47 protein-coding genes (1 of these 47 running past the window's edge) are annotated in these 57,671 nt (G+C 45.8%); 10 read left to right on the plus strand and 37 right to left on the minus strand.

Annotation, left to right across the window (positions count from 1 at the left end):
* Positions 1-317: 317 nt before the first annotated feature.
* From A37S_RS0115195 to A37S_RS0115205, 3 genes are all read right to left on the minus strand, one after another.
* Positions 318-2,825, minus strand: coding sequence for a cation-translocating P-type ATPase (locus A37S_RS0115195; RefSeq protein ID WP_028297726.1), 2,508 nt, complete (start codon positions 2,823-2,825; stop codon positions 318-320).
* A 393-nt stretch (positions 2,826-3,218) separates the two neighbouring features.
* Positions 3,219-4,031: an AraC family transcriptional regulator gene (locus tag A37S_RS0115200; protein ID WP_028297727.1), complete on the minus strand. Its 813-nt coding sequence runs from the start codon at positions 4,029-4,031 to the stop codon at positions 3,219-3,221.
* 67 nt (positions 4,032-4,098) lie between these two features.
* Positions 4,099-5,121 carry an SDR family NAD(P)-dependent oxidoreductase gene (locus A37S_RS0115205; protein ID WP_028297728.1) on the minus strand — a complete coding sequence of 341 codons (1,023 nt, stop codon included), beginning with the start codon at positions 5,119-5,121 and terminating at the stop codon, positions 4,099-4,101.
* 271 nt (positions 5,122-5,392) lie between these two features.
* Here A37S_RS0115205 and A37S_RS0115210 point away from each other — a divergent pair, with 271 nt between their 5' ends.
* Complete coding sequence (locus A37S_RS0115210; RefSeq protein ID WP_028297729.1) at positions 5,393-5,671, plus strand: hypothetical protein; 279 nt, start codon at positions 5,393-5,395, stop codon at positions 5,669-5,671.
* 146 nt (positions 5,672-5,817) lie between these two features.
* Here A37S_RS0115210 and A37S_RS0115215 read toward each other — a convergent pair whose 3' ends face one another.
* The 8 genes from A37S_RS0115215 to A37S_RS0115250 form a co-directional block, all read right to left on the minus strand.
* A complete protein-coding gene (locus A37S_RS0115215) occupies positions 5,818-6,390 on the minus strand; it encodes a DUF1572 domain-containing protein (protein WP_028297730.1) in 573 nt (190 codons plus the stop codon).
* 182 nt (positions 6,391-6,572) lie between these two features.
* Positions 6,573-7,541 (minus strand): COG2958 family protein, encoded by a 969-nt coding sequence (locus A37S_RS0115220; RefSeq protein ID WP_028297731.1) that lies wholly within the window; start codon positions 7,539-7,541, stop codon positions 6,573-6,575.
* Between the two features lie 155 nt (positions 7,542-7,696).
* Positions 7,697-8,764, minus strand: coding sequence for a site-specific tyrosine recombinase/integron integrase (gene xerA, locus A37S_RS0115225; RefSeq protein ID WP_028297732.1), 1,068 nt, complete (start codon positions 8,762-8,764; stop codon positions 7,697-7,699).
* A gap of 246 nt (positions 8,765-9,010) precedes the next feature.
* A complete protein-coding gene (locus A37S_RS0115230; protein ID WP_028297733.1) occupies positions 9,011-10,801 on the minus strand; it encodes an acyl-CoA dehydrogenase family protein in 1,791 nt (596 codons plus the stop codon).
* 98 nt (positions 10,802-10,899) lie between these two features.
* The gene (locus tag A37S_RS0115235; RefSeq protein ID WP_028297734.1) at positions 10,900-12,078 is read right to left on the minus strand and encodes an acetyl-CoA C-acyltransferase; all 1,179 of its coding nucleotides are present in this window, start codon (positions 12,076-12,078) and stop codon (positions 10,900-10,902) included.
* 144 nt (positions 12,079-12,222) lie between these two features.
* The gene (locus A37S_RS0115240; RefSeq protein WP_028297735.1) at positions 12,223-12,573 is read right to left on the minus strand and encodes a four helix bundle protein; all 351 of its coding nucleotides are present in this window, start codon (positions 12,571-12,573) and stop codon (positions 12,223-12,225) included.
* Positions 12,574-12,650: 77 nt separating this feature from the next.
* Positions 12,651-15,077: a 3-hydroxyacyl-CoA dehydrogenase/enoyl-CoA hydratase family protein gene (locus tag A37S_RS0115245; RefSeq protein ID WP_028297736.1), complete on the minus strand. Its 2,427-nt coding sequence runs from the start codon at positions 15,075-15,077 to the stop codon at positions 12,651-12,653.
* A gap of 71 nt (positions 15,078-15,148) precedes the next feature.
* Entirely contained in the window at positions 15,149-15,598 is a 450-nt protein-coding gene (locus A37S_RS0115250) for a MarR family winged helix-turn-helix transcriptional regulator (protein WP_028297737.1), read from the minus strand.
* A gap of 158 nt (positions 15,599-15,756) precedes the next feature.
* On the opposite strand from A37S_RS0115250, the gene A37S_RS0115255 reads away from it, so the two are divergent.
* A complete protein-coding gene (locus tag A37S_RS0115255) occupies positions 15,757-16,623 on the plus strand; it encodes a cupin-like domain-containing protein (protein ID WP_028297738.1) in 867 nt (288 codons plus the stop codon).
* A 53-nt stretch (positions 16,624-16,676) separates the two neighbouring features.
* Here the strand turns inward: A37S_RS0115255 and A37S_RS0115260 are convergent, their stop codons facing one another.
* A complete protein-coding gene (locus A37S_RS0115260) occupies positions 16,677-18,491 on the minus strand; it encodes an AMP-dependent synthetase/ligase (protein ID WP_028297739.1) in 1,815 nt (604 codons plus the stop codon).
* 311 nt (positions 18,492-18,802) lie between these two features.
* Between A37S_RS0115260 and A37S_RS0115265 the strand changes: the two genes are divergently transcribed.
* The gene (locus tag A37S_RS0115265; protein WP_028297740.1) at positions 18,803-19,297 is read left to right on the plus strand and encodes a hypothetical protein; all 495 of its coding nucleotides are present in this window, start codon (positions 18,803-18,805) and stop codon (positions 19,295-19,297) included.
* Between the two features lie 63 nt (positions 19,298-19,360).
* Here the strand turns inward: A37S_RS0115265 and A37S_RS0115270 are convergent, their stop codons facing one another.
* Together A37S_RS0115270 and A37S_RS0115275 are read right to left on the minus strand one after the other, a co-directional pair.
* Positions 19,361-20,416, minus strand: a complete 1,056-nt coding sequence (locus tag A37S_RS0115270) for a sugar phosphate isomerase/epimerase family protein (protein ID WP_028297741.1) — start codon at positions 20,414-20,416, stop codon at positions 19,361-19,363.
* Positions 20,417-20,503: 87 nt separating this feature from the next.
* Complete coding sequence (locus A37S_RS0115275) at positions 20,504-21,667, minus strand: Gfo/Idh/MocA family protein (RefSeq protein ID WP_028297742.1); 1,164 nt, start codon at positions 21,665-21,667, stop codon at positions 20,504-20,506.
* Between the two features lie 198 nt (positions 21,668-21,865).
* On the opposite strand from A37S_RS0115275, the gene A37S_RS0115280 reads away from it, so the two are divergent.
* Positions 21,866-22,735: a TIM barrel protein gene (locus A37S_RS0115280; protein ID WP_028297743.1), complete on the plus strand. Its 870-nt coding sequence runs from the start codon at positions 21,866-21,868 to the stop codon at positions 22,733-22,735.
* A 52-nt stretch (positions 22,736-22,787) separates the two neighbouring features.
* On the opposite strand, the gene A37S_RS0115285 is transcribed toward A37S_RS0115280, so the two are convergent.
* The 5 genes from A37S_RS0115285 to A37S_RS0115305 all read right to left on the minus strand — a co-directional run bounded on the left by A37S_RS0115285 (position 22,788) and on the right by A37S_RS0115305 (position 29,510).
* A complete protein-coding gene (locus A37S_RS0115285) occupies positions 22,788-24,170 on the minus strand; it encodes an alpha-L-fucosidase (protein WP_028297744.1) in 1,383 nt (460 codons plus the stop codon).
* Between the two features lie 180 nt (positions 24,171-24,350).
* A complete protein-coding gene (locus tag A37S_RS0115290) occupies positions 24,351-26,198 on the minus strand; it encodes a beta-N-acetylhexosaminidase (protein WP_028297745.1) in 1,848 nt (615 codons plus the stop codon).
* Positions 26,199-26,423: 225 nt separating this feature from the next.
* The gene (locus A37S_RS0115295; protein WP_028297746.1) at positions 26,424-27,584 is read right to left on the minus strand and encodes a phosphotransferase enzyme family protein; all 1,161 of its coding nucleotides are present in this window, start codon (positions 27,582-27,584) and stop codon (positions 26,424-26,426) included.
* Between the two features lie 98 nt (positions 27,585-27,682).
* On the minus strand, positions 27,683-28,945 hold the full coding sequence (locus tag A37S_RS0115300; RefSeq protein ID WP_028297747.1) for an energy transducer TonB: 1,263 nt from the start codon (positions 28,943-28,945) through the stop codon (positions 27,683-27,685).
* Positions 28,935-29,510 (minus strand): RNA polymerase sigma factor, encoded by a 576-nt coding sequence (locus tag A37S_RS0115305; protein WP_028297748.1) that lies wholly within the window; start codon positions 29,508-29,510, stop codon positions 28,935-28,937. The genes A37S_RS0115300 and A37S_RS0115305 overlap by 11 nt, the downstream gene beginning before the upstream one ends.
* 76 nt (positions 29,511-29,586) lie before the next feature.
* Between A37S_RS0115305 and A37S_RS0115310 the strand changes: the two genes are divergently transcribed.
* Complete coding sequence (locus A37S_RS0115310) at positions 29,587-31,425, plus strand: YfbK domain-containing protein (RefSeq protein ID WP_028297749.1); 1,839 nt, start codon at positions 29,587-29,589, stop codon at positions 31,423-31,425.
* 110 nt (positions 31,426-31,535) lie between these two features.
* Here A37S_RS0115310 and A37S_RS24900 read toward each other — a convergent pair whose 3' ends face one another.
* The 6 genes from A37S_RS24900 to A37S_RS0115340 all read right to left on the minus strand — a co-directional run bounded on the left by A37S_RS24900 (position 31,536) and on the right by A37S_RS0115340 (position 36,168).
* Positions 31,536-32,177: an HAD family hydrolase gene (locus A37S_RS24900; protein ID WP_157278703.1), complete on the minus strand. Its 642-nt coding sequence runs from the start codon at positions 32,175-32,177 to the stop codon at positions 31,536-31,538.
* A gap of 10 nt (positions 32,178-32,187) precedes the next feature.
* On the minus strand, positions 32,188-32,676 hold the full coding sequence (locus tag A37S_RS0115320) for an ATP-grasp domain-containing protein (protein WP_036602756.1): 489 nt from the start codon (positions 32,674-32,676) through the stop codon (positions 32,188-32,190).
* A gap of 4 nt (positions 32,677-32,680) precedes the next feature.
* On the minus strand, positions 32,681-33,337 hold the full coding sequence (locus A37S_RS0115325; protein ID WP_028297751.1) for an ABC transporter ATP-binding protein: 657 nt from the start codon (positions 33,335-33,337) through the stop codon (positions 32,681-32,683).
* 28 nt (positions 33,338-33,365) lie between these two features.
* Positions 33,366-34,115: an ABC transporter ATP-binding protein gene (locus A37S_RS0115330; RefSeq protein ID WP_028297752.1), complete on the minus strand. Its 750-nt coding sequence runs from the start codon at positions 34,113-34,115 to the stop codon at positions 33,366-33,368.
* A gap of 45 nt (positions 34,116-34,160) precedes the next feature.
* On the minus strand, positions 34,161-35,033 hold the full coding sequence (locus tag A37S_RS0115335; protein WP_028297753.1) for an ABC transporter permease: 873 nt from the start codon (positions 35,031-35,033) through the stop codon (positions 34,161-34,163).
* 154 nt (positions 35,034-35,187) lie between these two features.
* The gene (locus A37S_RS0115340) at positions 35,188-36,168 is read right to left on the minus strand and encodes an ABC transporter substrate-binding protein (protein WP_028297754.1); all 981 of its coding nucleotides are present in this window, start codon (positions 36,166-36,168) and stop codon (positions 35,188-35,190) included.
* A gap of 119 nt (positions 36,169-36,287) precedes the next feature.
* Between A37S_RS0115340 and A37S_RS0115345 the strand changes: the two genes are divergently transcribed.
* Both A37S_RS0115345 and A37S_RS0115350 read left to right on the plus strand, forming a co-directional pair.
* A complete protein-coding gene (locus tag A37S_RS0115345) occupies positions 36,288-37,454 on the plus strand; it encodes a methionine aminotransferase (RefSeq protein WP_028297755.1) in 1,167 nt (388 codons plus the stop codon).
* Between the two features lie 73 nt (positions 37,455-37,527).
* A complete protein-coding gene (locus tag A37S_RS0115350; RefSeq protein ID WP_028297756.1) occupies positions 37,528-38,307 on the plus strand; it encodes a nitrilase family protein in 780 nt (259 codons plus the stop codon).
* Positions 38,308-38,409: 102 nt separating this feature from the next.
* Here the strand turns inward: A37S_RS0115350 and A37S_RS0115355 are convergent, their stop codons facing one another.
* The 10 genes from A37S_RS0115355 to radC all read right to left on the minus strand — a co-directional run bounded on the left by A37S_RS0115355 (position 38,410) and on the right by radC (position 52,847).
* Positions 38,410-39,744, minus strand: coding sequence for a sugar porter family MFS transporter (locus A37S_RS0115355; protein ID WP_051293218.1), 1,335 nt, complete (start codon positions 39,742-39,744; stop codon positions 38,410-38,412).
* An 11-nt stretch (positions 39,745-39,755) separates the two neighbouring features.
* Positions 39,756-40,640, minus strand: coding sequence for an ROK family protein (locus tag A37S_RS0115360; protein ID WP_028297758.1), 885 nt, complete (start codon positions 40,638-40,640; stop codon positions 39,756-39,758).
* 7 nt (positions 40,641-40,647) lie between these two features.
* Entirely contained in the window at positions 40,648-41,805 is a 1,158-nt protein-coding gene (locus A37S_RS0115365) for a glycoside hydrolase family 130 protein (RefSeq protein WP_245586402.1), read from the minus strand.
* 11 nt (positions 41,806-41,816) lie between these two features.
* A complete protein-coding gene (locus tag A37S_RS0115370) occupies positions 41,817-43,301 on the minus strand; it encodes a RagB/SusD family nutrient uptake outer membrane protein (RefSeq protein WP_028297760.1) in 1,485 nt (494 codons plus the stop codon).
* Positions 43,302-43,348: 47 nt separating this feature from the next.
* A complete protein-coding gene (locus A37S_RS0115375) occupies positions 43,349-46,501 on the minus strand; it encodes a SusC/RagA family TonB-linked outer membrane protein (RefSeq protein ID WP_245586403.1) in 3,153 nt (1,050 codons plus the stop codon).
* Between the two features lie 149 nt (positions 46,502-46,650).
* Entirely contained in the window at positions 46,651-47,676 is a 1,026-nt protein-coding gene (locus A37S_RS0115380) for a LacI family DNA-binding transcriptional regulator (RefSeq protein ID WP_028297762.1), read from the minus strand.
* Positions 47,677-47,772: 96 nt separating this feature from the next.
* Positions 47,773-48,198 carry a hypothetical protein gene (locus tag A37S_RS0115385; protein ID WP_028297763.1) on the minus strand — a complete coding sequence of 142 codons (426 nt, stop codon included), beginning with the start codon at positions 48,196-48,198 and terminating at the stop codon, positions 47,773-47,775.
* A 26-nt stretch (positions 48,199-48,224) separates the two neighbouring features.
* Positions 48,225-49,034: a GLPGLI family protein gene (locus A37S_RS0115390; RefSeq protein WP_245586404.1), complete on the minus strand. Its 810-nt coding sequence runs from the start codon at positions 49,032-49,034 to the stop codon at positions 48,225-48,227.
* A 29-nt stretch (positions 49,035-49,063) separates the two neighbouring features.
* Entirely contained in the window at positions 49,064-51,862 is a 2,799-nt protein-coding gene (locus A37S_RS0115395; protein WP_028297765.1) for a TonB-dependent receptor, read from the minus strand.
* A gap of 283 nt (positions 51,863-52,145) precedes the next feature.
* Positions 52,146-52,847, minus strand: coding sequence for a RadC family protein (gene radC, locus A37S_RS0115400; protein WP_028297766.1), 702 nt, complete (start codon positions 52,845-52,847; stop codon positions 52,146-52,148).
* 128 nt (positions 52,848-52,975) lie between these two features.
* Between radC and A37S_RS0115405 the strand changes: the two genes are divergently transcribed.
* Positions 52,976-53,848: a 3-keto-disaccharide hydrolase gene (locus tag A37S_RS0115405; protein ID WP_028297767.1), complete on the plus strand. Its 873-nt coding sequence runs from the start codon at positions 52,976-52,978 to the stop codon at positions 53,846-53,848.
* Between the two features lie 90 nt (positions 53,849-53,938).
* On the opposite strand, the gene rpsT is transcribed toward A37S_RS0115405, so the two are convergent.
* A complete protein-coding gene (gene rpsT / locus A37S_RS0115410; protein WP_028297768.1) occupies positions 53,939-54,193 on the minus strand; it encodes a 30S ribosomal protein S20 in 255 nt (84 codons plus the stop codon).
* Positions 54,194-54,494: 301 nt separating this feature from the next.
* Here rpsT and A37S_RS24905 point away from each other — a divergent pair, with 301 nt between their 5' ends.
* The gene (locus tag A37S_RS24905) at positions 54,495-55,271 is read left to right on the plus strand and encodes a zinc dependent phospholipase C family protein (RefSeq protein ID WP_211229803.1); all 777 of its coding nucleotides are present in this window, start codon (positions 54,495-54,497) and stop codon (positions 55,269-55,271) included.
* Between the two features lie 4 nt (positions 55,272-55,275).
* On the opposite strand, the gene A37S_RS0115420 is transcribed toward A37S_RS24905, so the two are convergent.
* Positions 55,276-56,763, minus strand: coding sequence for an aminotransferase-like domain-containing protein (locus tag A37S_RS0115420; RefSeq protein WP_028297769.1), 1,488 nt, complete (start codon positions 56,761-56,763; stop codon positions 55,276-55,278).
* 76 nt (positions 56,764-56,839) lie between these two features.
* Between A37S_RS0115420 and A37S_RS0115425 the strand changes: the two genes are divergently transcribed.
* Positions 56,840-57,671: the start of a TonB-dependent receptor plug domain-containing protein gene (locus A37S_RS0115425; RefSeq protein WP_028297770.1), read on the plus strand. The gene runs 1,049 nt beyond the window's last position; the window shows 832 of its 1,881 coding nt (coding positions 1-832); its start codon is at positions 56,840-56,842; its stop codon lies beyond the right edge, outside the window.

Raw genomic sequence — 57,671 nt, forward strand, 5'->3', positions numbered from 1 at the left:
TAACGTCCCGGCGGCTTTGCGCACGTCCCGAGCGGGGCGTAGCCCCTGTGAGGGATGGCGCAAAACCGCCTGATGTGCGAGAGTCCGCGAAGCGACCGAGCGCATCAGGCGGTGCAAGCCGCCGGGACGATGTAGCGAAAGGAGCGAAGCGGATTTCGCTACATCGCTTCGGGTATTGCCGAAGGCGGGGATTTTTAGTACTAAAGTTTAATCGAAGAACGAATGTTGAACTTTGCACAAATGCTCAATCGAAGAACTTCAGCCCCGCTTTTGGCAATACCATGTTACAGGCTGGCGTTTTCGTTAACTGTGTAATTTTAGCTATTTATTTTCAACCTTTTAACCCATTTATACACTTCGACCCACAACACCGACACGGCAGCAATTAAAATTGAGATTAAGAATTGCTGGAAATTTATACTACTCAATTGAAAGAAAGAAGCGAATGGCGGAATATAGAGTATTGCAATAAGTAAAACCAAAGATGCTCCAAGTATTAATGGGAACAATCTATTTTTATTTTTAAAACTATCAAATACACTGTAAATGAATGAGCGATTAACCATACTCAAAAACACATTTGCAAATACTAAAGTTGTGAAAACTATTGAACGTGTAGTTGCTTCATTACTACCGTTTTGTACAGCATACTGATATGCAGTTAGAACGCCTGCGGTAATGGCCAATCCCTGAATAATACTAATGCTTAATTCTTTCCAGCTCAAGAATGTCTCGGTCATTTTACGTGGTTTCTCTAGCATTGTATTTTTTTCCATCGGCTCATTTTCATAGACAATAGAACAGGTTGGCCCCATTATTAGCTCCAAGAAAATAACATGTACCGGTGTGAAAATATGCGGATATATCCAACCCAAAAACAAGGGTAAAGAAACCGTTAGAATAATCGGAATATGAATGGATATAATATATTGAATGGCTTTTTTGAGATTGGAATAAATTCTTCTTCCAGCCGCTATTCCAGTGATCAATTTGTCTAAATCATCATTTGCAATAACCAATGCTGCCGCTGCTTTTGCGATTTCTGTTCCTTTATTTCCCATCGCTACACCAATATGAGCTGCTTTCAAAGCAGGTGCATCATTCACGCCATCTCCCAGCATGGCCACCACTTCATCGTTCTTTTTAAGAGCGTTTACAATTGCCAATTTTGCCTCGGGGAACATACGCGTAAACAGTGTGGTGCTTTTAGAAAGTTCCATCAATTCGGTTTCTGTATGATGAACGATATCGGTTCCGTTTACTGCTGCTGTTTCGTTTATTATTCCTGCTTGATGCGCAATAGCCCTTGTTGTATCTGCATTGTCTCCTGTGATGACTTTTACCTTGATGCCTGCAGCATATATCTTTTTAAATACTTCTTGAATGTTCGCTTTCGGTGGATCGTAGAAAACAGTGAATCCTAAAAAGTCAAAAGAAAAATCTTGTTGTTTTTCAGGAAAGTGATTGCCTTCAAAATTACATTTAGCCACGCCCAGTACTCGGTACCCTTGTGCTCCGAAATTGATGATATGTTGTCGTAAATTGTCCTTCTCGCTTTCCGTAAGATTAGAAACGGCAAGAATGGCTTCGGGCGCACCTTTGGCTGCAATAATTCTTTCACCTAAACTATTTTCAAAAAGATGCGTCATCATTGGAGGTTTCCCTTCTAATGGATATTCGTGTATCATTTGAAAATTCTTCCGCTCATCATTGGATTGTGTTTGCTCATAAATTTGATGCAGTGTTTTTTCCATGGGATCAAACGGAATGGGTTCACTACTCCACATAGCGAAACGAATAAGCTCTGAAAGCTCAGGTGTATTGAATTGCGTATCCTCAAAAACCTTGTTTGATTTGTAATCAAATAAAAGTTTCAGTCGCATGGAGTTTTCAGTAATAGTTCCCGTTTTGTCCGTACAGATCACTGTAGTACTGCCCAATGTTTCGACCACACTACTACGTTTAATTATCACACCTTCACTCATTAATTTCCAGGCACCTAAAGCCATAAAAGTAGTAAAGGCTACAGGGATTTCTTCTGGAAGCACAGACATGGCCAAGGTTAATCCAGCGAGTAAACTTTGTATGATATCTCCTGATTTCCAGTAACTAAATCCCCAAACCATCAGAAACACGATAACACCAATAATCGCCATTCCCTTTACAAATTTGGTAATCTGAATTTGCAGTGGCGAATGAACTTCTTTGATATCTTGAATGGATTGACTGATTTTCCCTAGTTTGGTTTCTGCTCCAATTTTCTCTACATTAAAGATGGCCAAACCAGATACTACCAGCGTTCCGCTATATATTTTTCTATCTTCGGTTTCTTGACTTTTAAATACTGAAAAACTTTCACCTGTTAGTGAGGCTTCATTAACTGAAAAATCATTGCTGTGCACAATTTCGCCATCAGCACTAATCATTTTTCCTTCTTCGACAATGCATAAATCGCCAACGGCAATTTCGTTTGTGGGAATTTGCATCACGATTGAATCTCTGATAACAGTACTTAACGGTTCGTTCAATTTTTTCAACGCTTCCAGTGCTTTTTTACTGCGATTGTCTTGATAGAATGAAATGCCAGAAACGACAATAATAGCGCCCAACATAAAAATAGCTTCGGAATAATTGCCAACTATTATATAAATAACTGTTACCGCAATAAGCAAAAGCAGCATTGGTTCTTTCCAAATATCGAGCAACATCCTATACCACGCATTTTTTTTAATAGCGTCTATTTGATTGAAACCAAATTTTTTTCGAGAGGTTTTTAATTCCTCAGTTGTGAGACCTTTAATTTGTTTGGGGACATTATACTGCATCAGTCTAATTTTTTAAAAACATAAAACTGTTAGATTTATTTAAATTACTGTGAAAAGCGTTTTTGTGATTTTAGTGCATTTTTCCACGCTTGCCTGTAACGTCCCGGCGGCTTTGCGCACGTCCCGAGCGGGGCGTAGCCCCTGTGAGGGATGGCGCAAAACCGCCTGATGTGCGAGAGTCCGCGAAGCGACCGAGCGCATCAGGCGGTGCAAGCCGCCGGGACGATGTAGCGAAAGGAGCGAAGCGGATTTCGCTACATCGGTCTAGGCTATGAGTAGTTGCGTGGGTTAGCACTTAACTTTGAAAGTACACACCAAGTTGGAAATTCCGCAGGAATTTCAGAAGCAGGCGAGAACAAGCAATTACTTATAGCCATTGTTAGCGGCTGGTATTTATTTTTGGCCAGTAAGTTGTGTCGGTGTTAGTCCAAAATGTTTCTTGAAAGCATAAGAGAAGTGCGATAAGTTTTCAAAACCTGTCTCTAAATACACTTCAACAGGTTTTCTGTTTTTCTCCGTCAGTTGGTAGTGGGCAAGCTCTAAGCGTTTTTGTGTCAGCCATTTTTGTGGTGTTGTATTAAACGCTTTTTTGAAATCTCTTTTGAAAGTTGTCAAACTTCGTCCTGTCAAATAGCTGAATTTTTCCAATGGCATATTAAACATAAAATTATTTTCCATAAACTCGGCAAGGTTGATTTTGTAAGGTTCAGAAAAGTCGGCTAAAAGATTGTCAATGTCTATGTCAATAGAACGCAAAATAGTTAATGCTTCTTCAATTTTTATCGAAATTAGTTTTTCGGGCAACTCGCTTTCCACTTCAAAATAAGGTAGCAATGAAGCAAAGAAACTTTCGAATAATGGGTGTTTTTCAAAAGTTCTGATTTTGTGTGTATGTGGTTGCGAAAGTTGAAACAGATTTTTGGCGTAATATTCTTTTAATCTTTCAGTAGTTAAGGTCATCACAACCGATTTATATGGTCGTCCGTCTTTTGGATATTTAATAAGTGTACTTAATTGGGTTCGGGGAAATAACAACATATCGCCTGCACCAAAAGTATAGGAACTGTCTGCCTGAACTACTTTCATTTCGCCCGAAATTATCCGCACAAAAGAATGATGTTCCAAAACAATTTCGTCTTTGAAATATTTTTCTTCTATACACGCCAAAACAATTTCGGCATATTCATTTTGTTGTTTATCAGCCATACAAATGCAAAATTACAAAAAATCAATAGCGTGGTGCTGTCAAGCACCAGCTATTGAAAATTAGAAATTAGATTTCAAATTTTATGCTTGTCAGTTCTTCGCTCAAAGTCCAAAGTCTTTTTGCTGTTTCTTCTTCTAATGCGTAAGGCATTACACCTTCAATCCGCGTTACACCGTGCATTCTTTGGCGTGGGTCATCGGCTTGTAAATCCAATTCGGCTACTTCTGTATTTTCGCAATACACACCGCCAATATTATTGAGTAACGGATTTGTTGCTGCAAAAATTGTAGTAGAAGCACCTTGCGGAAGCGTTTTTAATCCTTTTGAAGCATCTCGTATAATGTTTCCGTTTTCATCAAAAACACCTGTCGATTTTAATTGTTCTTCTGACATATGGCGTTTTAAGTCGGTTTCCACAATAGCGCCCGGGTGCAGTGAATACGCACGAACACCAAATTCTTTTCCGCGATTATCTAATTCCAAAGAAAACAAAATGTTTGCTGTTTTAGATTGTCCGTAACCTAACAAAGTTTCATATTCTCTGTTTTCAAAATTTGGGTCTTCAAAATTGAAAGGCGAAAAATGATGCCCCCACGATGAAACATTGATAACCCTTGCTCCATTTGCCTTTTTCAATGCAGCCCAAAGTTTTGCTGTAAGTTGAAAATGTCCTAAATGATTTGTGGAAAGTTGGCTTTCGTATCCGCGTTCATCACGAATTAACGGAACCCACATAATTCCTGCATTGTTGATGAGTAAATGCAAAGGGCGACTTGAAACCAAAAATTTTTCGGCAAAATTGTTAATAGAAATTGGATTTATCAAATCCATAGTTTCTATTTCTACATTTGCAATTCCTGCTAAATTTTTCTTTGCTTTTTCGGTATCTCGTGCAGGAACGATAACTGTTGCACCTGCTTCTGAAAGTGTTTTGGTTGTTTCCAAGCCAATACCTGCGTAACCACCTGTTACGATTGCAATTTTTCCTGTAAGGTCAATACCTTTGATTACTTCTGTTGAAGTTGATGTTGCGTTGAAGCCTGAACCTATTGGTTTTTGTAATGCTCCGTTGTAATTTGTTTGTCCCATATTTTAAATGTTTTGTTGGAACAAAATTAGAAAGCATTTTGTCGTACAACTTTGTTTTACAGTCCGAATACACTTTGTTCAGACGGTCATTTTTTCAAGAGTGTTGTTCGTTATACTTGCCCATAACGGTAAAACGCTATACGAAGGCAGGGGTTAAGATGCACTCCCTTTCAGCCTACCACAAATGATAAATAGATGCACGAACGCTCACTTTAGCAGTACGCCCCTGCTTTTGTATAGCGTATGTTATAGGGTGTTTATTATTTGTCAAATGGAAATTAGAAATATACACAAACACGCTGCATGGTTTGCTTCATATATGAACGCTCCCGACGGTGGAAATGATGCACAAGGCGAGGCATTTGTTAAATGTCAAATCAAGAAAATAAAACAGTTAACTGATTTGATTGAAAATATTAAAGGTGAAATAGAACTTTCTGAAAACCCAAAAGAGTATTCAGAAAAAATGATTTTAAACTCAATTAAAGCGATGATTGAGCAAACAAAAGAAGTCGAACATACAAGCGGTTATTTTAAGTGGGTCGGTTAAATACCCTATAACGGGCCGCGTATTGGCGATGGGCGGGATTTTACCACTGAACTTTAATCTAAGAACAAAAGTTGAATTTTGCACTTCCGTTGATACGAAGCCGTTCAGCCCGCCTATTGCCAATACGATGTTAGCGGTTCGGGCTTTTATTCTTTTTTGTCATTTAAAAATTCGTCTGTAAAGTGTCCCTTTTGATTTGGTTTTGAAAATTTGTCTTTGTTATATGCTTGTGAATTTCCTTTTGGAATTGACAACGAAGTCCAACCGTTTTCTGCAAACATTTTCCCTAAAAATACAATTTGTCCAATGTGATACGGATAATGTGCAAGTTGTCTGTTAATGGCTTCGGTTACAGTATGTCCTTGATTTCGTATGTAAATAGTTTTGTCAAGGTCGTCTGTTGTCAACGAGTTGATTGCGTTGAAAAGACAAGTCCAACCTTCGTTCCATTTGTCTAAAAGTTCTTCTCTACTTTTTATGTCGTTTTCAAATTCAGCATCTCTGTTGCGAAATTCTTTTTCTCCGTCCGAAGTCAGAAAGTCTGTCCAACGTGAAAGCATATTTCCCCAAAGGTGTTTTACGATTGTCGCAATGCTGTTGCTGTCGTCATTGTATTGCCAAAACAATTTGTCGTCCTGCACTTGCGAAAATGTTTTGTCCCCAAGCATTTTGTAATACTCAAACTGTTTTCTTACGCTGTCTAAATAGTCGTTTGTCATAATTCGTTGTCTTTTTGGTGGGTCGTCCTAACCTGACCGCTAACGTTTTGGCGCTTGGCGCAGTGGCGGATTTCGGAGCACAAAACTGTCAATGCACCACAAAAGTTGATGCGAGGTATAATGTTCAATTAACCACGTCACCCGCCATTGAGCCAAACGCCTGTTATAGCCAGTGGTTTTTGTCATTCTTCGTTTGTCGGTATATGTTTTTCTCTACAATAGTTTTCAACTTCTGTGTCGTTGGCAAAATAACTATCACAAAATTCGTCAAGTTCTTTTTCTGCTCCTGAAACGTATTTTTCGCTTGCAGTCATTAGTTTTTCTGTCTGTTCTATGAATTTTTCAAATTCCTTGTTCATTTTACAAAGTTTGTCAATCGTTTTAAAGTCCAAATCTCTGTAAACTGCTGGAAATAACACTTTACTCTGATAAGGATTTGCGTTTAATTCGATAATTCCAATTCCGAATGATTGATTAAGTCTTGCCATTTCTTCATTCAAGCTATCGCTGAACTCAAAAGCAACTAAATAACCATAATTTGCCCAACTTGAATTAGAAACTGCTTGAAAAAAAGCCTTTTTTAGTTCGCTGTCGCTATTGATTTCTCTTTTTAGTTCGTATGAACTCAATTTGAAAGTATCAACTCGATTTATAGATTTTAAAAAATTTTGACTGGCTTTTGTCTGTAAGTTCAAGAATTTAATACCAACCATATCTGGATGTGTCCAAATTTGGTTGTTGTCCTTTCCGTTAGATTGTTCGTGGAAAATTGTCTTTGAGTAAGTGTCAGTATTTTTTAGATAACTGCTTAAAAGTTTGTGTAAATCTCTTTCCTCATAAGTCTTTGACTTGTTTATTTTAATTGGTTTTACAATTTGAGTTTCGGTGTCGCCACTTAGTATTTCAATTCCAATATTTTGCTCATTTTTTGTCAAGTAGTAAGAGTAAGCCCCATTACTTTGTTTTATTCGTTTTACCCTTGTATCTCCGTTACGAATGAAATCTCCAAGTTGAGCAGAAACAGTTGCAGGAGGTGTTTTTCCAGCAAATTCATAATAATTATTTGCCAGTATATGGTCACAAATCTCAATAGAGTTAGCTAATCTATCTAAATCTTCAAGGCTCTTTATAATCGCTTCTTTTATTGTCATTGTCTGTTTATTTTTCTTTTGCGGTTCGGTCGTCCTACCATTGGCTATAACTCGTTTATACCCCCCACAAAATGTCGTCAATACAATCAAATGTGGTTGGCTTTGCGCCATAAGCATGAGGGTTTATTTTTGACAGTAAATATAGTTTTTTCCTTCTACAAATCGTCAAAGGGGCTTTTAATGTTTTGTAAACTTTTGGTGCTTACGTGGGTGTAAATCTCTGTGGTTTTACTGCTGTTGTGTCCCAAAAGTTCCTGTATATAGCGTAGGTCTGTGCCGTTTTCCAGTAAATGAGTGGCGTAGCTGTGCCGCAGCCAATGCAGGCTTACCGGCTTTGTGATACCTGCTTTTTTAAGGGCTTGTTTCAGTACGTTTTCGAGGCTTTTCTCACTATATTGTTCACCTTTATTTTGCCCTTCAAACAGCCACACTGCTGGCTTGTATGCTTTATAGTATTCCCGCAGAAGTTCAATAATCTTTACCGAAATCGGAGTTATGCGGTCTTTTCTTCCTTTGGCCTGTTTGATAAGCAGTACCCCTCTCCTGCTATCCACATGAACGGGTTGCAGGTTCAGCAGTTCGCTTCTGCGAAGTCCGCAGGCATAGATCAGGCTGAGCATTGCGCGGTGCTTGATATTTCCGTGCGCTTCCAAAATGGCTTTTATTTCCTCTTTGCTCAAAACATTTGGTAGCGTTTTGGGCTTTTTGGGTCGGTCTATTTTGTCGATGTCCACGTTTCTGTTTTGAACTGTTCGAAAAAATAATTTCACGGCATTTACCACCTGGTTTTGGTACGAAGCCGATAGTTTATTTTTTAGAATATACTCGTTGTTAAAGTCAATGATGTCGTTGTTCTCAATACTGCTCAATTCTTTGTCAGAGAAAAATCTAAGAAAGACCCTTATGGCATCATGGTATGTTTTAATAGTGTTTTCGCTGTATCGTTTGCTGCGCAACCATTGATTGAATTTTTCTATTTGTACCTCTACCTCTGTGCTTAGTTGATTTTTTGGTTGGTCGTTTGAGTTTTTGTAGCCTTCCAGATTAATCTTAAACCGTATTCGATATTCTTCTGTATCGGGCAAGTGCCAAGCTTGCAATGTTTGACTCCATCGCACATCCTTCAGCCGCTTGATTCGCTGTATTAATACGGGGTCTTTTTCAAAATAAACAGCTATGCGCCGCTGTCCCCTGTGGTTTACCGATTTTGCAATCCAGCCCATGTCACACGGTTTAAGTTTAACTTGCTGTGCGCTAATTTAAAAACAATCTTTTACAGGTCAAAACCGTTAAGTGGACAGTGCTCAATCTAATACAGTGCATTTGTACAACACCAAATATCAATTCTTCACAAAGAAATCAAAATGCAGGAGATTCCTGTTCGACTAAGGGCAACACACTAAAAAAGCGGATAAAGCAACCAGATGCCCTACCCGCCCCTAACCTGTTCGGCTATTACCTGTATCGTTTTAGAAACAGTATTTATTTGCCTCTATCAGCTGCTTGGCCACACGCTGCCGCGCATCCTTCACATTGAAAGGCTGTACTTTCGTAAACCTGCGCAAACCCACCATCATCATAGCCAGCTCATCGCCTTCGGCAAAGGAGTTTAACGCTTCCTTACCTGCCAGGTACACCTTGTCTACCGCCGTGTACAGATAAATGCGCGCCATATCCAATTGCCCGGCTAGGGCACTTTCCCCACGGCTACTCACCAGCTTCTCCACGCGCAGCAAGGTAGATTCGGCCACGTAAACGTAGCCGATAATGTCGGCAATGTTCATCAATATCTCCTGCTCCTTGGACAGGGTCATCATCAACTTTTGCACGGCCGCACCTGCTACCAACAATCCGGTTTTCTTGAGATTGGCCAATACTTTTTTCTCATAGGCAAACAAGGTATCGTCTTCCTCCCCAAATTCGGGAATGGCCATCAGCTCGGAGGCGACCGCTTGTGCGGGTCCCATCAGGTCAAGTTCTCCCTTGAGTGCTCTCTTGAGAAGCATGTCCACGATCAACAACCGGTTCACTTCATTGGTCCCCTCAAAGATCCGGTTTATTCTAGAATCACGGTATGCTCTCTCCATGGGCGCATCGGCCGAATAACCCATACCTCCGTAAATTTGTACTCCCTCATCCACGATATAATCCAACATTTCGGAACCCCATACCTTCAGTATAGCACACTCGATAGCAAACTGTTCGGTCGACTTCAATTTGGCTTTGGCTGCATCCATTCCCCCTTCTATCAAGGTTTCATAGGCATCGTCAATATTTTGACCGGCACGGTAGGCGGCACTCTCTACTGCAAAATTGCGCGTGGCCATTTCGGCCAGCTTATAGCGAATGGCGCCAAACTTGGAGATGGGCAATTTGAACTGTACACGCTCATTGGCATAGTTGATGGCCTGGTTGAGCACTTTCCTGGATGAGCCAATGGCCGCCGCGCCCAGTTTGATGCGCCCGATGTTCAGGATATTGACGGCAATCTTGAACCCATTTTCCCTGTCGGAAAGCATGTTTTCTACCGGCACGGGACAGTCATTGAAAAAGACCTGACGGGTGGATGATCCCTTGATACCCAGTTTATGCTCTTCGGGATTCATGGTGATGCCGCCAAAATCACGCTCCACGATGAATGCCGAAAGGTTCTTGTCATCGTCTATCTTGGCAAAAACAATGAATATGTCAGCAAAACCGCCGTTGGTGATCCACATCTTCTGCCCATTGATGATATAATGGGTACCCCCTGCATTCAGCTTGGCGCTGGTGCGTCCGCTATTGGCGTCCGAGCCCGAGTTGGGTTCCGTGAGGCAATAGGCCGCCTTGTATTCCCCCGTCGCCAATTTGGGGATATACTTTTCCTTTTGCTCGGCATTGCCATAATAGAGAATGGGCAAGGTACCTATGCCCGTATGGGCCGATAGGGCTACGGCAAAGGAAGCTCCGGCACCCACGGCATCGGTCACCAACATGGAGGTGTTGAAGTTCTTGCCAAAACCACCGTATTCCTCCGGAATGGAAACGCCCAATAGGCCCAACTCACCCGCCTTGTCCAGCAGGCTCTGCATCAAGCCTTCCTCCTGCTTGTCGATGCGCTCGATATTGGGGAAGACCTCCGCCTCAAGAAAGCCCCCGCAGGTTTGCTTGATCATCAATTGCTCTTCGTCAAATTCCTCGGGGATGAATACATCCTCGTAATTGGTATCGCGGATAACGAACTCGCCACCCTTGATCGATTTGTTTTTTACGGTACTCATAGTATTTAGATTTTAATTTTTAGTAGCAAGTAGAAAGATATAAGTATCAAGACTGACTTTCCAGCTTGCTAAAGTGCTTTAGTCTTATGTCTTACGTCTTATATCAACAATTCAAATATCCCCGCAGCACCTTGTCCGGTGCCTACGCACATGGTGACCATGCCGTAGCGTTGGTTGCGGCGCTTCAGCTCATTCAGCACCTGCACGGTAAGCTTGCCCCCGGTACAGCCCAAGGGATGCCCTAGGGCAATAGCTCCTCCATTGACGTTCACGATATCCTTGTTCAGGCCAAGTTCTCGTATGACGGCTAACGATTGAGAGGCAAAGGCTTCGTTCAACTCAATGAGCTGGATATCCGCTTGGGTAAGACCAGCCTGTTTTAATGCCTTTGGAATGGCTACAATAGGCCCTATACCCATAATGCGCGGTGGCACGCCAGCCACGCCATAGCTCACCAATCGGGCAATGGGTTCCACGTTCAGTTCTTTCAATTTCGCCTCCGAAACAATAAGCACAAAGGCAGCGCCATCCGAAGTCTGCGATGAGTTGCCCGCCGTGACGGTACCCTTGGCGTCAAAGACGGGCTTCAGGGCCGCCAATCGCTCCACGCTCGTATCGGCCCTCGGCCCCTCATCCGTATCTACCACATATTCCCTGCTTTCTATTTTCTTGCCGTCTTTCAAATAGTTTTCCTTGACGGTGATGGGTACGATATCGTCCTTGAATTTACCGCTGGCAATCGCAGCGAGTGCTTTTTGGTGCGACTGATAGGCAAACTCGTCCATGTCCTCCCGCGACACCTTGTATTCCTTGGCCACGGCCTCGGCCGTGAGGCCCATGCCCCAGTACCAATCCGGATGCTCTTTGGCAACCCTCGGATTGGGAACAATCTTCCATCCGCCCATGGCCATGCCCGACATCACCTCTACCCCACCGGCTATGATGACATCGGCCAGCCCAGCCTTGATCTTGGCCGTCGCCGTGGCGATGGTATCCAGGCCGCTGGCGCAATACCGATTGACCGTTACGCCGGGTACTTTGTCGGTCCCTAGCCCCATGAGCGATATGAGCCGCCCGATGTTCAAGCCCTGCTCGGCCTCGGGCGTGGCATTGCCCACGATGACGTCATCTATCTGTTCCCTGTCCAGATTGGGCACCGATGCCACCAAATGCTTGATCACATCGGCTGCCAAATCGTCCGCCCGCGTAAAGCGAAATACACCCCGTGGGGCCTTGCCCACGGCTGTTCTATATCCTGCTATGATGTATGCTTCCATGTTTTTATAGATTTGCGAAGTGCGTATTGCGTATTGAGATGTTTACGCGCTTCTTATTGTTTAAAATTTGCGTATTGCGTATTGAGATCAAAGTCTGCTCACTACGTATGCGTACTTCTTATTGTTTTAGACATGCAAAATGAGCTATTTCTTTTTCAATACTTGTTGTAACTTGTAACACATTTTTTGAATTTCATCGATCTTATCCAGTATTACATCAACTTCAGACGCGAGATTTAGTCTATGAGCAATCACGATTTGTGTTTGAAGTTCATATGCAGAACCATTGGCAACTCCTAGAAACTGAACAAACTCGCCATTTGTGTTACGTCCTGCTCCCTCTGCAATATTTGAAGCGATTGACACGCTAGATCTTCTGGTTTGAGAAGTTAAACCAAAACGTTCATCACTAGGAAATTTTGCCGATATCTCGTAGACTAGGACACATAAATCAATGGCTTTGTGCCAAATTTTTAGATCCTGAATATTATGCATATCTATTGTTTATTTAATGATATAATCCCCTTTACTATTCTCTCTATATCGCAATACGCATATCGCACATCGCAATACTAGTTTCTCAACGGCTTCCCTTTCGTCAGCATGTGCTGTATCCGTTCAAGTGTCTTGCGTTCTGCTGCAAGCTCAAGAAAAGCCTTGCGTTCCAGCGTCAACAGGTATTCCTCAGATACGGCTGTAGGTTCGGACAGGTCACCGCCGCACATCACGTAGCCCAGCTTTTCGGAAATTTTCTGGTCGTGCTCACTGATGTAGTTCCCCGAACGCATGGAGTTGGCCCCTACGTAGACGATACCCAAACCTTGGTTGCCCAGCACCTTGATGTCTCTCCTCGGTGCGGGGGCGGTATAGCCGGCATTTGCCAGCTCCAGTGCCTTGGCCTTGGCATCGGCCAGCAACCTATCCCTGTTCATGGTGATGGCGTACTTTCCGGCTTGCAGATAACCCAGTTCAAAGGCCTCAATCGCCGAGGTGCTCACCTTGGCCTGCCCAATGGTGAGGAAACGATCTTTCAATGTATTCTGCGTAATCTGGTCGCTCTTAAATTCATCCGATGCACGCAGGGCAAACTCCTTGGAACCACCGCCTCCGGGGATGACCCCCACGCCAAATTCTACCAGGCCCATATAGGTCTCGGCATGCAGCTGCACAAAATCGGCGTGCATGGAGAACTCGCAACCGCCCCCCAAGGTGAGGTTGAACGGCGCCGCTACTACGGGGATAGCCGAATAGCGTAGGCGCATGGACGTATCCTGAAACATTTTCACGGCCATATTCAGCTCGTCATAATCTTGCTCCACGGCCATCATGAAGATCATACCGATATTGGCACCTGCCGAGAAATTGGCGCCATCGTTGGCAATGGTCAGTCCCCGATAGTTTTTCTCGGCCAGGTCTATGGCTTTATTGATCCCCTGGATAACGTCGCCACCTATGGTGTTCATCTTGGTGTGGATCTCGGCATTGATGATGCCATCGCCCAAATCCTTAATGGTGACACCGCTATTTTTCCATATCACTTTGTCGGACGGGATGTGATCCAGTATAATAAACTCTTCGGTGCCAGGAATTTCCTTATAAGATTTCGTTTTCCTGTCGTAATACTTCCTTTGGCCCTCTTCTATTTTGTAGAAACTGTCATGGCCGCTTTCCAGCATGTCCAGCACCCACTGGGCCACCGTGCCTTGCTGTCCGGGCAGTCTTTTTTCTTCGGCGGCGATCTTGTCTATGGTCTCCTTCACGCCTAGAGCGTCCCACACCTCAAAAGGCCCCATTTCCCAGCCAAAGCCGGCACGCATAGCATCGTCTATACGGAAAAAATCGTCGGTGATCTCGGGCACGCGCTTGGAGACGTATTCAAACAGCGGGTAGTGCATGGCGCGGAAAAGCGCTCCGGCCTTGTCCTTGGCAGATTCGAAGATCTTCATCCGCTTGGCCAGATCGGGTTCCTTTTTGGTCTCCTCCAAGGTGGCGGATTTTACTTTTTCCTGCTTCCTGTATTCCAGTTTTTTCAGGTCCAAGACCAGTATCTCCGAGCTGCCATCGCTGTTTTTCACTTTCTTGTAAAAACCCTGCTTGGTCTTCTCTCCCAGCCATTTGTTCTCCGCCATGGTGATCACGTATTGTGGCAGCTGAAAGACGTCGCGCGCCTCGTCATTCTTGGCGTTCTCATACAGGCCCTTGGCTACGTTCACCATCGTATCCAGCCCTACCACGTCCGAAGTACGGAAGGTAGCCGATTTTGGGTGTCCCATGGCCGGACCAGTGTACTTGTCCACTTCCTCCACCGTGAGGTCGAATTGCTCCACCAGATGGATAAGTGCTAGCATGGAATAGACACCGATGCGATTGCCGATAAATGCAGGCGTGTCCTTGCATAGCACGGTGGTCTTGCCCAGGAACTTATCGCCGTAGTGCATCAGGAAGTCCACAACCTCCGGCTTGGTATCGGCAGTAGGTATTATTTCCAACAAGCGCAGATAGCGTGGCGGATTGAAGAAATGCGTTCCGCAAAAGTGCGCCTTAAAGTCCTCGCTCCTTCCCTCTGCCATCAGGTGGATGGGGATGCCCGAGGTATTGGAGGTAATCAAGGTGCCGGGAGTCCTATATCGCTCTACCTGTTCAAACACCTGCTTCTTGATGTCCAGCCGCTCCACGACCACTTCAATGATCCAGTCTACCTGTGCAATGTCCTTCATGTTGTCGTCAAAATTCCCGGTTTTGATCCTGCTTAGGAATTTCTTACTATAGATAGGCGATGGATTGGTCTTGATAGCGGTATCCAATGATTGGTTTACTATTCGGTTCTTTACTTGTGGGCTATCCAATGCGAGCCCTTTGCGTTCCTCCTCCGCGTTCAACTCTTTGGGTGCTATGTCGAGCAATAGCACAGACACGCCTATATTGGCAAAATGACAGGCTATCCTAGACCCCATCACGCCAGAACCTAATACCGCAACTTTCCTAATATTTCTGCTCATCATAAGAATTTAATTGGTTTATATTTATTGGAAGGCCCTTCATCCGTGACGATCGAAAGGCGATCTCCTTACTATTCTTGTATGTCGTCCGAAGAGGGCTCGTAGGCCAATGCCAGCGCATTGATCTTCTTGAGTATGGCTATCACCATGGCCCTTTCCTTCTCGCTGATATTTTCGTCAATATAGGTATTGAAACTGCGCACGATATCCTTTGCCACTTCTCGCTTCTCAAGCCCTTTATCTGTCAGAAATACACGCACCGACCTTTTGTCTACCTTATCTGAAGCCCTGTATATCAAGCCTTGCATTTCCATTCCACTCAATACCCGCGAGAGGCTGGTAGACTTTACCCCCAAAAGGGCGGCCATCTGTGTCACTGACACCCCATCCTGATGGATATTGATGAGTAGAAAACCAATTGCCTGTGTCAGGCCATGCTTGGCTGCTACCTGGTTGTACTTGTTGGCTATCGATTGCCAAGCCACCTTCAAATAATAATCAACAGTATTGTCCCGGCCCATAATTTATTATGCTTGCATAGCAAATCTACTTCATTATTTCGGAACATACAAGGGAAATATGATATTTATCATTTACCTTTCTATTTAAAACAATTCTTATTTGAATTCTCAAAAGATTTCTACATTTGTACGAGATGGTATATTAACTTTTGAATGTTGTGAAACTAAAACAAGTAGATAGAAAATCCGGTTTGACTCAAAAAGAGTTTACCGAACAGTATTTCAACAAAGGGATACCCGTCATTCTGGAGGATTTTGTGAGCAAGGATAGTCCTGCTTTTAAGAAGTGGAGTTACGACTATTTTAAGGAAATTGCAGGCGATCACGTCATAGAACTATATGGGAAAGAGGACTCGTCCAACGACAGAGCCAAGAGTGCCCCAGTTGCAAGGATGAAATTCAGTGAGTACCTTGACCTGATAGAAAAGGAGCCTACCGATTTGCGTATTTTCCTTTTCAACTTGATGAAATTGCGCCCCGAGCTTAATGATGATCTGATATATAATGATCTAACAGGTGGAAAAGTACTCAAGTGGTTGCCTTTTCTATTTTTCGGTGGCGAAGGCTCGAGCACAAGGAATCACTTTGACATAGACATGTCCAATGTGTTCATCACTCAGTACAAAGGGACGAAGCGCATTTGGCTTTTTCCACTGGAACAATCTGATTTGATGTACAAGCTGCCTTACAATTTCCACGGCATTGCCAACCTGAAAAACCCGGATCTGAAACAGTATCCGGCATTGCAATACCTAGATGGGTACGAAGCCGAGATCCATCCTGGCGATACCTTGCTGATGCCTTCTGGCTACTGGCACTATATACAATATGTGACGGAGGGCTTTTCCATTAGCGTGCGCGCCCTGCCGGCCAATCCCATGGATAAGTGGCGAGGCTTTAGGAACCTGGTTATCACCAGAAATTTTGACAATACCATGCGCAAGATTTTCAAAGACAAATGGTACCAGTACAAAATAGATCGTGCAAAGCAACGTGCCAATAGGGCATTAAAAAAATACAGGTAAAAAGAAAGGGAGCTGCGCGCAGCTCCCTTTCTTTTTGTGACCGAATTGGTGTTTTATACCAGATGGACATCGTCTGCCTCGTTCTTTTTCTGGTTGCTGTTTTCGGCATTTTCTGCGTATATTCTCCCTACGTCATCGGCATGGCGCTCAAGGATGACCTTCCTTTTCAGGCTGAGCTTCGGTGTTAGCTCACCGCCATCTATGGTCCATTCATTGGCAAGAAGAACAAATTTTTTCACCTGCTCCCAATGGCCGAAATCTTTCATGGACTCACTTAGAATATCGTTGTATTTTTTTATTACCTGATCGTTCTTCAATAGGTCTTCCCTCGAAGAAAACGAAATTCCTTTAATCTTGGCCCAGCCCTCCAAGTCATCATAGGAAGGTACGATAAGTGCTGCTGGGAATTTCTTTCCCTCCCCGAGCACCATCACCTGCCCTATGAGGCTTGATTCCATTAGTTTGTTTTCCAAAACCTGCGGAGCGACATATTTTCCTCCAGCGGTCTTAAACATTTCCTTCTTTCTGTCGGTAATGCGCAGGAAGCCCTCTGAGGTGAGCTCGCCTATATCGCCAGTCTTGAACCATCCATCTTCATCGAAAGCTTCTTTCGTGGCCTCCTCATTCTTGTAATAGCCCTTTGTGACATTGGGTCCCTTCGTAAGGACTTCTCCATCCGAAGCTATTTTCACTTCAACGGAATCGAGTGGCTTACCCACCGAACCAAACAAGAGGCCGGTAGGAGACAAACTATTAACGGCAATGACCGGTGAGGTTTCCGTGAGGCCATATCCCTCTAGTATGGGGATATCCGCTGCCCAGAATATGCGTGCCAATCGTTCCTGCAGTGCAGCGCCGCCACTGATGATCGCCTTAATATTTCCTCCCAGCGCATCTTGCCATTTGGAGAAAATAAGTTTTCGGGCAATAGCCAATTTGAACTTATAGAACCACCCATTCTTGCGCGGCTCTTGAAAATTGTGCCCCAGGGCAAGTGCCCAGAAAAACAGTGCCTTTTTTATGCCCGACAATGCTTTTCCCTTGGCCACAATCTTATCATACACCTTTTCCAATACACGTGGCACGGTGGTAAATCCATCTGGTTTCACATCATTGATATCTGCCACAATGGTATCCATGCTCTCTGCATAATAAATGGAAATACCCAAATAAAAGTACATATAAACGACCATGCGCTCGAAAATGTGCGACAAGGGCAAAAAGCTGATTGCCTTATAGTAGTTTTCCGGAAATAACTTATGCGAGTCAATTACATTGCTCAATACATTCTTGTGCGACAAGAATACGCCTTTTGGCGTACCGGTTGTTCCTGAGGTATATATAAGTGTCAATAAGTCATCCGGCTGTACAGCATCACGGTATGGAGCCAAGTCTGTCTCCAGCTCCTTGCCTCGGGCTATCAAATCGTGTATGGTTTCTTTTTCCCCCACCTTATCAAAAGAGAAAATGGGCAAGTTGATATTATTGACAGACAGCGCTTTTTCTACCTTTTCCTGAAGCTGGGCCGTACCTACAAAAATCAGCTTCACTTCGGCATCACTTAGTATGAAATTGAGGTCTTTCTCAGACAAAGTAGGATATAATGGCACAAGCGCTGCCCCCAATTGGTTGACAGCATAATCTGCCACATTCCACTCTGGCCTATTGGCCGACATGATGGCCACTTTGTCTCCCTTGCTCACTGCCCTATCTAGCAAACTGCGGCTCAATGCATCTATCTGCCCCATAAATTCCTTTGTGTTATGGGTAGTCCACTTGCCATTGGCCTTGCCAGCAACAACCACTTGGTCAGGATACTTTTCCCGATAGCGGTCTAGCAAATCAAAAATCCTTGTCACTTGTGTCATAATTGGCAATTTTATATTATAATTTTAATTGGTCTACTTGTCGGTCAGCCCTACAAATCCGCACTTTAACTACTCATTCATAAAATGTATTGGAGCGCAAAAAGTTTTTTATAAATAGAATTCTTGCCTCATCCTTTGTGCTTTGTCTCACAAATATAATATGCATGCATAACAAATGCAAGCTTTGGCATCTATTTTGTTACCTTCACTCCCTGAAAATCGCCTTGCCAAATCGGACAAAAAACAATAAATAATTGGCCAGAATAGATTTAAGGCGCTATTATTCACTTTTATATAGTTAAAAAAAAATTATGAAAAAATTGATTTTCCCATTTTTTGCCTGCCTTGTCATGACAGTTTGTTTGTCGACAGAAGTAAAAGCACAAGCAATGGGTGATGATTACAACAATGCAATTGGCGGACGTTTTGGCATTGCAAATGGGATTACTTTCAAACACTTCTTTAAGCAGGACCAAGCCCTGGACGTCATTTTAAATTTCCGATCGAAAAGAAATGATTACTCTCGCTTTAAATTGGTAGGTCTTTACCAATGGCACCTGCCCATCAGCGACGTGGCAGGCCTAAGGTGGTACTATGGCGTAGGTGGTGGACTAGGTTCCTATACCGATAAGGTAGCGGACGAAAGTGAATTGGATTTTAGCGTAGATGGCGTGATCGGTCTTGATTACAAGATACCGAATGCACCTATTAACCTGTCCCTGGACTGGAAGCCGGCGCTTAATTTCTCTCCAGACACCGGATTGGATGCAGAAGGGATAGGCTTGTCCATCAGATTTGCATTTTAACTCAAAAATAGAAGGGAGCGATTAAAAACCGCTCCCTTCTATTTACATACATCAGGTTGCTCGCTAATCCAGCCCCAGCACCTTCTTATTGAAAGCTTCATCAGCCTTGACACCGGCAAAATCGTCAAATGCCTTTTCGGTGACTCGGATAATGTGATCGGAAATGAGTTGTGCGCCTTCCCTGGCCCCGTCTTCTTGGTTCTTGATGCAGCACTCCCATTCCATCACGGCCCAGCCATCAAAGTCATACTGAGACAGCTTACCGAAAATACCTTTAAAATCCACCTGCCCGTCGCCCGGCGAACGGAAACGTCCGGCTCGGTCTATCCAATTTTGGTAGCCGCCGTACACCCCCTGTTTCCCCGTAGGGTTGAACTCGGCATCCTTCACGTGAAAAGCCCTTATGCGCTCGTGGTAATTGTCTATATAGGCCAGATAATCCAGGCACTGCAGCACGAAATGCGATGGGTCATATAAAAGGCAGGCCCGCGGGTGCTGACGAACCTTTTCCAAGAACATTTCGTAGGTAATGCCATCGTGCAAATCCTCTCCGGGATGGATCTCATAGCATAGGTCAACCCCATTTTCCTCAAACTCGTCCAATATAGGCAGCCAACGCTTGGCAAGTTCCGTAAAACCCTGGTCTACCAGACCCGCAGGACGCTGGGGCCATGGATTGACGGTATGCCATAACAAAGAGCCACTGAAAGTGGCATGGGCCTTTAGTCCGAGATTTTTTGAAGCCCTTGCGGCATATTTCAGCTGCTGTATGGCCCATTCCGTACGTTCTTTGGGCCTTCCCTTCAGCTCATCTGGAGCAAAGGCATCAAACAACAGGTCATAGGCAGGATGTACGGCGACTAGCTGTCCCTGCAGGTGGGTGGACAACTCCGTTATCTGCAGTCCGCTTTCTTCCACTGTTCCTTTCAGCTCGTCCGCATAATCCTTACTCTCCGCCGCCTTCTTGAGATCGATGAATCGGCTGTCCAGGGTAGGCATTTGAATTCCTTTGAAGCCTAAAGACTTTGCCCATTCACAAATGGGCTTTAGGCCATTGAATGGTGCATTATCACCTATAAATTGTGCCAGGAAAATCCCTGGTCCCTTTATTGTTTTCATATTTTAGTTGTTAGCTGCTGGCTGTCAATACCATTTACTGACAACCCAAACCTTGAATTAGAACTTAAAAATATAATTACTTGCAACCTATACGGCAAAAGGAGTCCACTTTTGCTCGCTGTCTCCACTGGACACTACACTTTCTACGAAAGCCATCCCCCGTACCCCTGCTTTCGTTCCGGGAAAATCCAGCTCTTCGGCGGAGGGGGTTTCGCCATTGATAGAGGCCAATACCGTAGAGGCAAAATTGCGGTAATGGTTGGCAAAAGCTTCGAGGTAGCCTTCCGGATGACCGGCAGGCACGCGCGTATTGTGCTTTGCAAACGATCCCACATAGGCACCACCGGTACGGTATATCTGCGCTGGCTTGTCGCGCCATTTCAATAGCAAGGTATTGGCTATATCCTGTTGCCATTCCAAACCACCTTTCTCACCGTACACACGCACCTTGATGTTGTTTTCTTCTCCGGTAGCTACCTGGCTGGCCATCAGCACGCCCGTAGCCCCATTGCCGAACTGCAACAACACGGCACCGTCATCGTCCAGGCGCCTGCCCGGTACCACTTTGTTGAGCGCAGCGCATACCGCTGTGACCTCCAACCCACTTACATACTCGGCCATATTGAAGGCATGCGTGCCAATGTCGCCCATGCTGCCTGCCAAGCCACTTTTGGCCGGATCAGTATGCCAGGAGGAAGGGGACTCCAACTCCTCGTTATCTGCCCCAAAGGTACTCAGCCATCCCTGCGGATACTCGACATACACTTTATAGATATTTCCGAGAACGCCCTTGCTTACCAGATCCCTCGCCTCCTTCACCATCGGGTATCCGGTATAGGTATGTGTGAGGCAAAACACCAAGTTGTTTTGCTTGGCCAAGCTGTCCAGTTCTTTAGCTTCCTCCAGCGTAATGGTCATCGGCTTGTCCAGCACTACATGGAAACCATTTTCCAGAGCCAACTTTGCCGGTGCGAAGTGTAGAAAGTTTGGCGTAACGATACTCAAAAAATCCATTCGCTCGTCTTCCGGCAATGCCGCTTCTTTGGAAATCAACTCTTCGTAATTGGCATATACACGGTCTTCCGACAAAAAAAGTTGCTTGGCCGTTTCCTTGGATTTGTCCAGGCTGCTGCTAAATGCCCCACAGACAAGTTCCACTTTCCCATCCATATTTGCGGCAATGCGGTGCACGGCACCAATAAAAGATCCGGGGCCTCCACCCACCATGCCCATACGCAGTTTTCTTTGCATCGTCAATTTGTTTTTATCGTTTTTTAATAATTATGGTTTATATCTTACCGTCCCTTACCGTTACAGTCTACTCCAAACAAAAAGAGCTATTTGTAGGCTTGAGGGCAAACAAAGGATAAACTTAACGATATTCCTGTAATTATTCCCAAAATTTTTTCTTTAATTTACCGAATAATACCATTCGTTCAACTTAACAACATGAATCAAAATAGACGAAATTTTCTAAAAGCAACCGGTGCATTAACGACCGGGATGCTCCTTTCCAATAGTTGGGGAGATGCATTTGCTTCCGCTCCAACGAAACTAAAAACCTTTGGCCTACAGCTATATACCCTTAGGGAAGAAATGGAAATGGACCCTCGGGCAACCCTGGCTAAAGTAGCCGAAATGGGTTATAAACAAATTGAAGGATACGAAGGCAAGCAAGGTATTTTTTGGGGAATGACAAACAAAGAATATGGTGCTTATTTGAAAAGCCTTGGGCTCACTCCGCTGTCGTCGCACTGTGATGTTGACAACTACCTAGGCATGAAGGCCGAAGATGCCGCCGCCATAGGAATGAAGTACCTCATATGCCCATGGATAGGGCCTCAAAAGAAATTGGAAGACTATAAATGGAAAGCCAGGTTGTTCAACGAATATGGTCGCATATGCAAGCAAGCAGGCATTCGTTTTGCCTATCACAACCACGACTACACCTTTAAGGAGCAGTCCGGCAAATTTCCTCAAGATATACTGATGCAAGAAACCGATCCTGAACTGGTAGATTTCGAAATGGACATCTATTGGGTGGTAGATGCCGGTCAAGACCCACTGGAGTGGCTTGCAAGGTATCCAAAGAGATTCCGTTTATGCCACGTGAAAGATCGGGGCCTTAGCAAACTAGAGGAAGGAAAGCATGTATCTACTCCAGTGGGGGAAGGAAAGATCGATTTCCCTTCTTTGCTGAAAACAGCAAAAGGCCTGGGCATGCAATACAATATTGTGGAACAGGAAGAGTACGAAGAGTCGTCTCCTTTGCAGGATGCTGAAACCAGTGCCGCATACATGAAGAAACTTTCTTTGTAAATTCATTTTTTGGGGGTGATTTTGAGCGAACTTCACCTCCATCCATTTACCTTTACTCCAGAATCAACTCCAATACCGGTATCTCTACATTGGGCTTCACAATGGGCAGGGTAACAATAAGGTCATTAGCCCCCGCGGTAATGGCCATATGCTCGTGGCTGCTGGCCTCGGTGCGGACAGTAAATTTCACCTCCGAACCATCGTGCAGAAACTGCGCATAGCGTACCTTTCCCCTGAACCCTGGCAAATAAAGCGTTTGGAAAGGCCACTGCAACAGGTGCACATACAGCCTTCTGGTATCGGGATTGTAGGTCAACAGGCAATTGTCCGGTTTCTGAAACTCCGATGGCGCTGCCGTGCACCCATAGATGGATCTGTCATTGTATTTCATCCAGCGTCCGATGCCTTCCAATCGTTCCTGTGCCCTGTCATCTATATACCCCCTAGCGGTAGGTCCCACATTCAGCAATAGGTTGCCTCCTTTACTTACCACCTCTATCAACATAGCAATGAGCTGATTGGTACTTTTCCAGGTATTCTCGTCCCTGTTATAGCCCCATGATCCCGAAAATGTTTGGCAAGTTTCCCAGGGCACTTTCTGGCCGTCTATCTCTGGCCATGACTGCGGCATGAACTGCTCTGGCGTGCGGTAGTCCCACCCCCAACCTGCATCGAGCCCAAGGCGGTCGTTCACGATGATATCAGGCTGCAATTGCCTCACTAGCTTCAGCAAACCTTCACTGTCCCAGTCCTCGTGCCCTTTGCCATCTTTACCGGGATAGGAGAAATCGAAGAACAACATATCTATCTTGCCATAATTCGTCAGCAGTTCCCGCACCTGATCTTTCATGAACTGGCGGTATTTGGCCATATCGCGGTGGGCATTCGAGGCCCTTGCCTCTTGGTTGTTGCGCATGGCATGCGTACCGTCTACCGTAAAGTCCGGATGGTGCCAATCAATCAACGAATAGTAAAAGCCCACTTTTAGGCCAGCATTGCGACAAGCTTCTACAAAAGGCTTGATAAGATCGCGTTTGGCAGGCGTATTGGTTGCCTTGAAATCGCTGAACTTGGTATCCCACAGGCTGAATCCCTCGTGATGGCGCGTAGTAATGACGGCATACTTCATCCCAGCTTCTTTCGCTTTCGCGGCCCATTCCTCTGGATGGTAAAGATCGGGGTCAAATAGATTGAAATAACGTTTTTCGTAATCCTCTGTACTGATTTGCTCGCGCTGCTGCACCCATTCATGCCGAGCTGGAACCGAATACAAGCCCCAGTGTATGAACAGGCCAAAACGATCGTTCCTCCACCATTCCATTCTCTTTTCCTTGGCCTCTGGAGTTTCCCTGGCCCAAGCGGGGCTCGCTTCCTGCGCCGACAGTTTCGCGAGCGAAAGCATGAACATAAGAAACAGTAAACTTCTCATCATCATTTAGTCAAACTTAGATAAATTCCTTTTGATAAGCAATGTAATTGTGTGGTATATAAAAGGAATTTGTCGATCTATCCTCTGCCATTGAATTTTTTCATAGAGGAAATTGCTTAATAAAAAGAGGTATCCAATTGGCTGTGTGCAGATGGATACCTCCTAATTTAATATATCAGAAAGTAATTACTTCTTCGCTTCTTCCATTAGCGGAATGCTGAACATATTGCTCACCCTGTTATCAGGAGTCACTACGATATAATTCAACACCGGTGCATATTTCATTTTATCATGATACCAAGGTAGTTCGATGGCGCCTCCATCGTAAAGAGCGGAAGTTAAATCAGCCTTATACCCATCTACGGTATAATAGATCTTGCTATTAGCGACAAATGGCTTTAAGGTGATGGTCTTTCTACCATTGCTGGCCTTTCCGAAAGATACCGCAGCTTCGGGTATGCGATACAGATAACCAAGTGTCTCCAGTTCCTGCAAACGCTTTGGCAAGCGCTTCTGGCTAAAATCCGTATAGTCTTTTGCACTATTGGAAGTCCAAGCCACCTCTGCCAAGGCCAAGGCCCTTGGGAAAAGCATATATTCCAGGTGATTGGCGGTAGTGATGTATTCCGTCCAAAGATTGGCTTGCACACCTAAGATATGCTTTTGCTGATCTGCCGATAGCGAATCAGGGCGGGGATGGTAGCTATATACCTTTTCCAAAGGTAAAAACCCTCCAATGGACACAGGTTCGTCCGCTTGGTCCTTGGACTGCTTGTGGTCCAAATAAAGATGGCTGTTTGGCGTCATGATGACGTCGTGGTTTTGCCTGGCGGCTGCTATGCCCCCTGCTTCGCCTCTCCAACTCATCACCGTAGCGTTAGGGGCCAAACCACCTTCCAATATCTCGTCCCAGCCCACCAAACGGCGACCATGGGCGTTCAAGAATTTCTCTATGTGCCTGATGAAATAACTTTGAAGGCCGTGTTCGTCTTCCAGTTTATGTTTTTTTATCAGCTTCTGTGCCAGATCTGACGTTTTCCAGTGTTCCTTTGGCACTTCATCGCCGCCGATATGGATGTACTCGCTCGGGAAGATATCCATTACCTCGGTAAGCACGTCTTCCAGGAACTTAAAGGTCTCTTCCTTGGGTGCATAGATGAAGGGATATACGCCCCAATAGCCCGGAACTTGGTAAGTGGTATCGCGGTTGCCCAATTCCGGATAGGCTGCCAAAGCAGCTGTACTGTGGCCGGGCAGCTCTATTTCGGGCATAATGGTAATGTGCCTGTCGGCCGCATATTTCACCAGTTCGCGCGCTTCATCTTGCGTATAATAACCTCCATGTTTTTTACCATCGTAGACAAAGGGCTTATTGTCATAATGGAAGCCGATAATGGAAGAGTCCCTAAAAGACGAAATCTGCGTCAATTTCGGGTATTTCTTAATCTCCAATCTCCACCCCTGATCTTCCGTCAAATGCCAATGCAGCCGATTGAACTTCAGATAGGCCATCATATCCACAATTTTCTTCAACTCCGCCAGGGGGAAAAAATGCCGAGATACGTCCAGCATAAGGCCTCTATAGCCAAATTCGGGCTTATCGTCAATGCTCAGGGCAGGCACCGCCAAGGTGCCGTCCTGTTCTTCAATGGCCTGCAAGAGGGATTGTAAGGCATAAAAAACGCCAGCGTTTCCCCCCTTTATATCCACGGACGATGGACTAACCTTTAGGCTATAGGCCTCATCGGTGTTTTGGCTATCGTCCAGCACGATGCTGCTACCCACTACGTCAAAAAAACTGACGGGCAAGGTGAAACCATATCTATTGGAAAGAAAAACATTGAAAAGTTCGGCATTTTTGCGAGCAGCGGGTGTCTTGGCAACCAATGGCACGGAAGGAGATAGCAGAAACTTTCCTTCGCTCAATTGCATGGATGCCGGTTTGGGAATGATACTTACTTCTCTTGTCTGGGCAAATGCCCCACTAAGCCCGCTAAAAGCAAGCAACAAAATCAGCTTTAAATCTTTAGTCATCTTTATCGGTTTTGTGTTTTGCCTATAAATATATATAATTATTTCATTGAAAATCAACCCCAAACAAAACAAATCGGCCATAAAAAATCAGGATAAATTCTGTTTTAAAAAGTAATTTAACGCTTCTTCTTAGGCCAAGAACGGCTTACTGATTGAAACACAAAACAAATAGTTCCCGCATGCGGACATCCTACAACAGCGACAAGGGTATCCTTTTAAAAAGTACTATTTGGAAAATAAGCTATCTCCTTTTCTTAGCTGCCGCTGATCTACAGCGTCTTCTATAATGGTCTTGAGCTGAGCTTCGCTGGACTGCAGCAGCTTTACCAGAACAAACTGTGCGCGGGCGCGTTGCAAGTTGTGCTTTTCGAAAGCGACCTTATAGTAGACATCACCATTTAAATAGTCCGTCAAAAAACGTACTCCCATGATAAACGGCAACAACAACACTCCTTCCAGCAGGGAACGCTTTTCCCACTCGGTTAATTTGTCGGCCGTATATTCAAGAAATCCTTTCGCAAAAGCGTCAAACAGCGATAGGTTGAGTCCGATCTTCGAGTGATCCGCTTCGTCTTCTGCCGCCGTATTGATAATAGTCCGCACGGCATCCCCAAAATCATAGGCCACATAACCGGGCATGACCGTATCCAAATCTACTATACACTGTACTTTATCTTCCTGATCGAGCAATACGTTGTTAAACTTGGTGTCATTATGCGTGATACGCAGCGGCAGCATACCCTCCCTTCCCCATTTCACAACCGTAAGCATGCTGTCCAAATGCGTATCGACAAATGTCAACTCCTCCTCTACCTCCGCCAAGCGGCCGTCGCGATTGGCCGATATGGCATCTTGCAACTGCTGGTATCGAAATTCCAGGTTATGAAAATTGGGAATGACATCGAGCAAAAGGGAGCTATCGAGGTCGACAAGCATGGACTGGAATTCGCCAAAGGCTTTTCCTCCTTCATAGGCCTGCTTTTCATTTTCTACTATTTCATAGGACTTGGTGCCATCTATAAAGTAGTACAGCCGCCAATAGTCGCCGTCGACACTCTTTATGCTGAAGGAGCCATCCTGCGCAGGAATGGGGGTCAACACCTTTCTGGTGATTTCCATTTTGCTATAGCCTTGCTCCTCTAGCTTTTGCCTCAAATGGTTGGTGACGATGTATATATTCTGGGTGACGGCGCCAATATCCTGAAAGACGTGGTGATTGATTCGTTGCAATAAAAAATTGGGACTTGAGGTATTTTCAGTTTCCACAAAAAACGTATCATTGATATGTCCATTACCAAAAGATCTAACGGCAACTACCTTCTCATTTACCTCAAAGCAATTGAAAATATCCAACGCTTTGCTTAGTCCATCAATACTTCTATTCATTTGTCTGTCCACTCAACAAGTATACTATGGATATCCTATACTTCCAAGCAAAAGGATAACGCAAACGTTTGCCTAAATTTTGCATACTGTCAAAAACATTAGCGCTTATTGAATTTTATTTTCATCTCCACTTTATTTGTTGCCGTTCCCACGAACCATTTCGGTCCATTTGTTACGATCGATACTGCACGTTTGTTCAACTGCTCATTTGCCCCGTTCGCTATGCGAATGTGCTTGGGGGTACCATCCTCGTCTACCTGAAACGTCAACACAATAGTGGCTTCATCCCCTTCCGTAAGAGCTTCCGCCTGCAAATAGGTTCTGTAGGCATCCCAACCTATAACCGGTTCTGGCTTTTTGGTGGGGTTCCTCGGCTTCTGGTCCGTCTGTATGCCCGCCACTCGTCCAGAAATCAACGTTTCTACAGTATCAATGGAAGCTTTTGCGGCTACAAGTTCATTGAGTCTGGCACTCGAAGGTTGCATGGCTATCATCACACTGTCAGTGCCAACAACAGCACTTGCTTGTTCATACCCTATATACCGTATGTTCAAGGTATCGCGCCTTGAGATAGGCATAGAAAAACGGCCTTCGCCATCGGTACTGGCCGATCGCAGGTCATGAAGGGACTGCACGGTAGCGCCAGCCAGAGGCTCTTTTGTCACCTTGTCTACCACTAGGCCTTTCACTAGCAAGGGAGTTTCTGCCACTGGCATAGCGCGTATTGCGGCACTTCTAGCCCCCCTAACTGCCAATAGATTGCTCATGGTATCCCTTCTCTTGCTCGGGCTAATCGATATTTCGCTCAGCTCTTCGTTCCTATCGTTTTTGTGAACGGTGGTCGGCGCTTGGGCAATTTGGATTGACTGGCTCTCGGCCTTTGCCTTCTCGCTCCCTCTGTCGTCCGTTGACCGCTCAACTGTTGATTTGGGTTTGCTCGGTCGTTTTTTCAGCTCTGCCACAGCTGGTGGCGAATCTACATATGCTACTGGGCTATCTAGCTCAGGGATTTTGTCTTCGGTCACCTCGCTGCTGACGATGAGTTTCTTCTCCTGTGGCATTTGCCATAGCCATAAGCTGCCCGCCGCAAGCAACAATAAGATGGCGGCGGCCATGGCAGAAAACTTCCAGTAACTGCGTTTCTTTCTCTGGCCCTGCTTTACACGTCGATCTATTTGCCGTTCAATGGCCAATAGGTTGGCCTTATGCGTTGTCTCGGTGGCACTTTCCATGCCCATCAACAAATCCATCAATAACGGATCATCTTGCGCCTGTCGTTCCAGCTCATACATGGCACGAGCATCTAGCTCGCCATTGAGATATTTCCTGATATACGATATGTCTGGCCTATTAGTCTTCACGATGCTTCTCCATACAGATTTTCAAATTTCGCTTGCCATTCTGGATATAACTTTTCACCTCTTTCATGCTATACCCCGTCATTTCCACTATTTCCTTATAACACTTCCCGTTCAAGAAGAACAAGTCCACGCTATCCCGCTGTTCCTTGGAGAGCTTTTCCATGCACCGCTCCAAGGCACTCAACGAGCGTTCTTTTTCCAGTGGATCGTTAGGATGCTCCTGCAGCGGAAATTCCACAAATTCATCCATCCCTACCATCGGCATCTTCTTCTCCGAGCGCAGCTGCATGAGGCAGTGGTTGCGACTGAGCACGTACAGCCAGGTGGCAAAACGCTTGATCTCCTGCTTGTGCACCTTCACAATCAGCTCTTCAAAGATTTGCATGGTGGCGTCCTTGCTGCGCTCTCCATCCTGCAAATAGCGGAAACACACGTAGTACACCATCTCGGCATGCCTGGCAAACAATTCACCCAAGAAAGACAGATCGTCGGTTTGACGATACCGCTCCAGTAGGGCATCGTCATCCAGCTCATCGGATTTCTTGGAATGTTTGAACCAATTCATACGCGGCTCAAATTAATTTTTTTTTATCGCTTATGGAAATTTCTTAAGGGATGCATCCTTCGTCAAAATTTAATATATGAAAACGACATTTTTTATTTGCTTAACGTTTCTAGGCCTAGCGGGCTTTAGGAACCACATGGGCCGCACCATTAGCGGCACGGTCTACAGTGCCGAAGACAAACGGCCTTTGCCAGGCGTATCGGTTTCAATAACAGGCACCAGCATCGCCACCCATACCGACAAAAACGGTCGCTACAGCATCATCGTAAACGACAACCACCATCAACTTACCTTCACGATGATAGGCTATGATACCCAGCAGGTGAAACTGAGCAAGAAAGCAACCATGGATATATGGATGAACGCCAGTGCAGCAAAATTGGAGGAGGTCTTGCATGCAGATCGCGAGGCATTCAAAATGGCCAGTCCGCTCATAGCATCTGCCACCCTTGCTGGAAGAGTAAACGGGGTAATGATACGTGGCAGATCTTATCTTCCCAACACCGAATCGTACAAGGGCTTTACCGACAACGGGTTCATCAACCCATTGAACGAAGCGCTTTCGACCTTGGCGGTAGACGTAGATGGAGCATCTTATAGCAATGTGCGCCGTTTTCTCCAAAACGGCCAACTGCCTCCTGCAGATGCCGTGCGGATAGAGGAAATGATCAATTACTTCCAATACCAACTGCCTAGTCCTACAAATGGCGATCCCGTAGCCATCCATACGGAGCTTGCCACCGCTCCATGGAACCCAAAGCATCAATTGCTGCGCATCGGCCTCAAGGCCAAATCAGTACCTACGGACAAGCTGCCCCCATCGAACTTGGTATTCTTGATAGACGTATCTGGATCCATGAACGGCCATAACAGGTTGCCACTTGTAAAAACTTCATTGAAAGTACTGGTCGATCAATTGCGGGAAAATGATAACGTGGCTATCGTAACCTATGCTGGGGAGGCAGGCATCGCATTGGAAAGTACCTCTGGCAAGCAGAAAGGAAAGATAAAAGACGCTATCGACGCATTGGAAGCGAGTGGTGCCACAGCCGGCGGTGCCGGCATTCAATTGGCCTACAGCATCGCCAAGCAAAATTTCATCAAGGGCGGCAACAACCGCATCATCCTTGCCTCAGACGGCGATTTTAACGTGGGCCCATCCAGCGACGAGGACATGGAGCGATTGATCAGCAAGGAAAGGCAAAGCGGTATCAGCCTCTCTGTATTCGGCTTTGGCATGGGCAATTTGAAAGATAGCAAAATGGAGACCCTGGCAAATAAAGGACATGGCAACTATGCCTATATCGATAATATCTCCGAGGCCAGAAAGGCGGTGGTTACCGAGTTTGGAGGAACGCTATTTACCGTTGCCAAGGACGTGAAATTGCAGATAGAATTTAATCCGGCCAAAGTACAGGCCTATCGCCTATTGGGATATGAGAACCGCTTATTGGAGAAAGAAGACTTCAACAACGACAACAAACTGGGCGGCGACATGGGTGTAGGACACACCGTTACCGCCCTCTATGAGATTATTCCAGTAGGGGTCAAAGATTCATATGTAGGCAATGTCGATCCGCTGAAATACCAGCAGGTGCCCACACAACCTACTGTCGGCAATTCCAATGAAATAGCTACGGTAAAATTCAGGTTTAAAGATCCCGACAGCGAGAAAAGCAAGATGAAGCAAACGATAGTCAGTAGCAAGCCCATACTTCTAGCGGATGCATCCGATGATTTTCGTTTTGCTACTGCCGTAGCCGAGCTGGGTATGCTCCTAAGAGATTCTGAATATAAGCAACAGGCAAGCTTCGATAAACTCATAAGTCGGGCAAAACAGGCAAAGGGAACCGACGATGAAGGCTATAGGGCAGAGTTTATCCGCCTAGCGGAGAACGCGAAAATGCTACAGTAGTACGTAGGTCAAAAGACTCGCATATCCAGATGGTGCAACGGCGTACCCACTGGATATGCGGTTCTCTTACTAGTATTTCTTCTTACCTTACCTTTCTGTACATCTCCCCTTCACTTCTCCGCCAATGCGTCACTGGAGAGCAATAGGTCGACGGAAATAACCGGGGTTCCCGCTGGCATAATGGGATAGGCATGCTCCTTGTGCTTAGAAACCAATAGTGCATTTTCCAAAGGAACATCGTTGGCCTTCAATGCAAACTCTACGGGGCTGTGATAGCCCTGAACATATAATTCGTCATAAAAATAGACTTTCAATGATTGGTCCACACCTTGCCAGTCCAGGTGCTTCACTTTATTGAGCTGTTCCAGTGGATTGCCCTTTGTGAGCAATATGATTTTCTTTCCGGCAGCTACGGCCTCTTGCAAAAAGGTCAGCATATCCTTAAACAAGTAAAGCCGCAAAGGAAGCTGCGCATGAACGTGCATACGCCTAAACTGTTCCCTGTATTTTTCATCGATGACAAAGGTTTGGGCAGCTCGCTCAAACAGGCCCTCTTCACCATGGTATTGATAAGCCGTTTTGAGAAAATTGGTCAATTCTCCTGCAGGGGGAACAGTTTCTGTATATTCCAGCAGATTGGCAAAGAGGTAATACACCTGCAAGAGGTAATCTTTCTTTGGAAACAACACGTCATCCAGCTCAAAAACAAAGGCATCATACTGTGCACCCAGATCTTCAAAAGTTAGCATCATCTCATCCATTTTATAATAGTCCTACCAACAAAGCCTCTTCGCCACTATCAGAAATGACAAAAGGCCCACTATAAGCTATCAGTTCGCTATATACCTCATTATTAAAGAAATTTTTGCCATTCAGAAGGATTTCTACCGGCAAGGCTTTGTCTGGATTGTCCAAAAAAGAAACCTCATTTAGCAATCCTTTAGCTGGCACCAAAAGCGTAATGCCATATTCCGCAAATAGCTGCTTGGATTCCGCCAGTGCTTGCATCTCCGTCCTTCTAAGCGGCAAAAGGTAATCTATATTTTCGTCCAGGCACAGGCTCAAAATTTCATGTGCAAAAGTAGGCGCTACCCCATAGGGGATAAACTTGTACTTTCCACCTTGCAGGAGCACCCTGGGTATATCATGGCAGTCTGCATATATAACCGCTATATCCGTCTCTTGCTGTATGCGCTTGGCCAACCTCAGAGCGAAGGGTTCCAGGCCAGCCGTTATCATTAACCTTGCCATTTCTTCAATCAAGCACTATCAATCCATCTTTCATTAAAACCGTCCTATCCGAAATTCGGGCCAGTTCCTCGTTATGTGTGACTATCACAAAAGTCTGGTGGAGCTTGTCGCGCAGATCAACAAACAGCTGATGCAATGCTGCCGCATTTTCAGAGTCGAGATTGCCAGAGGGTTCATCTGCCAGTACAATAGCAGGATTGTTCATTAAGGCTCGGGCAATAGCTACACGTTGCTGCTCGCCACCAGAAAGTGCCTCGGGCTTGTGGGATGCGCGCTGTTCCACCCCCAATAGGGTAAGCAGTTCCATGGCCCGCACTTCCGTTTCCTTTTTAGATTTGCCCGCAATGAAGGCGGGCATGCAGACATTTTCCACAGCCGTGAACTCGGGCAACAGGTGGTGAAACTGAAAGATGAAACCGATATGTTTATTCCTGAAGTCGCTCAACTCTTTTGCATCCATGCGATGGATATCCTTGCCATTCACTACTACCTTTCCTGCATCTGCCTTATCCAAGGCACCAATGATATGCAGCAAGGTGCTCTTTCCTGCGCCAGACGCTCCAACGATGCTCACGATCTCGCCTTGTTTTACCTCGAAATCTACTCCTTTGAGGATCTCAAGCTTGCCATAAGACTTATGTAGCCCCTTTACACTTAACATGGCCGCTAATATAATTCATTTCCCTGCACTATTCAAACCAAGTCAAAAGATCCTCTGGCAACAGGTTTTCCTTTTCCTGGCCCGATATGTCGCGCACAATCTTCCCTTCGCTCATCAGGATGAGTCTATTACCGTATTTCAGGGCGTCCTTCATATTGTGCGTCACCAACATGGCCGTCAGTTGATTGTCCCGTATTATGTTGGAAGTTATTTCCATGATCTTTTTAGATGTTCGGGGATCTAGGGCGGCGGTCGGTTCATCCAACAGCAACACGCGAACCTCATCCATGGTCATCATCAGCAAGCTCAGCGCCTGCCTTTGCCCACCACTCAATAGGCTAATGGGCGTATCCAACTTGTTCTCCAGTCCCATGTTCAGTTTCGCGATGTACTTGGCCACCCTTTCCCTAAACGATGCATCCAAACCTATTCGCATGGTTTTGGCTTGTGTGCGCACTGCTGCTAAGCGAAAATTCTCTACCACGGACAATTGCGGGGAAGTACCCTGCAATGGATCTTGAAACACACGCCCAAACCACTTGCTTCGTTCATACTCTGCCAACTGATGTATGGCCCTATCATCGAACCATATCTCCCCGGCATCCAATGACAAACGGCCCGACAGGCAATTCAACAAGGTGCTCTTGCCCGACCCATTGGCGCCCAAAACGACGACAAAGTCGCCCGCTTTCAGCGTCAAATCTACTTGATCCAAGGCCTTTACCAGGTCCATTGCTCCCCTATTGAACGTTTTGATTACCTGCTTAAATTCTAACACGGTGAATAGTAAAAAGTAAAAAAAAGCTTCCCAAATGCCCATTATCTAAAAGCGCTTTCCATATACCCGTAACTGGGGAATGGATACCGCCAGCAGCACGATCAGTGCCGTGACCAATTTCAGCATAACGGGGTTTATGCCCAAGCTCAATGAAAATGCCAGTATAAGCTGGAACAGGACCATACCCGATATAACCGCCAGCAATACGAAGGCTATTCTTTTTATGCCAAACAGCAAAACAACTGACTCGGCAATCATCACCGAGCCCAAGCCCGTTATCATCACACCAATGCCCATGTTCACATCGGCAAAACCCTGAAACTGCGCTATCAGGCTGCCGCTCAGGGCGACAAGCCCATTGGCTATCGCCAAGCCTATCCATTTCATCCTGGCCGTATTGACACCCAAAGCTCTCAGCATCTGCTCATTATCGCCTGTCGCCCTCATAGCCAGACCAAAATCCGTGCGCAGCAAATAGGTCATGAACGATATCAACAAACACAGTATGCAAGTCACTATGATCAAGGTATTGCTATCAGACGTCCGAAAAACAGTTAACCAGTTGAATAGGGTACCATACTGTAGCAAAGGCACATTGGAACGACCAAGTATGCTGAGATTGACGGAATACAGGGCTGTCATTACCAATATCCCGGCCAACAGCAAATTGACCTTAATGCGATTGTGAATCCATGCGGAACATATTCCGGCGATCGCTCCCGAAAGTACCACCAAGGGGATGCACCACCATAATGACCACCCGTTTACCAAGCCGATGGCCGTAACCACGGCACCCAGGGTATAGGATCCATCGGCAGTAATATCCGGAAAACGGAACACCTTCATGGTGAGATATACGCCCAGCACTAATGGGCCCAGGCAAAGCGCCTGCAAGACGGCGGCAAGATAAAAGGACATGTTCTAAAGTAAAAAATAAAAAGTAAAAAAGACTAAGGCCGAAAACTTGCCTGACGGCAGTCAGGGACTAAAGGCTAAAGCTGTACAGACGTAATATATTACGTCTCCAAGTAATCAACCAATGACAAATCAACTAATGACCAACCAATGCCTATCAGAGTCCTTCGTAATCACTTGGAAATTGATAACCGAACTTCTCGGCAGCCTGTTTATTGTACACACGTTTCCGTTTTTGCACCAGATGCACGCCGAGCCTTTCGGTAGATTTGGTCTGTAGGTAATTCGCGGCATCTGCCCCCGACTCATAGCCCCAAGCATATATATCAGCTCCATAGGCCGCTACCGCCCCTCTTTTCACCAGCCCCTCTTCGCTAGTGAAAACAGGCACCTGCGCCTCATTGCAATTCTTTAAGATGGTCTCAAATGCCGCAAATACAGTGTTATCGGGATTGGCAAAGAAGACATCAATCCCTTTATTTAGCAAAGCTTTCACCACCAACTGTGCTTCCGCAGAACTATTGAGAGGGAGCGCTACCAAAGTCATCTCTTCTGCCTGCGCCAACCTGTTCAACCTATTATAAGCATCAACAGACTGCGGTTCTGCCTGATTATAGATCATACCAATACGTACTTTACTTTCATGTCTTGGCTTCGCCACTTGCTTGATGATGGTAAATGAAGTATCTATATAGTCGAGGTTTTCCGCTGCGCCAAACAAGTTGGCCGGAGCGTGGCCATCTCTATCGGTTATACCCAATATTTCGGGCGTGGCCGTTACCGTCATAAACACGGGCACGTCATGTACACGCTGTATCACGCCGAGGGTAGCCAAGGTCGTACTGGTGCCAATAAGATCCAACTTCTGGGAGGACATGTAGCTGACAACCTGGCTCAATATACCTTGATCGCCCTGGGCATTTCTGTACACTATCTCCAATGTTCCCTGATCTTCACTGAAGCCCTTGTCGGCAAGCGCATCAAAGAACCCCTTCCGAGCTTCGCCGATGGTCTCATCCTCAAATGCTTCCACAAAACCGACTCTTACCTTATCATTGCTTTTTTCCTTACAGGAGCCATAAAAAAAGACAGCGAAAAGCAACAATAAAAACCAAGGAGGACTAACAAAACCCTTCATTTTCTACAATTATTTCCTAAATTGAGAGTTAAATGTACAGAGCTTGGTCAACAAAAGCAAATACATCTTGGTTATTCCATTTTTGTTCTTAGTTTTACACTACTACTTGAATAAACATCATGATCAACATATCATCAAAATTACCTGCAGTCAACAATTCAATCTTTAGCATTATGTCCGCCCTCGCAACAGAGCAGAGGGCTATCAATTTATCTCAAGGTTTTCCCGATTTCAATTGCAACCCTAAGCTCATTTCCTTAGTCAACAAATACATGAAGGCAGGGAACAATCAATACGCGCCCATGCCGGGGGTGCTATCCTTCCGCGAAAAAATCGCCGAGAAAATCCAAGAACTGTATCAAGCGGAGTACCATGCGGATGAAGAGATCACTGTGACTGCCGGCGCTACTCAAGCCATTTTTACCGCCATAGCCGCTATCATACGGCCTGATGACGAAGTCATTGCTTTCGACCCATCCTATGACTGCTATGCGCCTGCCGTTGATCTTTTCGGAGGCATCATCAAGACCGTGGAGCTGAAACCGGAAAATAACTTTGCTGTAGAATGGGACAAAGTGAAGAAGCTCTTTTCGAGCAAAACGCGCATGATCATCATCAACACGCCGCAAAACCCTTGCGGAAAGTGCTTTACGGACAATGACATGCAACAATTGATAAAAATCACCCAGGGGACGGATATCATCATCCTGAGCGATGAAGTCTATGAACATATCCTATTCGACCGAAAGCACATCAGTGTGTGCCAATATCCGGAGCTTCGCGAACGTAGCTTTGTCGTTTCCTCCTTCGGAAAAACCTATCATGTAACGGGATGGAAGATAGGCTACTGCGCCGCGCCGCAACGCCTCACGCAGGAATTCAGAAAGATACACCAATATCAGGTGTTCTCCGTCAATACGCCCCTACAAATGGCTATAAATGAATTTATGAAGAATAAAGACGAACTACTGGCCCTGAACGACTTTTTCAAGGAAAAGATGGAGTTTCTCTACGAAGGCCTGAAACAGACAAAGTTCAAACCTATCAGGCCGCAAGGCACCTATTTCCTGTTGGCCGACTATAGCGCCATCAGCGATCTGGACGATATTAGCTTCACGAAAGAGGTAACGGTACAGCACAAAGTGGCAAGTATCCCACTTTCCGTATTTTATAAGAGCAAACTGGACGATCATATCATTCGGTTTTGCTTCGCAAAAAAGAAAGAGACCTTGGAAAAAGCATTGGAAAAACTTATAAAAATAGATCAACTATCGTCAACGTTATAGACGTAAAAGCGAACCGTACAAATGCAATTAATTCATTTCATATGACATTAGGGGTTATATTAAATAAAGCATTATGAAACCATTAAAAATAACCATATTTCAAGCATATCTATTCTGGGAAAACACTGAAAAAAACCTGACAAACCTAGGTTTGCGTCTTTCCAATATCAAGGAAAAAACCGATCTTATTATATTGCCGGAAATGTTCAATACGGGATTTACGATGAACGTGGAGAAATGTGCCGAGAAAATAGGTGGCCCTACGACCTACTGGATGCTGGAACAGGCAAAAAAATTCCAAGCGGTGGTCGCTGGTAGCCTCATCATCGAAGAGGACGGCAAGTATTATAACCGCTTCATATGGATGCGTCCGGATGGTACGTTCAACAAGTACGACAAACGGCACCTCTTCAGCTTGGCTAAGGAAGATGAGCTATTCACTGCCGGAAAGAAAAGAACCATTGTAGAACTGCACGGCTGGAAAATATGCCTTCAAACATGCTATGACCTGCGTTTTCCGGCCTTCAGCAGAAACTTAAATGCGGCCTACGACATCCTGCTTTATATAGCAAGTTGGCCAGATAGGCGCATTTCCCACTGGCGCGCCCTGATACCGGCCAGGGCCATAGAGAACCAAGCCATCGCCATAGGCGTAAACCGCGTGGGGTATGACGGCAATCAGGTATATCACTCTGGGTGCAGCATGTGCGTGGGGCCAGATGGCAATGTCATCTACTACAAACCCGAGGATGAAGACCTCTACACCTTTACGCTTACGGCAGACGACCTACTTACTACAAGGGAAAAATTACCTTTCCTCAAGGATGCCGATGCTTTCAAGCTAGTGGAATAGCGCTATGGAATAGAAATGCTGTAAAAAGAACGTTGAATGAGACAGGCATTATGCCCGAAACATCGATGTCTCGGATATTTACAGCATTTCTTCCTATTTAAATCACTCTCTAATCATTTCTTTTTGAATCTCCTCCAGGGATTTCCCTTTGGTCTCTGGCATGAACTTCCAAATAAAAACAAAAGACAAGCCCATCATAATGCTATAGAAAACAAAAGAATAGAAACCTCCCTGTGGACTGCTTTCCACTACTATGGGAAAAACCCACGAGATAACAGCGGCCATGATCCAGTGGGTAAAGCTCCCGAGAGAACTGCCCTGTGAGCGCACTGCATTGGGGAAAATCTCCGAGATAAACACCCAGATGACTGCTCCTTGCGAGAAAGCGAAGAAGGCAATAAAGCCTATCAGGTACAGCAACATCGCCGAATTTCCCGCAATATCTCCCCCTCTAAAGGCTTGTGCCACCAAGCCCAAAAAGACAAACATCCCTACACTTCCCACGAGCAGTAGCTTCTTTCTCCCAAACTTATCGATAATCAGCATGGCCAAACAGGTAAACAACAAGTTGGCACCGCCTATGAAAACGGGCTGCAGATAGGCTTGTTCCTTATCGAAACCCGCCATCTCAAAAATTCGCGGGGCATAGTAGAGTATGGCGTTGATGCCACTCAATTGGTTGAACATGGCCAAGATACCTGCATACAGTATGGGTTTGGTGTACTTCCGTTGAAATAAGGATTCCCTCTTCAATGGCTCTTGTCGTGACAGGTCCGATATTCTCCCTATTTCGTCTAGCTCACCCAGCCTAGCGAATACCTGCTTGGCGCGTTCTCCAAACCCCTTCATCGCTAGCCACCTCGGACTTTCAGGCACAAAACCCAATGAAACAAGGAATACAGATGCCGGAATCACCATGATGCCCAACATCCAGCGCCAAGCGTCGTCTCCCAATCCCACAAACAAGAAATTGGTGAGATAGGCCACAAATATGCCCAGAACAATCATGAACTGAAAAGACCCGGTCAGCCTGCCCCTGATCTTTGCCGGAGCGATCTCCGAAATGTAGATGGGCCCGACCACGGAGGACACCCCCACTGCCAGTCCGCCCATGAAACGGAAAAATATGAAGAGCAACCAGGCATAGGATGTGGCGCAACCAACGGCAGATAACAGGTAAAAAAGGGCGATGACCAAGAGCACTTTCTTACGTCCAAAGCGCTGTGCCGGAAAACTGGCTACCAGCGCACCGATAACGGTGCCAATGAGGCTGGCAGAAACGGTAAATCCCTGCCAGAAGGAATCGAGCACCCACAATTCTTGAATAGTCTTTTCTGCGCCCGAAATTACAGCCGTCTCAAACCCAAAAAGAAATCCGCCAAGCGAGGCAATCAAGGAGCAACGGATGGCAAAACGATGGTTTATATTGGTTTGCATTTTTTATTTTTCTATAGTGTTTTTTCGTATAAAAAAGATGATGCTCCTATGATAGCTGCGCCTTCTCCCATAGATGCTACATGGATCGGCACAAAAAATCCCGCATCTTGCAGCGCTTGCCTTACCGAAGGCAAAAAATGGGGGTGGGCCTTGGCAATGTTCCCCCCTATTACGACCACCTCCGGCGTTAACCTGGGTAAATGCAAGCTAAGGAACTGGACGAGCCAGTTGCTCAGCTGCCTTAACGCCTGTACGGATGGGATGCTTTGCTGCTCCATGACCAGTTCCTTTACATCCATGGCGGTAGTCCCTCCCAAAGAACGATAATGGGCAATAATTCCCCTAGTGGAAATATAGTCCTCTGCGATACCTGCCAGAAATGGGGAAGAACCTAGATTAAGGTCACTGACCACACCAGAACGATAAATAGCCGAACCCAAGCCCGTACCAAGCGTAATGCCAAAGGCCTTGTCAAATCCCTGCGCTGCCCCGCACAGCGCCTCTCCCTTGAGGAAGGCTTCGGCATCATTGACAAAAAGGATGTTACTATCTGGAATAGCAAGGCCAGAGGCCAAGGCAGCACGGATAGACAAACCATAAAGCGCCTCATATTTGTTCATTCCCTTTATCAGGGATACCCCTTCGACATAATCGAATGGGCCAGGCATGGATATGGCCAAATAGGGCTGTTCACCGCCTTTGTACTGATTCCTTACCATGCGCAAGGCTTCGACCCAGTTGGCCAAAATCTCCTCCGCGGAGGCATGTGGGTCTATCTTACGCCGTTCAATGCTGGATTCCACTAGCTGTCCCTGAGGAAAAAGCACCTGAGCCGCGGTAATGTGCGACCCGCCTATATCGGCACCAATAACAATCTGTTCTTTTAACAACTCCATATATTTATTAAGGCAGCGGATCGGCGTTTACTGGTTTCTGAGGGTCATAAATGGCAACGCCCACCTTAGAATCGGCACAGCCATAGTATAAAAGCCATTTGTCATTAAAAAACACCAAGCCTTCTATGAACACGGTGCCATCCACGTATTGCCCACTTTTCTCAAATGCCTCCATAGGTCTTAAGAAAGGCACGTCCAGACGTCCCAGCACCTTGGTAGGATCGTTCTTGTCAAAGAGTACCTGCCCCGCGCTATACGTACCTTTGTTGAAACGTACATCGCCATTTTCCGGGTCGTTCTTGCCATTGTATAGCAAAACGATTCCTTTGTCGGTCATCACTGCCGGTGGGCCACATTCCGTGAGGCTACTATCAAAATAACCCTTGCGAGGCGAAATAAATGCCTGTAGCTCTCCCTTTTCGTCGACTACGGGCTCCCAATCCACCAAATTATCGGAGGTGGCCCCATAAACGCCATGCTCGCCCCAGTACATCCAATACTTGCCGTTCACCTTCGTAATTACCTGATTGCCTTTGTTTACTGATGTGACAATGGAGGCAGATTTGTGGGATTTATCGAAAATCTTATCTGCGTGGACCGCCTTTTTAAATATTGGTCCGTGCTTTTCCCAGCTAATGAGATCTCGGGAAGTAGCAACGCCCAATCTCGGTACTTGACGGTTCCATTGCGTATAGAACATCACGTACAGCCCATCTTCGGTGACGGCTACCCTCGGATCTTCCGTACCTCCCGGCCATTCGTATTCCTTTTGGTCATCATCGGCAGGATAGAACACCGGCGCTGATTTGCGGTCGAAATGGATGCCATCCTTCGTGGCAGCATATCCCAATCGGGATGTTCGGTGTCCAATAGCAATGCCCGATTTGTCTTCCGCCCGATAGAGGACTATGATACTATCTCCCTTGACGGCCGCCCCGGGGTTGAAGGTGTCATTGTCTTCCCAGGCAACCTCCTTGCCACTCATCGGATCCAGAAAACTGGTTCCCGAAACGGGAGAAATAACCGGATTGACACCTTCGGGCCTGACAAAACCGCCAAAAGCCCAATCGGGAAGGTCTCGATCTTTTTTTTGTGAAACGCAGCCAAGTGCGATTAACGAAAATAGCAGGCCTATCGAAAACCTTGAAAAAACATTCTTCATCATCATCTTAAAATTTAATATCCATCATTTTGTGTTAAAAGTCCTCCTGACAAATCGATCTCCCTTTGGGGAATGGGGTATAAATAGTGATTTGGCCTAAAGTTCTTGCCCATTGCCGGCAATACCTGATCTGCCACTTCCCACCTTCTCAAATCGCTAAACCGATGTCCCTCAAAACCCAGTTCTGCTCTTCTTTCCTGCATGAGCCAAGTTTTCACTATATTTTTGTCCGTTACCTGCTCGCTCCTTGCCGGAAGTGTTCCATTGGGTACCTGACTATTATCGTAGGTGACCGTATTGCGGGCCCTGGCACGAATTTGATTGATCAACGCTATAGCAGAGGGGTATTGTTCAGTCTCCATAAGCGCCTCTGCTTTCCACAGGAGCACGTCGGCCCACCTGATCAAGATCTTGTTTGCCGGCGAATCGCCATTGCCCCTATTGGCGGCACTCAAATCGCCCATCAATTTATATACAAGCCTTTCGCTCACATTCACCGTATAATCCAGGCGTGGATCATTGGCCTCGAAAGAGGCTATAAAATCATCCGATGGAGCCAAAAAGCCCCAGCCCAACAATGCTCCTAGCCCATTGCCATTTCTCGGCAATGCACCCTGCGTATGATTGTAGGCAAACACCACCTCCTGATCCTGAAATTCCTTGGCATTGTTGAAGCTGTCGAAATAGTTCTCGTTCAAGGTATAAAAATTCTTGCTTTCCAACAATTGTATTTTTTCAAGTGCCAATTGCCATTGCTTGTTATATAGGGCCACTTTGGCTTGCATGGCTATGGCGGCTCCTCGCGAAGCTCTCCACGCTTGCTCCGTACTGGAAAGTTTGGAATCGGGCAATAGCTGCGTAGCCAATTCAAGGTCCGAACGGATCTGATTCCAGATCTCTTCCTTGTCCACTCTATTGGAAACGTTGTAGGCATCGTTGAACGATTCTAATGGAACGATCAATAAGGGCAGGTCGCCAAAGTTGACAACCAGTTCGAAATAATAAAAAGCACGCAAGAAATAAGCTTCGCCCAAAAACCTATTGGCCAGATTCTGCTCAATCCCCGCCTGTTGCAAGACGGCGGGATCGGCAAGTTTATCTATGGCAAGGTTTGCCCGGGAAATGCCTTCAAAATCGTATGTCCAAATACCATTGAATCCTGGATTTTCCGTGGTGAACGTGAATCGGCCTATCTCGTCCATCCAAGCCTGATCGCCATCTGACGCCCATTTTTTGTTCATGTCACCAGCGGCTATATCTTCAATAACGAAATTCGGCCGTATATACAGTCCCCTATCCCAGCTACCGTCTCCCAAGAATCCAGTCGTATTGGCCAAAGGTTGGTAGATGCTGTTCACGGCAGACTGCAAGGTTGCCACTGAAGGATTTTCGTTTACTTGATCTGCGGTGAGCAGGCCTATTGGGTCTTTATCTTTCACGCAGCTAGCTGTAAGGATGCAGAGCCCCATCAGATATGCGTATTTTACAATTTTTTTCATGTCATTCATCAATTATCATTATAAGATCATCCTATCCGTCGCAGGGATTAGAAAGTAACATTTACACCAAACAAGAAAGTTCTGGAAGATGGGTAAGTACCCCTATCGATCAGATCAGTTGACTCGGGATCCAGCCCTTTATAGTCGGTGATCGTAAACAAATTCTGCCCGGAAGCATAGATACGCATATTTTTCACCACATTGGTTTTCTTCATCCATTCGCCAAAAGAATAGCCAATCTCTAGGTTTTTGAGTCGCGCATAGGACGCATCTTCCAACACGATGGTAGATACCCGGCTACTTCCATTGTCCGTAAAGGTCAACCGTGGAATGCTGTTGCTCGTACCTTCGCCGTCCCAGCTTCCCAATACGTCTGTGGTATAGTTAAATGGGCGGGTATCGAAATCCAGAATCTTCCTGCCATCATTGTACCTGTCTACCCCTTTTACTCCTTGCAGCAAAACGGCAAAATCAAATCCCTTGTATCCTCCGGACAGATTGAGCCCATAGGATACCTTGGGAATGGGATTACCTATAAAATCGCGGTCACTGTCGTTGATCACGCCGTCTCCATTGGAATCAACGAAACGAATATCGCCCGGTTTTTGAACAGGGTTATTGGTTCCGAACAGGTGGCTATTTATTTCTTCTTGATTCTGGTAGATACCTTCCACGCGGTAACCATAGTAGGCATTCAATGCATGTCCTACCTCTGTTCGGCTCACAGTGCTGCTTATATAAGGCAAATTGGGATGCAGCTTCAACACTTCATTGCTCAATGTGGCCAAATTGCCGTTTATAGCATAGCGAAACCCTCCTGCCGTGTTGTCTCTATAGCCCAGAGAAAACTCAAAGCCCGCGTTTCTTACTTCTCCTGCATTCACGATAGTAGCTTGAACATCGCCCACGAAGCTTGGTAGGGAAATGGGCAGCAATATATCGGAGGTATTTTTCACGAAATAATCGGCCGTGAATGAAAGCTTATTATTTAAGACACTGAAATCTACCCCTACGTTATGTTGGCGGGTTGTTTCCCACTTCAAATCGGGATTGCCATAGCGGTCTATCAAATAGTTTTCACCTACCCGCTTTATTAAGGTCATATAGGAGTAATTGCTGATCTCCTGATTTCCCAAGGCACCGGTACTTGCGCGCAGGCGCAAATCGCTGATCCAATTGACATCTTGCATAAAAGCCTCCCTGCTGACGTTCCACCCGGCAGAGACAGAAGGGAATATGCCCCATCGGTTGTTTTCACCGAAACGAGATGACTGGTCACCACGCACATTGGCCGTAACCATATACCGGTCATCATAAGTATAGGTAACGGAACCAAAAACACTAAATAGGTCAAACTCCGACCCAGAACCGCCGTTCCACACGTCCAGCAGTGTGCTGCCGTAATCTAGGTAGCGAAATGTTGGATAGGTATAATCATACCGACGCCTGGAGGCATTGATGGAAGAGGCATTGTTGGTGATGAATTCCGTACCAGCCAAGGCACTTAGCTGGTGCTTGCCAAATTGCTTGTCATAAGAAAGCACATTGTTCCAAGTTAAGGTAAAGTCGGTACCCCTATCTTCGTTAAGCCCATCCGGTCGGTTTATGCGTCCTTTCCCTTGGTCGTATGGTCCGGCGCTACCGTCATCATCGCCATAGTTCTCATAAAATGCCTTAGTATGATTTACGTTGAGGTCAATGCCGACGTTTGTTCTAAATTTCAGGGATTTGTCTGCCAAAAGGCTATATTCTCCAAACAAATTGCCGAAAGTCTTTATCTGACTGAAAACATCGTCCGTAAAATAAGCAGCCGCAACCGGATTGCGTGTCAGTTCATATTTATTGCTTTGATACCCCGTATTGACCTGATTGTTGACATAGAATGGCAGGTCTGTAAAAGGATCGCTGGCAGACCAAGTGGGGTCGCTCGGGTCTTTATACACGCCCAATACCGGAGGCCTCAACAGCGCATGGCGAATGATGCCGGGCGATTCCCCTTTGGCAGAGATTTGATCCCGCTTAGAATAAGATATTTGCATGTTGGTACCTATCTTAAAACGGTCTGTCAAATTGCTGCTTACGTTGGCGCGGAAGTTAAGGCGTTCGTACTTGTCATTGTCATAAACGACTATTCCATTTTGTCTATAGTAACCTCCAGAGATTAAGTATTGTGTCTTGTCATTTCCCCCACTTCCAGAAAACTGAATACTTTGGGTATTGCCCGTTTCGAAAAGTTCATCAAGCCAATCGGTATTGGCAAAATCGGTACGACCTTTGTCTAGAGTGTAAGGGTTCTGCCCTGCATAACCAGAATTATTCCAGGCTTTTTCCAGGGTATTCATATACTGTTCTGCGTCCAAGAGCTGGGGTAAATGCGTTGCTTGTTGAATTCCGGTAAAATAATCGATACTGAACATATTGCGATCCGATTTCCCCATTTTCGTGGTAATTACCACCACACCGGCCGAAGCCCGCGATCCATACATAGATGCAGCAGAAGCATCCTTCAAGACCGACATAGACTCTATATCCGCGGGGTTCAAAAATGTGATATCCCTAGAAGGTACCCCGTCTACTACATATAGAGGATTATTGTTTCCTATGGTTCCCTCTCCCCTAATACGGACATTGATGCCATCGCCCGGGGCTCCCGTGCTCTGTGTGATCTGCACACCGGCCACTTGCCCTTGTAGTGTTTGAGCCACATTGGGAACGCGTCTCGACTCCAAATCAGACATATTTACGTTAGTAAGGGCACCTGTAATCGTAGATTTGCGCTGGGAGGCATATCCTACTACCACCACTTCATCCAGATTTGCCGCATCAACTTCCATCTGCACGTTCAATTCCTTCTCTCCTTGATAAAGGATTTCTTTTGTGCGGTAACCTGTAAAGGAGAAAATCAATGTTTGACCTTCTTCCACCGTAATTTGAAATTTACCGGAAACATTGGTAGCAGCACCAACGGTTGTATTCTTTACCCGAACGGAAGCTCCCGGCAATCCTTCTCCGTTTTCATCCAGCACACTTCCAGTTACTTGCTGCTGCAGCCACCTACTGTCCATCGTTGGGTGACCAGCGGCCATAAGTGACGCATTAAACAATAAAGACAGCCATACCAGGGCCATCATCGGCTTAGTCCCAGAGCGCAAATACGCAAAAGCCTTTCTACACTTCCAAAAAGTCCATTTGACAATCATAATAATAGGTATATAAGTTATTAATCAATTAGCGTCTGAAGGCTATACCGTTAGAAAACCGGTTTTTCTATTGGTATCAAAAAAATGTCTTCCTAAAGACATCGCAAATGTAACGATTAAAAAACCAGTTTAGCAATAGCAAATAACAATTATTTTCTTTTTATAGTAGATTCCCGGACTACCAATGTAGAGGGGACTATCTTTTCGATAAATGGCGGTTGGCTCTTTTTGCTGGAAATCTTGTTCAACAACATATCTATAATGGTTTCGCTCAGCTTTTCCAGAGGTTGCTTGACAGCCGTTATTGCCGGCGAATACAGCCTAAAGATATCGTGCTCATCAAATACAATAACGCCTATGTCTTGTGGTATTGCCTTGCCGAGATTTTTGGTCACCTCCAGGCCGTCAATGCACAGGTAGTTCGTTGCGAAAAACAAGGCATCAACTTCGGGGTTATCCTTTATGTAATGTGCAATCATCCCTTGGCGATCTTCCCGAGCAAAATCGTAAGGAATCTTCAAGATATATGCTTGCAGGTGGTGATCTGCCATCCCCTGTAGGTATCCGCTCAAGCGTTCTTTCATTTGACTTTGATCGGAATCCAATGTGATGAATGCCACTCGCTCAAAACCTTGATCGAGCATGTGTACACAAGCTTCATAGGCAGCTTCCTGATTATTGGTTCCCACGTAATTTGTCTCCAGACCTTCCAAACGCCGATCGAAGACCACTACCGGCCTTCCCTCTTCGATCACCTCTTTTATGGCATCCTCAACCCCCAATGGCGGGGCGATGATATAGGCATCCAATTGCGTTTCGCGAAAAAATCGCAGAATTTCCTTGGTAGACTGACTGTCGCCCAGGGTACTGCTATACACGATCCTATATCCGCTTTTTTTTGCTTTTTCCTCTATTTTCAACGCGATGGGGCCAAAGAAAGAATCGCCGATGTTCTCGACAATGAGCCCAATGCTATTGGATCTGCCCGTTGCCAGGCTCTGTGCCAAATGGTGGGGCTTGAATCCGATCTCATTGACATAGTCAAGCACTCGCTTTTCCAGTTCCTTACTAATGCGCCGTTCCTCTGCCTTTCCATTTATAATAAAAGATACGGTAGATTTTGCTACATTTAGGTGCTTTGCTATATCATTAATAGAGGTTTTCTTAGCGGCCATATTCTCTTTATCCAATTCCAGGCATTCAGGTGCAATATCCACAAAAACGTACACTTTGGCAAGTGCCGTTTTCTGATGGCTTGTAGACGGGAAAAATCAATCGATATAAGGCCTATGCAAGATGGCAGATTGAATAACGGCATTCCTCAGGTCAAAGTCGGAATAATTCTGTATGCCATCGGACGTTAGGGGCTCTACCTGCTTATAAGGCTCCAAACGGTTAAATCCATGCTTATGTTTACTATGTATTTCCCTAGCTCTCCTTACTTCTTCTACATCACGGAGTGCGCCCGTATAGCTTTCGTAAGCCGCAGGCACCGTACTTGTTTCGGGAACGAAGGGATCTGCCACCTCTTTCACTTCGGGGCCTTGTGGCCTGCGCTCATATTGGGGTGAAACCTCCCCTGCCGGCTTTTGTCCAGGATTGCGCTTGCGTGCTTTTTCTTGCTCCTTTTGGAAATTATTGTATACCCTGGCAATTAAAATAATAGCACCGATAATAAAAGGCAATATGTTTTCCATCTCGATAAAGATAAGAACAACATCGATTATAGCAAAAATAGTTTCAGCATATTTTTGCCATAGTTGCCCCAGTTGCTCAGGACAGACTGCAACGTCGTGGTCAACTGCTCCCGATTTACCGTCTTTGCCTTTCGCGGACTGGGAGCCGTAATATTGGCCGCGGGCACCACCACATCCTCCACCCTGGTGGCAAACCAGGTCGTATTCTCATGAGGCAAGGCTAGCCCCAATATCATACCTGGAAGCCCCGTAAAGGACTCCGGCCCACCGGAAACGGGAATCTGATCGGTATAAAAAGCCACCACATAGATGGAATCCATCACCAGGGCATTGGCCCGCCTGCAATCATAACCGGCTATTTCCCTTGTTTCATCCGTGATTTTCCAGACAATCTTCCTCAGGCTATCCTTCAGCAAATATGTTTCTTCAAATACGGCTTTTTGGCTGACGGACATCTTCTCGTCCAGGTTGGTAAAGATCGTGTTTCTCATCGTAACGCTAGGGTCACTAAAAAAGCTGTTTCTATTTTCCGGCTGCCCGGCGACGGGCTGGTACAGCAACACGTTGCGATTGAACGACAAGGTATTGTTGACCGTCGCAAACTGGGGTTGGTTCTTGCGGTACTGATCATAAATTTCCTGATACCATGTACCTTGCTCTTCATCGGCGGCTTTCTTCAGTTTGGCGTACATATTCACCCTTTTCTCGTAGGTGATGTTTCCCGAAAAGAGAAATCTGGCATTTTGCGCCATTAGCTTATGCGCGCTTGCGTTCAACAGCATCAAAACGACCAATAACCATATACCTTTATCGCTTCTCATTTTTAACCTTTTCATAATATTTGTTCTAAAATGCCCTATCTTAATTACTGTGCGCCCATTTTACTAAAATCCCATACCACCGATAGCATGAAATAGCGCCTAATGGTGGTATAGCTGTTCTGATTGATGTAATTGTTAAAGGCATTTCTGGTAAAGCCGATGTTTTGGTTCAACAAATCGTTTCCGCTCAACTGCAGTCGCAATTGATCGCCTTTCAAGAATTTCTTGCTGACATTGCTGTTTATGAGCACACGGCTAAAAGAATCGTCAAATACGGCAGTCGGGGCATTGTATTCGTAATTGACCGTAGTGCCTATCTCAAATTTGGCGGGCAAGTACAACCTAAATCCACCATTACCCCTTAGCCCCCACCCATTACTATTCAAGGCCGTTTGCAACGATGATTGTTGGACGTTGTAACTTGGTCCAAAGTCAAAATCAAAGTCGTACTTGCCCGATTTGCCTTTATAGGCACTAGCAGAAAGCGAAACACTATAATTCTCTCCTTTGTTTAACTGATCCTCGTTGACGCCATCGCCCACTTTGTTAAAGCTCGTATTACCATTAAAATTCAACCTACCCCCTACATTGGCATCCAGTTTTTTGATTTTTTTATAGTAGGATGTGCTGGTATAGAAGTTAGTAGGCATATTCCCTCCCAGGTTTTCATACTGTAACACACTGTTGCCCGCAGCATAGGTGGTCATATTGGTCGCTATGGCATTGTACGTAAATGAATAACTACCATAGATATAGAAACTTGTTCCCGTCAATACCTTATAGCTGTTATAGCTTGCGCTTATGTTACTTCTGTAAGAAGGTTTCAGCCCTTCGTTACCCACCACGATATTTAGGGGATTGTCGTTGACCAGCACAGGTTGTATCTGATTAATGGTGGGCTGCGTATTGTTTCCCGTATAGCCTATACGGATAGACCTTTGTTGCGAGAACTGGTACCTATAATTGACTTGAGGGTTGACGTTCAGGAAGTTTCTTTTGAACTCATTGTCTTGAAAAAGGTTCTTCTGATTAAAGGAGACTGCCGTAAAGCGCGAGCCAAAATTCAGGGTCGTTTTGTCCTTCTTGTAATTGAATATGGCTCCCACTTGGTTAGCCAATTGATCGAGCTGGAAATTATTACTGTAAAGGCTGTCCAAATCGCTGAATGTTCCATCTACCGACTGGTTGTAGGATCGCCTGTCATTGCTGCCGTTCAGAACGGAAAGCCCATAGTTGACCACTACAGAAAGGCTCTTGCTCAATGGCTCGGTATAGGTAATATTGGACTTGAAATCCGAACTTTTGATGTCGTTCACCTTGCGCTGGTTGACCAGGATAGTGGAGTCTACCTCCCCATTTGCCACATCGTAAAAATTGTTCTGCGAATTCAGAAAACCGTTTGCATCATTTTTAGATAAGCTTTGGGCCAGGCTCACGGAAAGTGTTCTTCCCATTTTTTTCAGTTTCTTCGTCCATAGGCCACTTGCGTTGAACTGCTTTGTTTTGGTATTGTTATTCAGGACCGTGCTACTATTGTTCAACAAGCGTTCCTGTCCGTCGGTGGTAGACTGATAGGAGTCATTGTTGGTACTTCCTTCGCTATTGGTGGCGTCCAACATCACCTTGACCGTAGAGGTACTATCTAGCCTGATCTCGTAAATACCATCAATTTTCTGTCTTGCTGAATGCTTATCGAAACGCTGCGAAGAAACGCTGTTAATGGAGCCCGAGGGCAGGTTGTTCTGACTAATATTGGACTCCTCACCTGTCACGTCAATCACGCCCGCCTTAAAATTCGCATTGATACTTTGCTTATCTTCATTCCATTTTTCATCGTAGTGCAGGCCGCCATTGGCCGCTTTGGGTATTCCCCTCCCATCGTATCGCCCGCTGAACGATTCAAAATCATCGCCGCCGCCAGTGATGTATATTGTTCCATCATCGCCAAAAGTCATATTGCCCAAGCCCACAAATCGCTCATTATCCTGCCATCCCAATCCGGTCTTGCCCGTATTGCTCAAGGTACCATAAGCGGCAAATTTGCGCTTGCCCCTAAACATGTTGAACATGGCCTGCGCATCATAGAAATCGTCTGTGCCGCCCCCCACGTCGACCTTGCCAAAATATCCTCGCTTTTGGTCTTCCTTTAGCTTGATATTGATCGTTTTGGTTGTCTCGCCATCATCTATACCTGTAAAGGTGGCTTGATCGCTCTTTTTATCATACAACTGCACTTTATCTACCATATCCCCCCTCAAGTTCTTGGTCACCAATGTGGGGTCGTCGCCAAAAAACTCTTCACCGTCTACTAGCACTTTCTCCACCGTTTGTCCTTGCGCGGTTATCTTCCCATCCCTGTCCACCTGTATGCCGGGCAGCTGCTTTAACAGGTCTTCTACCTTGGCATTGGGCTGTATCACGAAACTCGCTGCATCGTACTCCGTTGTATCGCCTTTTATCGTAATAGCCTGACTGCCCTGCACCAGCACTTCCGCCAGCAAAGTAGCTTTCAATGTCATGTATATATCTCCATACTCCTTATTTGTTTCCGCCGAATCTAAAACAAAGAAGTCCACAAAGTCGGCATATTTAGGGTAGGTGACTAGCAGAATGTATCTCCCGTTGGGAACATCCTGAAAAACAAAGCTCCCCTTATCATCAGCCCGGGTATAGGACACCAAGGTAGAATCTTTTTGATTGAGGATACTGACAGAAGTTTGAACGAGCTTTTTTACGTAAGCAGAGTCTTGAATAGTACCGGTTATCTGATGGGATTGAGCTTGCGCAAACAAGACCGACAAGAACAGGAACGAAAAGAGGGATGCGAGTTGGAAGTGCTTCATAAGGCAAATTAAACTAATTTATTAGTCATTCTACGATATTAACGAAAAATTTACAATACAGTGCGAATAACATAAATAACACATTAACAAAAATACATTATTCATTCATTTTACGATGATCGAATACCAAAAAGAAGCTGATTTTCACACTATTTAACATTTAAGACACACAAAAAGAGCAAAATGTTACAAGCATCAACAAAATAATCTTAAAAAAATCACTCACAGGTTATTTTACTATAAATTAATAAGCTATAATCGGATTAGTGGTATAGCGCAAAACTCACAGCAAGCCTTCGTCGCCAAAGCTACAATAACCCTGATCGCCGAAAATGAGGTGGTCCATAACGCGAAAACCGAACAAGGCGGCAGCTTCCACTACTTTTTTCGTGAGGTTTTTATCCTGATAGCTAGGCATTAGAGATCCCGAAGGATGATTATGGCTAAGGATAATTCCCGTTGCCTTTGCCAGGATAGCGGCGTGGAAAATTAGTCTAACATCTATCGAGACCATGCCAATGCCTCCTTTGCTAATAAGCTCCTGCCCTACCACTTGGTTGTTGTTATTCAGCAGGAGCACCCAAAACTCTTCATGATTGAGATCTTCATATAGGTGCTTTAGCGCCATGTAAGCATCGTTGCTCGATGTGATCTTGGGCTTTCTTTCGACGGTTTGTTCTTTTCTCCGTCTTCCAAGTTCCATGGCCGCGATGATAGTGATTGCTTTAGCTTCGCCAATACCCTTGAATTTACAAAGATCGGCCAAGGACAACCTGGCCAAGGCATTGAGATCATTACCTACACCCAGCAATATACGCTTGCCTAGCGAAACCGCAGACTCGTCCCGCGACCCGCTTCCTATCAATATGGCTATCAATTCCGCATCGCTGAGGCTACGCCGTCCCAAAGCCAACAGCTTTTCCCTTGGACGGTCTGCTTCCGCCCATTGCTTGATATTGATGTTCTTGCCAGATGATTGTTCCATGCAAAAGCCGATAGAGGATTGATTAATTGATAGGCAGACAACCAAATATACAAATTTATAGCATCATTCGAACATTTTAATATTATCTTCGTCAATCGAATTAATTGCGCAACAAGCAAACCATCAATATGAACTTAAAATTGCAACAATTTTGTAAATGGGGCATCGCAGGCACGGCGATTTTATTCATGTGCTCTTGCCAGCCCAAGACTGCCCAAAACAACGATCAAGAAAAACCAGAATGGATAGAACTGTTCAACGGCAAGGATTTGGACGACTGGACAATTAAAATCCGGAAACACGAGCTTGGCGACAACTACGCCAACACGTTCAAGGTAGAGGACAGCCTTCTCAAGGTATCATACGAGGGCTATGACGCCTTCGATCAACAATACGGGCACATCTATTACAATAAACCTTTCTCTCATTACTTGCTTCGCGTGGAGTATCGCTTCGTGGGCGATCAGGCCAACGGTGGCGAAGGCTGGGCCTGGCGTAATAGTGGCGCTATGCTGCATTGCCAATCGCCAGCGAGCATTGCCCTCGATCAAGATTTCCCCATTTCCCTGGAGGCCCAGTTTCTGGGTGGCGATGGCAAGGCCGAAAGGCCAACGGGCAATCTGTGTACCCCCGGCACCGAGGCTTTTGTGGGCGGCCAGCTCTACACGGAGCATTGCCTCAACTCCTCCTCTAAGACCTACCACGGCGACAGGTGGGTGAAAGCCGATATGCTGGTATTGGGCGATTCCATTATTCGCCACATCATAGAGGGCGATACGGTGATGACCTACACCAAACCCAGAATAGGCGGCGAGGGCGTAAACGACTTCGATCCTACCTATAAGGAAGACGGAAAACAGCTGAACAGTGGCTATATTGCGCTTCAAAGCGAAAGTCATCCCGTCCAGTTCCGCAGGGTAGCATTGATTGACTTACAACCTTATGCCCACGACCAAGAAAAGCTAAATGCCGTATTGTCGAAATTAAGGAAGGACAAATAGGAAAAACAGAAAAGGCTGTTTCAGTTCATGAAACAGCCTTTTTTTCCGTTCCCTTATTATATAAAGGGAGGCACGAATATATCTACCGAACTAGGCCAGTTTGTTAACAAATTTCGTCAACTTGGACTTGTTGTTTGCAGCCTTGTTCTTATGAATTACATTTTTCTTGGCCAAACGATCCAACATAGAAGTCACACGGGGCAATAGCGCCTGTGCCTCTTCCTTACTGGTCGTATTACGTAATTTCTTGATAGCGTTACGCGTAGTTTTTGCTTGGTAACGGTTTCTCAAACGCTTCGCAGCGTTGGATCTAATTCTTTTAAGTGCAGATTTATGATTTGCCATTTCTTAGCTTTTTTTTCCTTTTTCTCTTTCGGACTGCAAATATAAGACTATTTTCTATTCTTACAAAAAATTTTAATTTAGCCTATCTATTCAGTCCTGCACCGTGTATTATTGGAGAAAAGAGAGACAAAAATACAAAAAAGCAAGCAACTTCATTTTATGGGGGTGTTGCACGATTTTGCTTTTTTGTTCATGGGGTTTCTTTGCCCATAAAAAAATCAACCACTATGCCGTCTTCACTTTACCAAAAGAGCTTGCTGCTTTCTACAAACCCCATCTGTCCTATATAACGGAGCATGCTGTGGATCCAGACAAGAGAAGAACCGTAGTATTGGGCGAGAGCGAACGTCACTATATCGATTTGGACCGCTACGGAGCCAACCCTTTTCCCGAATCACCGTCTTGGACAAAGGCAATGGAACAATATAGCGAGGACAGCCTCAGGCAAAACGGCATATTGCCGTGGCAAATTCAGCGGAGCTATCGGCAATTGGTGCGCGCTTTTGCCGAAAAAGATGCACCAGCCATCCTCAAGCTGTCGGCAGATCTGGGGCATTATATTGCCGATGCACATGTTCCTTTGCACACCACCAGCAACTACAATGGCAAGCAGACCGATCAAGAGGGCATCCATGCATTTTGGGAAAGCCGTTTGCCCGAAATGTTTGCGCTACGGTACAATTTCGTGGTTGGCAAGGCCCGATACATAGATGACACTCAAAAAGAGGCTTGGAACATCATCAAGAACACCTATACTTTGGTAGATTCCGTATTGCAGATCGAGAAAAGGTTAAGCGGGCAATACAAGCAGAACCAGAAATACCGTTACGAAAAACGCAATCAACAATTAGTCAGAGCCTACTCTACCGCCTATTCAAAAGCCTATCATGATGCACTCAGCGGCATGGTCGAACAACAGATGCGTGCAGCCATCTTCAGTGTGGGTAGCTATTGGTATTCGGCCTGGGTAGATGCCGGGCAGCCTCAGTTAACTGGACTGCCAATTGGCACGGAGATCGTAGACAGCATACCACAATTTTCCGACGAAAAGAAGCCAGGCAGGGAAGAATGGCAGTGAGGTATTAAGTCAAGGATATGGTAGCTTGTTTTATTATTTCTACAGCCTCCGCCCCTTCTTCGGGCGTGAGACTGCCAAAGCCCAAGCGTATGCCACAATGGGTTTTAGATTGATATAGCAGATAGCGGGGCAAGTACAGGTCCCGCTGGGCACACCTTTTCTGAAGCTGCATCAAATTCGTTTCCTTTGGCCAGCTCGTCCAGACAGCCAGCCCACCGCTTGGCATGGTAACTTCAACGCTATTGCCCAACTGCGTCACCAGCGACCGCGCCAATTCGTCGCGCCTTGCCTTGTATGCAGGGATCGACTTTTTCAGGTACCGATGCATTTCACCGTCGGCAATCAGCTCGCCCAGGGCCAGTTCAGTGAGCGTATCGCCATATCTATCCATGATATCCAACAGCTTGCCCATCTCGTTTATGAGCGGTTCGGGCGCTACGATGAAGCCCGACCTGAAACCAGAAGCCAACAACTTGCCAAATACGCCCACGTATACCACCATGCCTTCCGTATCTGCGCTGGCCATGGGCAATATGGGACTTCCATCGTAATGGATATCATAGTCGTAATCGTCTTCCAAAATGATGAAACCATAGCGGGCCGACAGTTCCAGAAGGGCTACCCGCCGCTCGGCGCTGAGCGTCACGGTGGTGGGGTAATGGTGGTGCGGCGTGAGGTACAGCATGCGGAACGGTCGCTCCACACAGAGGCGGCGGACGGCCGACACGTCTATCCCTTCGGCATCCAGGGGAACCGTCATGATCGTTGCTCCAGCTTTTTGGAAAATCATATTGGTAGCAAAATAGCTCAGCTCGCCCACTACCACGAGGTCGCCCGGATCCAGCAAGGTTTCGGCCACGATATAAACACCGAGCTCCAGGCTACGCGTTACCAACAGGTTTTTGCTGGCCACGTGCAACCCTCGGGTAAGGTTGAGAAAATTGGCCAGATTCTCCCTATAGTATTCGCTTCCGCTCAGGTTTTGGTAGCCCAGCTTGGCGCGGTTTATCCTCCGTTTCATGTTCGTATGGTATAGCCGAGACAGGTAGTCGATGTGCGACAATCGCACGTCTGGAAGGCCATCATCCATCAAAAGGCGGGCATTAGATCGGTCGAAGGGATTGTCGAGCACATTCCACTTCCTAAAACTAAAACCCGTTTTCCGGGGATAAGTAGCCAACACTTCGCCACCGTGCCCTTTCAGCTTTTGGGGTTTGTCATCCTTCCTACCCCGCACAAAGGCTCCCCGACTTGGGTGGTTCTCAATCCACCCCTGGGCCTCTAGCTCCGCATAGCTAGCAACAACGGTATTGCGGTGCAAGCCCAACAGTTTACCCATCTGCCGCGTACCGGGCAGCTTATGGCCATCTGTCAAGTAGCCTCGCTGGATGGCATTGATGAGCTGGTGGGCCACCTGAAGATATACGGGTGTTGCCGACAGACGGTCTATTTCAATGAAACTTTTATAGGGAACCAAAACCGGACTATCCATAAAATAAAAACTGGTACATTAAGATGTGCCGGCAAGATACGACTTTTGTTTGCAGTTTATAAATGCTTCACAAAACATGAAAAAAAATTTTACTTTATATCTCATCGGTTTACTTCTATATACTAACACCGCATGGGCACAGGAACCTGCCTCTCCCCTTTCGTCCGATACCAGTGCACACTCGCTCAGGGAAGTCACCATCAGCGAAAATCGCCTGCAGGTTCCTTTCTCACAGCAAAACCGCAACATCCAAATCATCTCCAGGGAAGAGATAGCAGCAAGCCCCGCCCGCTCTATCAATGAGCTGCTCAGCTATGTTGCCGGCGTAGACGTCAGGCAACGGGGCCCTTGGGGAGCGCAAGCCGATGTCAGTATAGACGGAGGTACTTTTGATCAAACCTTGGTACTGGTCAATGGCGTCAAGATGAGCGATCCACAAACCGGGCACAACAGCCTATCGCTTCCTATACCGGTAGACGCCATTGAGCGCATCGAGATTATCCGAGGGCCGGCAGCCCGCATCTATGGCATCAACAGCCTCACGGGAGCCATCAACATCGTGACGCGCAAGGCGGAAAGCTCCGGCGTAGAAGGCCGTGTATATGGTGGTTCCAGTTTCAAGAATGATGAAGGTTCTGGCGACCTGTACCACAGCCGTGGCGTACAGCTGGGAGGACGCCTAGCTGGCGAAAACGGCGGACATCTCCTCTATGGCAGCTACGATGGCGGTAATGGCTACCGCTACAATACTGGTTTTAAGAATACCAAGCTCCTTTACCAGGGCGATGCCATCGTGGACAAGGGAGATATATTAAGCTGGACTGCCGGGTACGCCTACAATGACTTTGGCGCCAACGGCTTTTATGCTGCGCCAGGCGACGTCAACTCGCAAGAGATCGTGCAAACGG

Source organism: Olivibacter sitiensis DSM 17696, assembly GCF_000427965.1.
Classification (GTDB): domain Bacteria; phylum Bacteroidota; class Bacteroidia; order Sphingobacteriales; family Sphingobacteriaceae; genus Olivibacter; species Olivibacter sitiensis.

Coding starts and splice junctions, on each gene's coding strand:
- A37S_RS0115195 (WP_028297726.1), bottom strand. CDS start 2,825: ATGCAGTATAATGTCCCCAAACAAATTAAAGGTCTCACAACTGAGGAA.
- A37S_RS0115200 (WP_028297727.1), bottom strand. CDS start 4,031: ATGGCTGATAAACAACAAAATGAATATGCCGAAATTGTTTTGGCGTGT.
- A37S_RS0115205 (WP_028297728.1), bottom strand. CDS start 5,121: ATGGGACAAACAAATTACAACGGAGCATTACAAAAACCAATAGGTTCA.
- A37S_RS0115210 (WP_028297729.1), top strand. CDS start 5,393: ATGGAAATTAGAAATATACACAAACACGCTGCATGGTTTGCTTCATAT.
- A37S_RS0115215 (WP_028297730.1), bottom strand. CDS start 6,390: ATGACAAACGACTATTTAGACAGCGTAAGAAAACAGTTTGAGTATTAC.
- A37S_RS0115220 (WP_028297731.1), bottom strand. CDS start 7,541: ATGACAATAAAAGAAGCGATTATAAAGAGCCTTGAAGATTTAGATAGA.
- xerA (WP_028297732.1), bottom strand. CDS start 8,764: ATGGGCTGGATTGCAAAATCGGTAAACCACAGGGGACAGCGGCGCATA.
- A37S_RS0115230 (WP_028297733.1), bottom strand. CDS start 10,801: ATGAGTACCGTAAAAAACAAATCGATCAAGGGTGGCGAGTTCGTTATC.
- A37S_RS0115235 (WP_028297734.1), bottom strand. CDS start 12,078: ATGGAAGCATACATCATAGCAGGATATAGAACAGCCGTGGGCAAGGCC.
- A37S_RS0115240 (WP_028297735.1), bottom strand. CDS start 12,573: ATGCATAATATTCAGGATCTAAAAATTTGGCACAAAGCCATTGATTTA.
- A37S_RS0115245 (WP_028297736.1), bottom strand. CDS start 15,077: ATGAGCAGAAATATTAGGAAAGTTGCGGTATTAGGTTCTGGCGTGATG.
- A37S_RS0115250 (WP_028297737.1), bottom strand. CDS start 15,598: ATGGGCCGGGACAATACTGTTGATTATTATTTGAAGGTGGCTTGGCAA.
- A37S_RS0115260 (WP_028297739.1), bottom strand. CDS start 18,491: ATGACACAAGTGACAAGGATTTTTGATTTGCTAGACCGCTATCGGGAA.
- A37S_RS0115265 (WP_028297740.1), top strand. CDS start 18,803: ATGAAAAAATTGATTTTCCCATTTTTTGCCTGCCTTGTCATGACAGTT.
- A37S_RS0115270 (WP_028297741.1), bottom strand. CDS start 20,416: ATGAAAACAATAAAGGGACCAGGGATTTTCCTGGCACAATTTATAGGT.
- A37S_RS0115275 (WP_028297742.1), bottom strand. CDS start 21,667: ATGCAAAGAAAACTGCGTATGGGCATGGTGGGTGGAGGCCCCGGATCT.
- A37S_RS0115280 (WP_028297743.1), top strand. CDS start 21,866: ATGAATCAAAATAGACGAAATTTTCTAAAAGCAACCGGTGCATTAACG.
- A37S_RS0115285 (WP_028297744.1), bottom strand. CDS start 24,170: ATGATGATGAGAAGTTTACTGTTTCTTATGTTCATGCTTTCGCTCGCG.
- A37S_RS0115290 (WP_028297745.1), bottom strand. CDS start 26,198: ATGACTAAAGATTTAAAGCTGATTTTGTTGCTTGCTTTTAGCGGGCTT.
- A37S_RS0115295 (WP_028297746.1), bottom strand. CDS start 27,584: ATGAATAGAAGTATTGATGGACTAAGCAAAGCGTTGGATATTTTCAAT.
- A37S_RS0115305 (WP_028297748.1), bottom strand. CDS start 29,510: ATGAATTGGTTCAAACATTCCAAGAAATCCGATGAGCTGGATGACGAT.
- A37S_RS0115310 (WP_028297749.1), top strand. CDS start 29,587: ATGAAAACGACATTTTTTATTTGCTTAACGTTTCTAGGCCTAGCGGGC.
- A37S_RS24900 (WP_157278703.1), bottom strand. CDS start 32,177: ATGATGCTAACTTTTGAAGATCTGGGTGCACAGTATGATGCCTTTGTT.
- A37S_RS0115320 (WP_036602756.1), bottom strand. CDS start 32,676: ATGGCAAGGTTAATGATAACGGCTGGCCTGGAACCCTTCGCTCTGAGG.
- A37S_RS0115325 (WP_028297751.1), bottom strand. CDS start 33,337: ATGTTAAGTGTAAAGGGGCTACATAAGTCTTATGGCAAGCTTGAGATC.
- A37S_RS0115335 (WP_028297753.1), bottom strand. CDS start 35,033: ATGTCCTTTTATCTTGCCGCCGTCTTGCAGGCGCTTTGCCTGGGCCCA.
- A37S_RS0115340 (WP_028297754.1), bottom strand. CDS start 36,168: ATGAAGGGTTTTGTTAGTCCTCCTTGGTTTTTATTGTTGCTTTTCGCT.
- A37S_RS0115345 (WP_028297755.1), top strand. CDS start 36,288: ATGATCAACATATCATCAAAATTACCTGCAGTCAACAATTCAATCTTT.
- A37S_RS0115350 (WP_028297756.1), top strand. CDS start 37,528: ATGAAACCATTAAAAATAACCATATTTCAAGCATATCTATTCTGGGAA.
- A37S_RS0115355 (WP_051293218.1), bottom strand. CDS start 39,744: ATGCAAACCAATATAAACCATCGTTTTGCCATCCGTTGCTCCTTGATT.
- A37S_RS0115360 (WP_028297758.1), bottom strand. CDS start 40,640: ATGGAGTTGTTAAAAGAACAGATTGTTATTGGTGCCGATATAGGCGGG.
- A37S_RS0115365 (WP_245586402.1), bottom strand. CDS start 41,805: ATGATGAAGAATGTTTTTTCAAGGTTTTCGATAGGCCTGCTATTTTCG.
- A37S_RS0115370 (WP_028297760.1), bottom strand. CDS start 43,301: ATGAAAAAAATTGTAAAATACGCATATCTGATGGGGCTCTGCATCCTT.
- A37S_RS0115375 (WP_245586403.1), bottom strand. CDS start 46,501: ATGATTGTCAAATGGACTTTTTGGAAGTGTAGAAAGGCTTTTGCGTAT.
- A37S_RS0115380 (WP_028297762.1), bottom strand. CDS start 47,676: ATGGCCGCTAAGAAAACCTCTATTAATGATATAGCAAAGCACCTAAAT.
- A37S_RS0115385 (WP_028297763.1), bottom strand. CDS start 48,198: ATGGAAAACATATTGCCTTTTATTATCGGTGCTATTATTTTAATTGCC.
- A37S_RS0115390 (WP_245586404.1), bottom strand. CDS start 49,034: ATGAAAAGGTTAAAAATGAGAAGCGATAAAGGTATATGGTTATTGGTC.
- A37S_RS0115395 (WP_028297765.1), bottom strand. CDS start 51,862: ATGAAGCACTTCCAACTCGCATCCCTCTTTTCGTTCCTGTTCTTGTCG.
- radC (WP_028297766.1), bottom strand. CDS start 52,847: ATGGAACAATCATCTGGCAAGAACATCAATATCAAGCAATGGGCGGAA.
- A37S_RS0115405 (WP_028297767.1), top strand. CDS start 52,976: ATGAACTTAAAATTGCAACAATTTTGTAAATGGGGCATCGCAGGCACG.
- rpsT (WP_028297768.1), bottom strand. CDS start 54,193: ATGGCAAATCATAAATCTGCACTTAAAAGAATTAGATCCAACGCTGCG.
- A37S_RS0115420 (WP_028297769.1), bottom strand. CDS start 56,763: ATGGATAGTCCGGTTTTGGTTCCCTATAAAAGTTTCATTGAAATAGAC.